This window comes from Spirosoma agri (assembly GCF_010747415.1).
Taxonomy (GTDB): domain Bacteria; phylum Bacteroidota; class Bacteroidia; order Cytophagales; family Spirosomataceae; genus Spirosoma; species Spirosoma agri.
In genome coordinates this window covers 1-57,671 of the sequence record NZ_JAAGNZ010000007.1, presented here as the reverse complement: position 1 = coordinate 57,671, position 57,671 = coordinate 1, and the positions used below count along the sequence as shown (strand labels likewise).

48 protein-coding genes and 1 pseudogene (1 of these 49 running past the window's edge) are annotated in these 57,671 nt (G+C 48.7%); 32 read left to right on the top strand and 17 right to left on the bottom strand.

Features of this window, described 5'->3' with window-relative positions:
- On the top strand, nt 1-1,844 hold the 3' portion of the coding sequence (locus GK091_RS27725) for a hybrid sensor histidine kinase/response regulator transcription factor (protein ID WP_164043997.1). It extends 2,236 nt beyond the left edge of the window; the window shows 1,844 of its 4,080 coding nt (coding positions 2,237-4,080); its start codon lies beyond the left edge, outside the window; the stop codon is at nt 1,842-1,844.
- Nucleotides 1,845-1,960: 116 nt separating this feature from the next.
- Here GK091_RS27725 and GK091_RS27720 read toward each other — a convergent pair whose 3' ends face one another.
- A complete protein-coding gene (locus GK091_RS27720; protein ID WP_164043996.1) occupies nt 1,961-2,143 on the bottom strand; it encodes a hypothetical protein in 183 nt (60 codons plus the stop codon).
- 6 nt (nt 2,144-2,149) lie between these two features.
- Nucleotides 2,150-2,335 (bottom strand): hypothetical protein, encoded by a 186-nt coding sequence (locus GK091_RS27715; RefSeq protein WP_164043995.1) that lies wholly within the window; start codon nt 2,333-2,335, stop codon nt 2,150-2,152.
- 389 nt (nt 2,336-2,724) lie between these two features.
- On the opposite strand from GK091_RS27715, the gene GK091_RS27710 reads away from it, so the two are divergent.
- Together GK091_RS27710 and GK091_RS27705 are read left to right on the top strand one after the other, a co-directional pair.
- Nucleotides 2,725-3,480, top strand: coding sequence for a hypothetical protein (locus tag GK091_RS27710; protein ID WP_164043994.1), 756 nt, complete (start codon nt 2,725-2,727; stop codon nt 3,478-3,480).
- Nucleotides 3,481-3,641: 161 nt separating this feature from the next.
- Entirely contained in the window at nt 3,642-3,920 is a 279-nt protein-coding gene (locus GK091_RS27705) for a hypothetical protein (protein WP_164043993.1), read from the top strand.
- A 460-nt stretch (nt 3,921-4,380) separates the two neighbouring features.
- Here GK091_RS27705 and GK091_RS27700 read toward each other — a convergent pair whose 3' ends face one another.
- Nucleotides 4,381-5,304 (bottom strand): DUF808 domain-containing protein, encoded by a 924-nt coding sequence (locus GK091_RS27700; protein ID WP_164043992.1) that lies wholly within the window; start codon nt 5,302-5,304, stop codon nt 4,381-4,383.
- Nucleotides 5,305-6,011: 707 nt separating this feature from the next.
- Here GK091_RS27700 and GK091_RS27695 point away from each other — a divergent pair.
- From GK091_RS27695 to GK091_RS27655, 9 genes and pseudogenes are all read left to right on the top strand, one after another.
- Nucleotides 6,012-6,338 carry an ArsR/SmtB family transcription factor gene (locus GK091_RS27695; protein ID WP_164043991.1) on the top strand — a complete coding sequence of 109 codons (327 nt, stop codon included), beginning with the start codon at nt 6,012-6,014 and terminating at the stop codon, nt 6,336-6,338.
- A 69-nt stretch (nt 6,339-6,407) separates the two neighbouring features.
- Complete coding sequence (locus GK091_RS27690; RefSeq protein WP_246202453.1) at nt 6,408-6,986, top strand: DUF6428 family protein; 579 nt, start codon at nt 6,408-6,410, stop codon at nt 6,984-6,986.
- Nucleotides 6,987-7,015: 29 nt separating this feature from the next.
- Nucleotides 7,016-7,489, top strand: coding sequence for an arsenate reductase ArsC (locus tag GK091_RS27685; RefSeq protein WP_164043990.1), 474 nt, complete (start codon nt 7,016-7,018; stop codon nt 7,487-7,489).
- A complete protein-coding gene (gene arsB, locus GK091_RS27680; protein ID WP_164043989.1) occupies nt 7,482-8,540 on the top strand; it encodes an ACR3 family arsenite efflux transporter in 1,059 nt (352 codons plus the stop codon). Before GK091_RS27685 ends, arsB begins: the two co-directional genes overlap by 8 nt.
- Nucleotides 8,537-8,667: pseudogene (locus GK091_RS27675) on the top strand (YfcE family phosphodiesterase); the annotation flags it as partial. The gene arsB and the pseudogene GK091_RS27675, both read left to right, overlap by 4 nt.
- 477 nt (nt 8,668-9,144) lie before the next feature.
- A complete protein-coding gene (locus GK091_RS27670; RefSeq protein ID WP_164043988.1) occupies nt 9,145-9,417 on the top strand; it encodes a hypothetical protein in 273 nt (90 codons plus the stop codon).
- Between the two features lie 12 nt (nt 9,418-9,429).
- Nucleotides 9,430-10,530 carry an acyltransferase family protein gene (locus GK091_RS27665; RefSeq protein WP_164043987.1) on the top strand — a complete coding sequence of 367 codons (1,101 nt, stop codon included), beginning with the start codon at nt 9,430-9,432 and terminating at the stop codon, nt 10,528-10,530.
- 441 nt (nt 10,531-10,971) lie between these two features.
- Nucleotides 10,972-11,559, top strand: coding sequence for a fasciclin domain-containing protein (locus tag GK091_RS27660; protein WP_164043986.1), 588 nt, complete (start codon nt 10,972-10,974; stop codon nt 11,557-11,559).
- 140 nt (nt 11,560-11,699) lie between these two features.
- Complete coding sequence (locus GK091_RS27655) at nt 11,700-13,031, top strand: DUF2254 domain-containing protein (protein ID WP_164043985.1); 1,332 nt, start codon at nt 11,700-11,702, stop codon at nt 13,029-13,031.
- A 209-nt stretch (nt 13,032-13,240) separates the two neighbouring features.
- Here GK091_RS27655 and GK091_RS27650 read toward each other — a convergent pair whose 3' ends face one another.
- Nucleotides 13,241-13,864, bottom strand: coding sequence for a MarR family winged helix-turn-helix transcriptional regulator (locus GK091_RS27650; protein WP_164043984.1), 624 nt, complete (start codon nt 13,862-13,864; stop codon nt 13,241-13,243).
- A gap of 133 nt (nt 13,865-13,997) precedes the next feature.
- Between GK091_RS27650 and GK091_RS27645 the strand changes: the two genes are divergently transcribed.
- Complete coding sequence (locus tag GK091_RS27645; protein WP_164043983.1) at nt 13,998-15,206, top strand: FAD-dependent monooxygenase; 1,209 nt, start codon at nt 13,998-14,000, stop codon at nt 15,204-15,206.
- A gap of 213 nt (nt 15,207-15,419) precedes the next feature.
- A complete protein-coding gene (locus tag GK091_RS27640; RefSeq protein WP_164043982.1) occupies nt 15,420-16,415 on the top strand; it encodes a methylenetetrahydrofolate reductase in 996 nt (331 codons plus the stop codon).
- 219 nt (nt 16,416-16,634) lie between these two features.
- Here the strand turns inward: GK091_RS27640 and GK091_RS27635 are convergent, their stop codons facing one another.
- On the bottom strand, nt 16,635-17,864 hold the full coding sequence (locus GK091_RS27635) for a PQQ-dependent sugar dehydrogenase (protein ID WP_164043981.1): 1,230 nt from the start codon (nt 17,862-17,864) through the stop codon (nt 16,635-16,637).
- 372 nt (nt 17,865-18,236) lie between these two features.
- Here GK091_RS27635 and GK091_RS27630 point away from each other — a divergent pair, with 372 nt between their 5' ends.
- The 5 genes from GK091_RS27630 to GK091_RS27610 all read left to right on the top strand — a co-directional run bounded on the left by GK091_RS27630 (nt 18,237) and on the right by GK091_RS27610 (nt 22,495).
- Nucleotides 18,237-18,875, top strand: coding sequence for a Crp/Fnr family transcriptional regulator (locus GK091_RS27630; protein WP_164043980.1), 639 nt, complete (start codon nt 18,237-18,239; stop codon nt 18,873-18,875).
- Between the two features lie 205 nt (nt 18,876-19,080).
- Nucleotides 19,081-19,260 (top strand): hypothetical protein, encoded by a 180-nt coding sequence (locus tag GK091_RS27625; RefSeq protein WP_212593021.1) that lies wholly within the window; start codon nt 19,081-19,083, stop codon nt 19,258-19,260.
- 12 nt (nt 19,261-19,272) lie between these two features.
- Nucleotides 19,273-20,256: a zinc-binding alcohol dehydrogenase family protein gene (locus GK091_RS27620; RefSeq protein ID WP_164043979.1), complete on the top strand. Its 984-nt coding sequence runs from the start codon at nt 19,273-19,275 to the stop codon at nt 20,254-20,256.
- A 10-nt stretch (nt 20,257-20,266) separates the two neighbouring features.
- Nucleotides 20,267-20,944, top strand: coding sequence for a hypothetical protein (locus tag GK091_RS27615; RefSeq protein ID WP_164043978.1), 678 nt, complete (start codon nt 20,267-20,269; stop codon nt 20,942-20,944).
- Nucleotides 20,945-21,265: 321 nt separating this feature from the next.
- Nucleotides 21,266-22,495, top strand: coding sequence for a multidrug effflux MFS transporter (locus GK091_RS27610; protein ID WP_164043977.1), 1,230 nt, complete (start codon nt 21,266-21,268; stop codon nt 22,493-22,495).
- 179 nt (nt 22,496-22,674) lie between these two features.
- Here the strand turns inward: GK091_RS27610 and GK091_RS27605 are convergent, their stop codons facing one another.
- From GK091_RS27605 to GK091_RS27590, 4 genes are all read right to left on the bottom strand, one after another.
- Nucleotides 22,675-22,869 (bottom strand): hypothetical protein, encoded by a 195-nt coding sequence (locus GK091_RS27605; RefSeq protein ID WP_164043976.1) that lies wholly within the window; start codon nt 22,867-22,869, stop codon nt 22,675-22,677.
- Between the two features lie 111 nt (nt 22,870-22,980).
- Entirely contained in the window at nt 22,981-24,963 is a 1,983-nt protein-coding gene (locus GK091_RS27600; protein ID WP_164043975.1) for a tetratricopeptide repeat-containing sensor histidine kinase, read from the bottom strand.
- Between the two features lie 213 nt (nt 24,964-25,176).
- Entirely contained in the window at nt 25,177-25,893 is a 717-nt protein-coding gene (locus tag GK091_RS27595) for a LytR/AlgR family response regulator transcription factor (protein ID WP_164043974.1), read from the bottom strand.
- 164 nt (nt 25,894-26,057) lie between these two features.
- Nucleotides 26,058-27,080 (bottom strand): site-specific integrase, encoded by a 1,023-nt coding sequence (locus GK091_RS27590; protein ID WP_164043973.1) that lies wholly within the window; start codon nt 27,078-27,080, stop codon nt 26,058-26,060.
- A 1,352-nt stretch (nt 27,081-28,432) separates the two neighbouring features.
- On the opposite strand from GK091_RS27590, the gene GK091_RS27585 reads away from it, so the two are divergent.
- The 7 genes from GK091_RS27585 to GK091_RS27555 all read left to right on the top strand — a co-directional run bounded on the left by GK091_RS27585 (nt 28,433) and on the right by GK091_RS27555 (nt 36,867).
- Nucleotides 28,433-29,188: a LytR/AlgR family response regulator transcription factor gene (locus tag GK091_RS27585; protein ID WP_164043972.1), complete on the top strand. Its 756-nt coding sequence runs from the start codon at nt 28,433-28,435 to the stop codon at nt 29,186-29,188.
- Nucleotides 29,189-29,537: 349 nt separating this feature from the next.
- Nucleotides 29,538-30,119 (top strand): RNA polymerase sigma factor, encoded by a 582-nt coding sequence (locus GK091_RS27580; RefSeq protein ID WP_164043971.1) that lies wholly within the window; start codon nt 29,538-29,540, stop codon nt 30,117-30,119.
- Between the two features lie 1,268 nt (nt 30,120-31,387).
- Nucleotides 31,388-33,133, top strand: coding sequence for a CAP domain-containing protein (locus GK091_RS27575; protein WP_164043970.1), 1,746 nt, complete (start codon nt 31,388-31,390; stop codon nt 33,131-33,133).
- Between the two features lie 679 nt (nt 33,134-33,812).
- On the top strand, nt 33,813-34,289 hold the full coding sequence (locus GK091_RS27570; RefSeq protein ID WP_164043969.1) for a response regulator: 477 nt from the start codon (nt 33,813-33,815) through the stop codon (nt 34,287-34,289).
- 115 nt (nt 34,290-34,404) lie between these two features.
- The gene (locus tag GK091_RS27565; RefSeq protein ID WP_164043968.1) at nt 34,405-34,920 is read left to right on the top strand and encodes a hypothetical protein; all 516 of its coding nucleotides are present in this window, start codon (nt 34,405-34,407) and stop codon (nt 34,918-34,920) included.
- Nucleotides 34,921-35,436: 516 nt separating this feature from the next.
- Entirely contained in the window at nt 35,437-36,363 is a 927-nt protein-coding gene (locus GK091_RS27560) for a CHAD domain-containing protein (RefSeq protein WP_164043967.1), read from the top strand.
- Nucleotides 36,364-36,396: 33 nt separating this feature from the next.
- On the top strand, nt 36,397-36,867 hold the full coding sequence (locus tag GK091_RS27555; protein ID WP_164043966.1) for a CYTH domain-containing protein: 471 nt from the start codon (nt 36,397-36,399) through the stop codon (nt 36,865-36,867).
- Between the two features lie 264 nt (nt 36,868-37,131).
- Here the strand turns inward: GK091_RS27555 and GK091_RS27550 are convergent, their stop codons facing one another.
- Genes GK091_RS27550 through GK091_RS27540 form a run of 3 tightly spaced genes read right to left on the bottom strand, consistent with a single transcriptional unit; the run spans nt 37,132 to nt 42,967 of the window.
- Nucleotides 37,132-38,667, bottom strand: a complete 1,536-nt coding sequence (locus tag GK091_RS27550) for a RagB/SusD family nutrient uptake outer membrane protein (protein WP_164043965.1) — start codon at nt 38,665-38,667, stop codon at nt 37,132-37,134.
- Between the two features lie 46 nt (nt 38,668-38,713).
- Nucleotides 38,714-42,058 carry a SusC/RagA family TonB-linked outer membrane protein gene (locus tag GK091_RS27545; RefSeq protein WP_164043964.1) on the bottom strand — a complete coding sequence of 1,115 codons (3,345 nt, stop codon included), beginning with the start codon at nt 42,056-42,058 and terminating at the stop codon, nt 38,714-38,716.
- Nucleotides 42,059-42,097: 39 nt separating this feature from the next.
- Nucleotides 42,098-42,967 (bottom strand): hypothetical protein, encoded by an 870-nt coding sequence (locus GK091_RS27540; RefSeq protein WP_164043963.1) that lies wholly within the window; start codon nt 42,965-42,967, stop codon nt 42,098-42,100.
- A 548-nt stretch (nt 42,968-43,515) separates the two neighbouring features.
- Here GK091_RS27540 and GK091_RS27535 point away from each other — a divergent pair.
- The 3 genes from GK091_RS27535 to GK091_RS27525 all read left to right on the top strand — a co-directional run bounded on the left by GK091_RS27535 (nt 43,516) and on the right by GK091_RS27525 (nt 48,215).
- Entirely contained in the window at nt 43,516-44,346 is an 831-nt protein-coding gene (locus GK091_RS27535; RefSeq protein WP_246202452.1) for a ParA family protein, read from the top strand.
- 2 nt (nt 44,347-44,348) lie between these two features.
- The gene (locus GK091_RS27530; protein ID WP_164043962.1) at nt 44,349-45,206 is read left to right on the top strand and encodes a hypothetical protein; all 858 of its coding nucleotides are present in this window, start codon (nt 44,349-44,351) and stop codon (nt 45,204-45,206) included.
- Nucleotides 45,207-46,967: 1,761 nt separating this feature from the next.
- On the top strand, nt 46,968-48,215 hold the full coding sequence (locus GK091_RS27525) for a replication initiation protein (protein ID WP_164043961.1): 1,248 nt from the start codon (nt 46,968-46,970) through the stop codon (nt 48,213-48,215).
- Between the two features lie 36 nt (nt 48,216-48,251).
- Here the strand turns inward: GK091_RS27525 and GK091_RS27520 are convergent, their stop codons facing one another.
- Nucleotides 48,252-49,181: a PDDEXK nuclease domain-containing protein gene (locus GK091_RS27520; RefSeq protein ID WP_164043960.1), complete on the bottom strand. Its 930-nt coding sequence runs from the start codon at nt 49,179-49,181 to the stop codon at nt 48,252-48,254.
- Nucleotides 49,182-49,317: 136 nt separating this feature from the next.
- Nucleotides 49,318-50,526 carry a sensor histidine kinase gene (locus GK091_RS27515; RefSeq protein WP_164043959.1) on the bottom strand — a complete coding sequence of 403 codons (1,209 nt, stop codon included), beginning with the start codon at nt 50,524-50,526 and terminating at the stop codon, nt 49,318-49,320.
- A gap of 461 nt (nt 50,527-50,987) precedes the next feature.
- Between GK091_RS27515 and GK091_RS27510 the strand changes: the two genes are divergently transcribed.
- On the top strand, nt 50,988-52,046 hold the full coding sequence (locus GK091_RS27510; protein ID WP_164043958.1) for an LLM class flavin-dependent oxidoreductase: 1,059 nt from the start codon (nt 50,988-50,990) through the stop codon (nt 52,044-52,046).
- 255 nt (nt 52,047-52,301) lie between these two features.
- Here the strand turns inward: GK091_RS27510 and GK091_RS27505 are convergent, their stop codons facing one another.
- From GK091_RS27505 to arr, 3 genes are all read right to left on the bottom strand, one after another.
- Nucleotides 52,302-52,847 carry a DUF4269 domain-containing protein gene (locus tag GK091_RS27505; protein WP_164043957.1) on the bottom strand — a complete coding sequence of 182 codons (546 nt, stop codon included), beginning with the start codon at nt 52,845-52,847 and terminating at the stop codon, nt 52,302-52,304.
- Nucleotides 52,848-53,124: 277 nt separating this feature from the next.
- Nucleotides 53,125-53,820, bottom strand: coding sequence for a hypothetical protein (locus GK091_RS27500; RefSeq protein ID WP_164043956.1), 696 nt, complete (start codon nt 53,818-53,820; stop codon nt 53,125-53,127).
- A gap of 108 nt (nt 53,821-53,928) precedes the next feature.
- Nucleotides 53,929-54,342, bottom strand: a complete 414-nt coding sequence (gene arr, locus GK091_RS27495) for an NAD(+)--rifampin ADP-ribosyltransferase (RefSeq protein ID WP_164043955.1) — start codon at nt 54,340-54,342, stop codon at nt 53,929-53,931.
- 313 nt (nt 54,343-54,655) lie between these two features.
- Between arr and GK091_RS27490 the strand changes: the two genes are divergently transcribed.
- Together GK091_RS27490 and GK091_RS27485 are read left to right on the top strand one after the other, a co-directional pair.
- Nucleotides 54,656-56,377, top strand: coding sequence for a GH39 family glycosyl hydrolase (locus GK091_RS27490; protein ID WP_170312816.1), 1,722 nt, complete (start codon nt 54,656-54,658; stop codon nt 56,375-56,377).
- A 248-nt stretch (nt 56,378-56,625) separates the two neighbouring features.
- The coding region (locus GK091_RS27485) for an Hsp70 family protein (RefSeq protein ID WP_164043954.1) at nt 56,626-57,671 on the top strand (1,046 nt) is incomplete at its 3' end.

Here is a 57,671-nt window from a genome sequence, read left to right as displayed (position 1 = left end):
ACTACACCAAGCTGCCACCGGGCCAGTATACATTACGGGTGAATGCCGCCAATGCAGCGGGCCGCTGGAGTCCGCACATTAAAGAGTTAAGGCTTGCTATTCAGCCACCCTTGTGGGCGAGTGGCTGGGCCTACGGTCTGTACGCGTTACTGGCAGGGGCGGCACTGGTCGGCTTTGTCCGCTTCCGGTCAAAGCTGGATCGTGAACGGCACGAGCGGATGGTACGAGAGCGGCAGGCCGACGAGTTACGCCAGCTCGATCAGGCCAAAACCCGCTTCTTTACGAACGTCTCGCACGAACTTCGTACGCCTTTATCGCTCGTACTGGGGCCAATAAGCAGTATATTGACTAGTCGGCAGCTAACGGATCGTGATGAACATCTCCTGCAAACGGCCCGGCGGAACACGCAGCACCTGCTGAGTTTGGTCAATGAACTGCTTGATTTTACGAAGCTGGAAGCCGGAAAAATGACGTTGCTGCAACAGCCCGTCCAACTGAAGCCATTGATCAGCCGACTGGTTGCTAATTTCGACTCGCAGGCGCATCAGAAAGGAATCAGATTGACCAGCGACCCTCAGATTCCGGATGAACTGGTCTTGGCCCTCGACGAACGCAAACTACGGCAAGTGCTCACCAATCTGCTGGCAAATGCGCTCAAGTTTACGCCAGCAGGGGGCACTGTACATATCGTCGTGCAGTACATCGCGCCACACCTACGAGTGTCCATAGCAGACACGGGACGGGGGATTTTACCCAACGATCTGCCGCACGTTTTCGAGCGGTATTTCCAGACAAAACAGGCCGACGCCCCCATTGAGGGCGGAACGGGCATTGGATTGGCCCTTTGTCAGGAACTTGTGCGGCTGATGCAGGGAAGTATCCGGGCTGATAGTCAATGGGGTAAAGGGAGTACGTTTACTGTGGTTATTCCCGCACCTGTCAGCACCATCACAGAGGAGAACGGCTCAGCAATCGACGTAGCACCGAAATTCGTCGCACTGGTCGATAGCCCTTCTGTTCCGGCTGATCATTCTGTGGATAACAAGTTGCAAGTTCAAGAAAATCAGCAGGTTGATAGCGTATTGGTGGTTGAGGACAATCCTGATCTGCGTGACTACCTGGCCATGATCCTGTCGCCCTCCATGACGGTTCAGACGGTTGAAAATGGGCAGGTGGCACTCGATGTGCTAGCCAGCCAGCCGCACCCACCAGCGTTGATCATATCTGATATTATGATGCCGGTGATGAATGGATTTCAGTTGCTGGAAACCCTCAAAGCGCACGATACGTACCGACGGATTCCTGTCATTATGCTCACTGCCCGCGCCGAGCTGGCCGATAAACTTCGGGCGTTACGCATTGGCGTGGATGACTACCTGCTGAAACCCTTCGATGAAGAGGAGTTGATCGTGCGGGTGACGACGTTGCTACAAAACCAACGCGAACGGGCCCTGTTTTTGTCGCCCGCATTGGCCGACGATAGCGATGAGAACGAGTTTTCGGTGACTTCCCCAACCATTTCGGCCGAAAATAACCGCTGGCTGGAACGGCTGGAAGAACTGATAACTGCCCAACTGGATAACTATAACCTTACCGCTGACCAGCTCGCCGATGAACTGGCCATGAGCCGCCGGACATTTTACCGAACAATCAAACGCCTGACGGGACTGACCCCCACGCAATACCTGACCGAAGCCCGCTTCCGGCAGGCTCGGCTATTGCTCGAAACCCGTCAGGTGTCCTCCGTAAAACAGGTAGCTAATCGGGTTGGATTCCGGCAGGTGAGCCATTTTGCCCAGATGTATCAACAGCGGTTTGGTAAGCAACCCTCTGATTATCTGTAGGTTTAAGATGAGTTCGCGTAGGCTATCTCAATGCAGTGATTGTATTGGATCGGAGAATGTATAATCAGAATCGCTTCCTTCCATGCGATCGTCTTTAGGTTCGTGATCTGATTGCGCTAGGGTAATCCCGCTGGTGCTGCCTTTACGCCCGATTGTAAGCTACCCCGCCCCACTTTCGGGTTGTAAACGGTAAATTGTTGATTACGTGCATGAATTCGTACGCCCATCAGCGGCTTCGGCGTCTCTCGCGTGGGCTTCCGCAAGACACCACCTTTGCGCTGACTCAGCCAGGTAGTCACAGCTTCTTAGTCAATTACACCCTCAATGGCTATACTAGTCCCGTATAGTACCCCACTGGATAGTGCCCAACCGGCGCTCCAGATCCGGTCCGGTGGTTCTGCCATCACGAGCGTGAGCATAGTCACTGTCGAGTCATCAATCCCGCCCGAGGGGAGTATCAGGCGCAGTTCACCCCCCAGTTTTCGGATCATGGTCAATTCGTGCAGTGACAGGCAGAGCTAGCGAACAATAAATAGCTGTCGATCGGCCACGTACAAGCTCGGCTGGTTATCGAGGATCTTCCAGTAGGACTTTATCAACTATTTTTCAAGAACAGGGGGAGAAACGCACCCGGCTCAGGTTATGAACCCCAGATTGACCGTTGTCCCCCCCACTGCATAAAAATCACTAAACTCTGAAGTGCCAAAAAGTACAGCCACTTATTTGCTCAGCTTAAGAATGGGTGGCTATATGCAAAAGAAACGGGTATTTTGTCAAATGACTATTAACAAAATCATACCTTAAGCTTGCGGAGTGTTAGTGAAAAAGATTATCCTGCTGCTGTTTCGAATCGTTTTATTCATTCTTAACCCATTGACCCATGACCATTGCTCAGCAAGTACAATTCCTTAAAGTGTATAGCCTGTTGCTAACCGGCCTCATTGTATGGCTTGGCTGGCGGGTGTTAACGCCAAATCAGAAACCTGATTCCCCTTTAACGGAGTTGACCGTTGAGCGGATCAATATTGTTGAGCCTAATGGCCAGCTGAAGATGGTTCTTAGTAACCGGCACCGCCAACATCCGGGCCTCATCAATGGGCAACCTGTGCCCTCCCGGCAACGAGAGGCCGGTCTGCTCTTCTTCAATAGTTCAGGCGATGAGTGTGGTGGCTTGGTTTACGATGGAACACCCAGCCAGGCAGGTATGGCGTTATCGATGGATCAATTTCGGGGCGATCAGCTATTACAGGTACAGTACGATGAGGAAGCTACCTCGCAGGGCTCTCTCAAGTCCTACGGCTTAAAACTCTGGGATCGGCCTGAATCGCCGAATCTGGCTCAGCAACAGATCTTGGTTGATTCTTTAAAGAGAATGCTAAACCCAGCGGAGTTTCGGCAAGCAATGAGTCGATTAAAAGCGGCTGGTCGTTTTGGCCAAGACCGCTTATTTGTGGGTCGGACGAAGCAGCGGGAAGTAGGTTTGTTTATCCACGATGCGCAGGGCCGTCCACGCATCAAGTTATATGTTGATGCCACCAATCAAGCAAAACTCGAAGTACTTGATCAAGAAGGGCACATTGATCCGCTCGTTTCAACGGGCATAAGTTCATCGAGAGGCCGTACGAACAGCCCATAAAAAAACGTCGAACGAACGCTCAGTATGCACACGAGATTCTGGTCATGCACCAGTTTGTTCATAGACTATGCCGTTGATGCTGTTCGTTTTTGTTTCGAACGGACGTTCTAGGAAACGAACAATAACGGGGTCAGAATACTCACTAGAATATAAGCAGTAGTATGACGATTGAGAAGATACTAAACTGGATCACACCCCTGACGCTGGGAGCCTTACTGGGTTTGTATGAAATACTGCATGGCCTCTATTATGTGCTTTACGGAACACCCGACCAACAGCGAGACTATCCGCTCGAGATTGTGCTTGGTCTGCCAATAATGGTGATATGCCTGGGGGGACATTGGGTCATTCGACGCATTACGCATAATAATACCCGCACTGTCTGGATCATTGAATCGGTTATGGTGGGGCTGGTCATATACGGTTTTTATCGGTCATAAAAACGGCTTCAGGGCAACAGATATACGGGGACAGAAATTTGCTGAACCGGGTGCCGCCGTTAACGCTGGCTTTGTGCTGAATCAATCAGGGTCTATACAGTTCGCCAGAAAGACAGCCCCATTTGTTTTTATTGGTAAGGATGAAATAAGTGTTCAGCTTACCGATTCAATCCTGGCTTATGGTTGCTGCCCCGGACAGACTGGTATCATGCTAAATACAGAGGCCCCTTTGATCCATCAAGTCCAGAAAAGTATTTGGACGTTTTGTGTTGAACGACAAAGAGTGTCCCGTCCTGGAAAGCGCTGACTACTGACCTATACTGAACATAACTGATGCTATTCAGGCAAGTTGGGTCACTGAGCCAGTCGAAGCCGCCACAAACAAAGAATGGTTCTTACTTATTTTTCTAGCGATGAAGAAGGAGGGACGGAAGGAGAAAAACTGGACAAACTGGTTGCGCTACTTCCCCGACTGGAAAAAGACCTTTTTAACCAGCCCGACAACCTTCTCAACAATAAAGCCGATTACGAGTCCGCCAGCTCCACAGGCCAGGACCTTGGCCAACCAGGCTACGATCGGCATTGATGACAAGCTCTGTTCCAGATCGTGCAGTAAATGAGCGGTATACGGTATGCCGTGTGCAATGATTTCGGCACCGACCCAAAGCATGGCGGCTGTACCGACATAACCTAACCAAGTCAAGAAATGCGGCATAAATTTCACAATACCGCGGCCAATCTTCTGAGTAGTCGGTGACTGTTCACTGCCAGCCAGATGTACCCCCAGGTCATCGGCTTTAACAATCAGGCCAACAAATCCATAGACGGCCACCGTAATGAAAATAGCCACCGTCACCATCACTATAATCTGATTCAGGATCGCCTGGCCGGTTACCTGACTATAGGCAATAGCCATAATCTCGGCCGACAAAATAATATCGGTACGAACTGCACTACCCACTCGTTCCTTCTCCAGCTCCTGAGGAGTGATCTCTTTTACTGGCTCCCGTTCCGTTTGACCATCGTGGTGACTAAACAGGGAATGAACCTTTTCGTAGCCTTCAAAGCACAAATAAGCGCCACCTACCATTAAAATAGGCGTAATGGCCCAAGGGGCAAAGTAGCCAAGCAACAGAGCTGCTGGGCTTAGTATCAGGAGTTTGTTGATCAGCGATTTTTTGGCAATCTGGTAAATAATGGCTAGTTCCCGGGATGGATCGAGCCCCACGACATACTTGGGCGTAACAGCCGTATCATCAATGACAATGCCCGACACTTTTCCGGTCGTTTTGGCCACTTGCGTTGGCACATCGTCTAAACTGGCAGCGCTTGCTTTTACCAACGCCGAGATATCATCTAATAACGCAAAAAATCCTGAAGGCATCGTCAAACAGTTGGCTACTTCTACTAATACGAGAGCGGGTGCATCTATAAAACCATACATCTCAGGGGGCCGTCCCTCGGATAATGCCGTTGAGACAAGACCGGTTGGCCGTTAGAGCAGTGCGATTGCTGACACGAAAACTGCGGTGTCTGCGCTTGTATGGCCACCTTTGAGCTAATTTAACCCACTTGCTGGGTGAAAGTTGGAAATTAGTTGATAATTCTACCGAACCACTCGTCGCCAGAATGAGTACCATATTGATGACTTTAGTTAGGATAAAGCTACCCTCCAGCTTACCATAACTGGTATTGATGGCGTCGATTATGGCGTAAGTTGTTCCCAAATGGTGTTTCAAAATAAACTGACTGAGCAGATTGGCTGGAAAAAGACAGAGTGGCAGCAAATAAAAGCTATGCCGGCCATGGTTGCTTTACTCGATGATGTAATGAAGCAAGAGAATAAAGCCCGACGCGACAGCGCCACCAGAAAGCCAATGATATTGACCACATACAGCCAATTCAGGACGGAAAAAAATAAGGTCAATTCGTTAGTAACCCGCATCAGGATGCAAACCGAGTAAGTGCATACTCAGTTTATTCCTGTTCGGGCAAGGGCAAGTTCAGACAATCGCTTACATACTGGCAGCATTAGTACTGATTTGCTCATCGTAATATTGCAATGAGAAAATAGTCTGCTACCTTTGCGACATGGGCCTGACGAAAACCGAAATTTTCACCGATGAGCAAAACCGCATTGCGGATTTAGCCAAAGCCTTTGCGCATCCCGCCCGGGTGGCCATTCTGCAAATGCTCATTTCCAGGAAAGCGTGCGTTTGTGGTGATCTGGTGGGCGAACTGCATTTGGCCCAGGCGACCGTTTCCCAACATTTGAAAGAACTAAAACGCATTGGCATCGTTCAGGGCGAAATCACCCCGCCCCGCGTCTGCTACTGTATCAATCCCACGGTGTGGGAGGAAGCTCAACATGCGTTCGGTGCCCTGCTGGAATCGTTCGTACCCGCTTCCTGTTGCTGACCTGGAACTAGACTGATAGAGCGGCAGGTATTTTTTTGTGCTTGTTAATCGTAATATTGCAATAATACAATGGAGAAGCTTATAACTGCATCCGAGCCAATGACCTGGCAAGCGTTCAAAGACACGCTCATTCAGAACCCCGATAAGTTTCTGCAATTTCAGTATGCGGAAGAGGAATTTGTCCATCCGTCGTTTCACATTACCGAGATCAAACAAGCCTCCGTTGTATCGGTCGATTGCGGTGGGCAGATGAACACCTGGACGGAAGTAATCGTGCAACTCTGGGAGCCGCCAGTGAACGAAGCTGACCGCTCGATGGAGGTGAGAAAAGCCCTGTCCATTATCAACCTGGTGGAAAAGTCGCTGCTCCTGAATCCGGTGGCTACGGTCAAAATCGAGTTTGGCAACTCTAAATTCGACACCCGCCAAATGTACCCCGGCGAACTGACAACGGAGGGCGACAGCTTCACGGTCGGCCTGATACCGGATTACACCCAGTGCAAAGCCCTTGCCCGGTTGCAGTGTTGTGGCAAAACCACGTCGGGCGAATCCGGCTGTGCCCCAGCTGCTGAAAAAGCAACGGTCAAACCTGTTTTAGAACTTGTCGAAGCTAATGCCCCGGCCTGCTCCCCTGGTTGCGGCTGCTAATCAAGTCACCATTCACGAATAAAAACACCATGAAAACTATCCTTGTACTTTGCACGGGCAATTCCGCCCGCTCCCAGATGGCCCACGGCTATCTGCAACATTTCGCCGATGTGTCGGACCACGATGTGTTGGACAACGATACGGCGGGCCGAAACAGGAGCGCCCAGGTGTACAGCGCGGGCGTTGCTCCCCACGGGGTCAATCCTCTGGCGATCCAAGTCATGGCTGAGGATGGCATCGATATTTCGCACCACACCTCTAATCACGCTGACGAATACATTGCTATTCCGTTCGATTACGTGATAACGGTGTGTGACAACGCCCGCGAACAGTGCCCGATTTTTCCATCCACGGCCAAGAAAGTACACCATAGTTTTACTGATCCCGGCCATCAGTCTGACGTTGATCCCCTGACTTCGTTTCGTCAGGTACGCGACGAGATCAAAGCGTACAGTCGTCAATTCATCGAGGACAACGTAACGAGTCGAACCACCCATGCCTAAGCTTTCGTTTCTCGACCGCTTCCTAACGCTGTGGATCTTCCTGGCCATGTTGATCGGCGTGGGCATCGGTTATTTCTTCCCGCAGTCGCAAGGCTTCATCAATCAGTTTAATTCTGGTTCAACCAATGTTCCATTGGCAATTGGCTTGGTGCTGATGATGTACCCACCGCTGGCGAAAGTGCGGTACAGCGAGCTGCCGAAGGTGTTTGCCAATACCAAAATCCTCGGCTTGTCTTTGCTGCAAAACTGGATCATTGGCCCTCTGCTGATGTTCGTTCTGGCAATCATCTTTCTACCCGACAAGCCCGAATACATGACCGGCTTAATCCTGATCGGCATTGCTCGCTGCATCGCCATGGTGATCGTCTGGAATGATTTGGCGAAAGGTGATCGGCTTTATGCGGCTGGCCTGGTAGCCTTCAACAGCATTTTTCAGGTGTTGTTCTATTCGGTCTATGCCTACGTTTTTATCACTGTGTTACCGCCTTTGTTCGGGCTGAAAGGTTATGCGGTCAATATTACGATTGGCGAAGTGGCCACGAGCGTTTTCATCTATTTGGGCGTGCCATTTCTGGCCGGGCTGTTCTCGCGGATCATTCTTACGCGACTATACAGCCGCCAGTGGTACGAGGACCGCTTTTTACCCGTCATCAGCCCGATAACGCTCATTGCGCTGTTGTTTACCATCGTCGTCATGTTCAGTCTCAAAGGGCAACTGATCGTGTCCATCCCGCTCGATGTGGTACGAATCGCCATTCCGCTGACGGTTTACTTTGCCATCATGTTCTTTTCGGCCTTTTATCTCTCGAAACGAGCCGGGGCCGATTACGCTAAATCAACGTCGCTGGCCTTCACCGCAGCGGGTAACAATTTTGAACTGGGTATTGCAGTGGCCATCGCCGTTTTCGGCATCGATTCCGGTGCGGCCTTTGCCGCCGTGGTTGGTCCCCTGATCGAAGTGCCGGTGCTGATTCTGATAGTCAATTTTGCGTTGAAACAAGAGAGAAAGTTTTCACCCCATTACAAAAAAGGCTTTCAAAAGCACGTGTGAAACGTACCCTGTTCTCGCACATTCACGCCAACTTGCCCGCCCTTGATATGGTATTGGCCGACATTGACAGTCCGACGTGGTCCGTTGTTTAGGCGATCTGGTCGGTTATAACGTCTGGCCGAACGAGGCCGCAGAGCATAGGATGACTCAGAGATGAGGCAATCAGTTCATGTAAAGACGGTATACTTTCTGGCCTGCTTTGGATGCAATCGTTTTCTTCCATCCGCCTGTTTGATGCGCTGGCTATTTTCTAACACCTTTCTTAATGAGTAACCAAATTACTTTCGAATTTAATTAAATCTTGAAATTGTTCAAAAATAGTCCCGTTCACTAAGGATTTTGTACTAGTTTACCCTAAATTGACGATTCCTTAATCAATTTTTGACCTTTGTCGTTAGGTATACAACGATGCAACAACCTACTCCCCCCTGACAACCCAACGCTGACCGCTTCTCGGTCAAGCTGTCGTACGGCTTCTCTCGAGGCCGGGGAAGTCCCACCATGCTTTCTTATCTCCTCATTGACCGCTTGTGAAGGGCGGTGGTAGTAGTCGTTTGTATCCATTCCGATCGTTTCGGGATGTGTTGCTCAACAGTTTTTTTTTATGAATACAACGCTGAAAAGGAACGTTCAGGCTATTAACTGGAACGTGCGTGAGAATGGAGAATTTCTATACATCACCAATGCTCGGTCTTCGTTTCACGTTGCTACCGAGCGTGTTTCCGATGAAATTTTCAAGCTCATCAAAACCAACTATCGTACACCAATGTCCGCTGGCTGCGGAGATGGCCTGTGCACGCATAACATCAAACAGACTGCTCTCCGTATGGAGGTGTCGGGATCAAAGACCGTCACAAAAGAACAGTTGTGTCCGTAACTAACACGCATTATGAACGTAGGCCGCACCGATCTCAGCTTCCGACAAAATAATTTTGATTTGATCCGAATTGGGGCCGCTACTCAAGTGCTGCTTGTCCATTCGCTGCGGCATCTGCAACTTGATTTTCCCGGCTGGAACAGCTTACTGAGTTATTTCCCCGGCGTACCCGTCTTTTTCGGCATTAGTGGCTATTTGATCTCGGCCTCCCTGGAACGTAGCCCAACCTGGCAACATTATTGCCGTAACCGGCTGCTGCGCATCTTTCCGGGTTTGTGGGGTCTGTTACTCACAACAGGGCTAGTGCTCTGGTGGCTTCACCCGGCTCAGCTATTCACGTTCGAAGGGGGGCTGTGGTTCATTAGTCAGGGATTTGGGCTTATCTACACGCCAGCTTTTTTGGCTGATTTTGGCTTCGGCTCCTACAACGGCAGCATCTGGACGATCCCGATCGAACTCCAATTCTACACGCTGTTGCCCATTGGTTACCAATTGATTAGCAAAACCAATCACAAAAGGGGTAATTGGCAACTGGTCGGCTGGTGGCTCTTTTTTGTGGTGTTTGCCATGGGTAAAGCACTCTATCGACCAGGAGCAACGATCTTCAACGAATCAACGTTCGAAAAGCTGCTTCGCTACACATTTATGCCTCATATCTACCTGTTTCTGACGGGGGTAGTTGCCCAGCGATGGAAACTCCACCGCTGGCAATGGATTCGCGGCAAGGGCCTGTATTGGCTGGCCTTCACCAGTCTGTTCTGGACAGTATGGGGTACCACAACACTGGGGCCGATTGTACAGAGCATCTTATTGGTGCTGAGTAGTATATCACTGGCTTATACCGTGCCTACGCTGGCGGACCGATTGCTGAAAGGGAACGATATTTCGTACGGAGTGTATATGTATCACGGCTTACTGCTGAATGTGCTGGTAACAATGAATCTGTTACATCAGGGGGCTTATTTGTGGGTCGTTTTCGTTGGCTCCTATGTCGCCGGTTATTTATCGTGGCGATTGGTGGAGAAACCATTCTTACGGTGGAAATCGGTGAATCGAAGCGCCCAACGAGCTAATTCGGCCATGCTGTACGAACAAACTCCTCCTGGAAGATAGCTGTACCATCGAAAGCTATCTTAGGATAAAGTACGCACGAGTAGACAGACGGTATAGTTAATCTAGCCAGAAGGTCAATTTAGTAAACGAGTGAACTAAACTGAGATCATCCGAGACGTTATCCTGATAACCACCTGCCCGGGACGACAGCTCACCGCTATAGACTCCCTGATCTTGGTTTCGTCGACGGCTATCGAATGGGCAGGGTAGGCGTTTTTACGAATCAAATCGGCTTATAATCTACTTTATCAATAGTCAACAACAACAAACGGATTTAACTCGTAATGATAAGTGATTATACTTAATGGTATGGGCGGTTGTCGATAATGCGTAAATCGCGCGCTTGCTCATTTGCGGCAACAAACATTAAATAGGCTCTCAGGTTAATGGTACGGTAGATACCTCGTCAACAGAGTGTCTGACCACCTAAACTAATAGATCATGAAACTGACTTACACCATTCGTATTTCGCTTACTTGTGCTGTCCTGTTATTGCTACAGTTGGGTGCAACCGCTCAAACCAAGGCTCCTGTAGCTGAGCAAGAGACTACCGTTTTGAAAGCCAGCGGTAGTAAAACTGGCCTTAGCTTGGGTCTTAGCGCAGCTGAATCAGCCGATCATACTACGTTGCTTCAATTGCTGAAAGCGTCAGACCTGCTTAAAAAAGCAAATGACAAAGGTCCCTACACGGTGTTTGCACCCACGAATGCAGCTTTTACTCAACTACCGGATGGTGAACTGAGCGACTTACTGTTGCCGTCCAGCAAACAACGGCTCATTCAGTTTCTTGCGTACCACGTTGTCAAAGGAAGAATAACATCGGACCAGTTGAAAGATGGACAAAGCCTGACCAACCTGGCAGGGCAGATTTTGATCGTTCATAAACAGGGGAGTGACATTACGATCAAAGACGGACGAGGTACAGTAGCCGAAGTTCTACAGGCTGATGTTCGAGCTACGAACGGTGTGGTGTATTCCGTTAATCGTGTGCTACAACGGGTTGTGAACAAAGGACCGATTGTTCGCTAGAGATCGCTACCACGTTGTCGTGTTTATCGAATGCGTAAGCCGCTTTGTCCGTCGATTAGGCAATCTTACGCATCCGATAAACGTCAGCATTCAGCAAGGTTAATGCTGATGGATCCAATTGATTGATTTTACGTATCAAGATGCCTACCCGCCTTCGTCACTACTGGCAACAACTTCACGAATCGCTCTGGTTTGTGCCCGGACTGATGGTTTTGGCTTCGTTCGGACTGGCCTACGAACTGGTGGAGTTTGATGCTCACACTAGTTGGCAAGGGGCAAAACGCTTTCCGTTACTGTTTGCCTCTGGGGCAGATGGTGCTAGGGGGATGTTATCAGCTATTGCGGGCTCCATGCTGACAGTAGCGGCTTTAGCCTTTTCGTCAACGCTGTCAACGATTTCCCAGGTGAGTAGTCAGTATTCGCCCCGGGTGCTGCGCAACTTTATGCGGGATCGTGTCAATCAGGTCGTTATTGGCTATTTTGTTGGTGTGTTTGCTTACTGCCTGATTGTACTGGGCACCATACGAGGCACGGAAGAGGTGAAGTTTGTTCCATCAACGGCGGTTCTGGTGGGTTTGCTACTGGCCTTGGGTGGTGTTGCCGCACTGATATTCTTTATCCATCACATTGCCGAATCCCTCCAGACGGGTACGATTCTTCAACATATTTATCGTGATACCGGAAAAGCAATTGCGAATTTATTTCCGGATCAGTTTGGCGAACCAATTAACGATCCAGAAAAGGCCGAAGCCGCTCGTCAGTATACCAACGATCAAGCAGGCTGGCATCCGGTCATAACCAATCAATCGGGCTATCTACAACTGATTAATACGAAAGGTCTGCTAAACTGGGCAACCCGCAACGGAGTGGTGGTCCGTATCGAGAAAGAAATGGGTACTTTTTTGGGCAAAGGTACCGTTCTTTTCAGTGTTCGCAGTGGCATAGAACGTCCCGATCCTGAGCAAGCCGACTGGCCTGATGACCTGATAGATTATGTCAGTATTGGCCGACACCGGAACATAGAGCAGGACGTGCCGTTCGGCGTTCAGCAGTTAGTAGACATCGCCTTGAAAGCGCTATCTGCCGGCATTAACGATACGACCACCGCGATAATGGCTGTGGATTACCTGGGTGCCGTTAGCGAGCAAATTGCCCAGCGCAACATTCCAACCGGGTTTCGCTCCGATGGGGAGCATCTGCGAGTATTGGTACGAAGCGCTGACTTTGATGACTACATCCGGCTGGCCTTTGACCTGACGCGTATTAACGCGAAAGGAGATCACGCCGTATTCAGACGATTGCTGCGGACACTGGCTTTGGTAAATGAGGCCGCCTGCTCCGAAGATCGAAGACCAATTCTGCGCCAGCAAGCCGAGCTAATAGTTAATTACGCTGATCAGACATTAGACACTGATTACGAAAAGCAACAAGTGCGCGATCTATATAGGGAGCTGATGAAAACGTGGCTTTAGTTCATTGTGACTAACCTCCCGATTTCAACAAAATTATTACAACTACTACTATTAGCATTACCTCCTGTGATGTTGTATATATTTACTTGGGTAGTAAATATATAATCTCATTATGCTTTCATAGTTTCAATACATTCTCAGTTTATAGCTCTAGTCCTAAAACTTAGTAACAGATTATAGAGCCATCGGCGGGATAGTTTTATCGCCTATTATGGTTTGTAAAATTGGAAGTGATAGTTATTCAGGTACTTCAACGTTTGTAAAAAGTGCGTCCGTTCAACACTGTCTAAGTCAGCCAATAAATTGTCTTCCAGCTGCGCCAGCTGCTCATATACGTTCTGAACAGTGACGCGGCCTTTATCCGTCATCGACAATCGTTTAGCCCGGCCGTCGCGTTCGTCAGGTGTTTCCTGAATCAATCCCTGCCTTATCAGTCGGCGCAAAATATCGACTCCCGTTGTGAACTCCGTCGCATTGGCAATACACACCTCTTTTTTGGTGGGCATGTTCATTTGGGCGATCAGCGAAAGGAACAGAAATTCGTCGGCACTAGCAAAGCCATGCTCAGTCATGATGGGCTTGGCATACGACTTAGCATATCGATTTAGTCGTCCCACAAAAAACGCCGTCAGGAACTCATCATCTCCAAACGCTTCTGATAGTCGTTGGCCCGACTTTAGCACGGGCTCGGAATCGGGCAAGGGCGGTGTTTGTCGCAGGGGATCAAGGTGATGAAGTAGCCATCCGGCAAACTCCCGGAGGTTGGCTTGTGGATGTTCTGTACAGTAACGTTCCCAGGCAGTAAGAACTGGGATAGCTGACGCATTTGTCATAATTTTACTATATTTTCGTACCAATAAAACAAAAAAAGTACGATATAGTTATTTAATCAATTCACAAGCTAGCTACTTTGGTAGCCAGTCGGTCAAAGGTAAGCTTTAGTTTATTGCTAATTATTTTATCATAATGATAACCTGCAAATCAAAAAAAGTACTCATATCAGGAGCCAGCATTGCGGGGCCAACGTTGGCTTTCTGGCTGGCCAAGTACGGTTTTAGTGTTACCATCGTTGAGCGGTCAGCATCCCTGCGATTAGGTGGACAGAACATTGATGTGAACGGCCCAGCCCAGAAGATAGCGCAGAAAATGGGTATTGAAGCCTCCATACGGGCGGCAAACACGGGCGAAGTAGGCTTGCAATTTATCGGGCAGGACAACCAGGTAACGGCTGCTTTTCCCAAAGAGGGTCCTGTCAGCGGAACTCAGGAGTTGGAAATTCTACGGGGCGACCTGGTCAACATTCTGTATGACTGCACCAAGCATGATGTGATTTACCGGTTCGGTGACTCGATCAACGCCCTTGAGCAGCAGGCTGATCATGTAAGCGTCACCTTTTCGAGTGGTAAGACCGATACTTTCCAGTTCGTTGTTGCTGCCGACGGGGTTCGCTCCAGCACCCGTAGACTCGTTTTTGGCGAGGAACCCGTCTTCAAGTATCTGGGCCTGTATACAGCCTACCTCACTATTCCCAGAGAACAAACCGATAACAACTGGTGGCGCTGGTACACGGCTGTCGATCGCCGGATTATCATGCTCCGTCCCGATAATCAGGGAACCATGCGGGCCTCCGTCGCTTTCCTAGAATCGGATGAAGCGTACGAAAAGCTCTCCCCCATCGAGCAGAAACTGGTGCTAAAAGGTAAACTGGCTGGTGCCGGCTGGGAAGCGAACCGGATTATCGACGCTCTGGATAGTTCGCCGGATGTTTATTTCGACAAAATCGGTCAGATAAAAGCACCCAGATGGTCAGACGGACGGGTCGCGATGATTGGTGACGCAGCCTATTGCCCCACACCGCTGACTGGTAAAGGAACGACACTGGCTATGGTAGGCGCTTACCTGCTGGCGGGTGAATTGGCCAGCCATGAACACTATCAGGACGCATTTATCGCTTATGAAAACCGCATGCGTCCCTACGTAGAGGCTGTGCAACAGCTGCCGCCTGGGGTCCCCTGGCTGGTGTATCCTAAAACGAAGTTGGGCGTTTCGACCCTGAACACCGTTGCCGGTATCTTCGCCAGTAAGCTGATTCAAAAACTGGTCGGTCTGTTTACCCCGACCAAATCCAAAGACGAGAGTAAGGGCGATGAGATCACATTGCCGGACTACGCCTGAGTAACAGGACCCGACTCCGTAAGGCTGGCATGGTATATTAGCAAGCTAGTTGACGTGTCACACATACCGTTACTGCTCTCATTTTCTGAATGATAGGCCTGGATCAGTGTAAATGCGTAAGGAAGTTAAACCGACGATAGTGGACATTTTACGATATAGGCCGTACCTTTAAAAACCAGAAAAGGAGCCTTAAGCACTGGTACAAGTCCCATCATGTTTCTAGAAAAAATAAAGTCCGGAGAATCGGGCGTGCTACTTTATGGTATCACTCCTCCCAAAGCCGGCACTACCCCTGAACGCGTTGCCGAAATTGCCCAAAAAACAATAGAGCGCCTGGCTGCGCTGGACATCGATGCACTCGTCGTGTATGATGTCCAGGATGAATCAGCCCGGACGACAGAAGAAAGGCCCTTTCCGTTCTTAAATGCGCTGGACCCTCTGGTTTTTGCTTCCGGTTATCTGGACACGTTGACCATTCCGAAAATAATCTACCGCCCTGCCGGCAAGTTTTCTTCCATAGAGTTGGCGGATTGGCTGGAAACGCTGCACGCACACCAGTTCTATCCCGTTTTTGTCGGCGTACCGGCACCGGATTTTCCCGTAAAGACCAGTCTTCAGGAAGCTTATGCTATCTGGAGTAAGCACCGGGATACATCCGTTATTGGAGCGGTAACCATCCCCGAACGGCATAACGTGCTGAACGATGAAGATGTCAGGATACTGGATAAAATGAACTGCGGTGTGTCGTACTTCATTTCTCAGTGCGTTTTCAACCTTGATTACGCCAAGCAAGTCATCGACGATTTGTCCAGCCGCTGCAACCGGCAACAGATCTCTCCCCCGACTATTATTTTCACCCTCACCGCCTGCGGATCGGCCAAAACGCTTCATTTTATGGAGTGGTTAGGCATCCACGTGCCGGATGAATTGAAAGACGAGCTGAAAAAATCAGACGACATCCTGGAAAAGTCCGTAAACGTATGCCTCGATATCGCGTCGGCGCTAACTACGTTCTGTGTGGAACGCTCGATTCCTTTCGGCTTCAATATCGAAAGTGTCGCCATTCGTAAAGCAGAGATCGAGGCCTCTATTTATCTAGCCAATGAGATTGGGCAGATGCTGAAAGACAAAGGAGTAAGGAAATCGTTGACGGGCGGAACTAGCGAAGCCACAAACGACCTGCCGAACAATATTCGGTACGTAAGCTGATACTGACTCACATCTGCTGAGTAGATATATTAATCCCGAAAGCTATACCGTCGGAATGGTCCGGACGTGTACAGTCGTAGGCTATGTGCCCGGACGTTTCACTGCAACACTTTCCGGCCTATAAACGAGGCTGACTTGTAATCGAATCGGTCCAGCTAGGCAACGAATTGCTCAACTGGACCGATTTGGCTGACTGCATCAATGGACTACCGTTGGCTCCTACCGTTTATCGATTCGGTACAATCTACCTTCATCCGTGATGGCATACAAAGCACCGTCTATTCCCTGGGTTACGTCCCGGAATCGCTGCGACTCAGCCGCCAGCAACCGTTCTTCGCCGACAACCCGGTTGTTCTCGATTACCAACCGGGCGATGTGCATACCGCTCAGGGAACCGATAAAGAGATTATTTTTCCATTCCGGAATGCGATCACTGCTATAGAACGTCATACCGCTGGGCGAGACAACGGGGTCCCAATAGTAAACGGGTTGCTGAAGCCCTTCCCGTTGCTGAATACCATCTCCTACCCGGCTACCGCTATATTCGAGCCCGTACGTAATGGTTGGCCAGCCGTAGTTAGCACCCGGCTGAATGTGGTTTAGTTCATCACCTCCTCTTGGCCCGTGTTCGCTTTGCCACAGATCACCCGTTACCGGATGGAGCGCCAATCCCTGCGGATTGCGATGCCCGTAGGTATATAATTCGGGCCGGGCTCCCGCTTGTCCGGCCAGCGGATTACCCGATGTTGGATTACCTTCTTTCGTGATACGAACAATTTTTCCCAGTCCTGAACTCAGCGACTGGGCTTGAGGCCTAGTCGCCAGATCTGATCGTTCTCCCGTACTGATCAGCAAGTTGCCCGCCTGATCGATTACGATTCGACCGCCATAATGCGCCGTTCCCCGATAGGCCGGTAAAGCGCGGTAGATGACCGTTACGCCCTCAATTCTGGCTTCATCCTGTGACAATTGCCCTTTCGCCACCGCCGTCAGATTACCATCAGTACCGGACTCAGAAAACACCCAATAAATTGTTCGGTTGGTCGCAAATGCAGGATCGACCCGAACCCCCAGAAGCCCGCCCTGCCCCGCTGCATTGACCGTCGGAATGCCGGTGATCGGCTGACCAAGCTGTCCCGTTGTCGTGGCAATGCGCATGGTACCAGCCTTTTCCGTAATCAGCAGTCTGCCATCGGGTAGGCTGGTTATGCCCCACGGACTCCTGAGAGCGGTGGTCAGAACGGTGCTTTCGTAGCTGGTGGTTGATCGAACACCGGCCGCTCGGGTTTGTCCCGCAAAAGCCGGAGTGTATGTCGTATTTGGCTGGTTGGTTTCGACCGGTGAGGTGCTGGTTGATCCGGTGGGCGTTGCTTCGTCGGTTACATCCGATTTGCAGGAAGCAACCACCAGTAACGTGCTGGCGATACTGAGCAGAACTTGGTTTTTCATGTTTCGTTGAGCGTTTGTTTCGTGAGCGCAGCGTTATACAAACCAGGCATCGACCACTACGAGGACAGTACCAGGTTGGCTCCGTTACCCTGGCAGCCATCGCGATCACGTCTGATCGTATTTCTGCTGATCGGACGTCTTGGCTGCCGATTCCTCTTAACAAAACGTGAAAATCTCTCCCTTTGTTGGATCGTAAACGGGACGATGTGGCGTCGAATCAGGAATTCCGTTGCAATTTTGCCACCCTGAAACTGTTGACCTACTCTCGTGTTATCGTAGGACCCTATGTCGACGACCCTGTTTTTCTGATCTTTTATTGCCATAGATGCTACACCGGTCCAGCGTTAAAGCTGCCGAACTTTTTCAGCGTATATGCAGTCATGCTTACATCGTACACGTTTCGATCTGCCTACCGATTTGACACTTCAGCCACTGATTGACCACTTCGAGCATTACATGCCTTTGAGTGACCATGAAAAACATCTCCTGGAAGGACGAGTAGTGCAACGGCCTGTCAAGCGTCGGCAGGCTATCTTACAGGAGGGTTTTCCCTGTAAACACTATTCATTTGTCGTCAAAGGGTGCTTTCGACTGTTTGCCGTTGACAAGAAAGGAACCGAGCATAATCTGCAATTTGCCGCGGAGAATGACCGCCCGGCGGCCCGGTGGATCGCTGACATTGGTAGCTTTCATTCCGGCCAGCCCAGTGGCTTATTTATCGTAGCCATTGAGCCCTCGGTCATACTTCAAATTGCCCAGCAGGATCTTTATTTTCTCTATACGAACATACCGAAGCTAGACCGGATCTTCAAAGTCATTATCGAGAACAACTACGTGGAACTCCAGAATCGGGTACTGCAATCAATCAGTTCGACGGCACAGGAACGCTACACTACCTTCTTGGGACAGTACCCTAACTTGGCGTTACGACTTCCTAACACCCAAATTGCCTCCTACCTGGGCATTACACCCGAATTTTTGAGCAAAATCAGGAAAGATCTGGCTTCCTGATCGTCTCTACCCTTAATCTAGTTCAAGGGTATTTCTTAAGCTAGCTTATTCCGGACTCGTTCAGCCTTGGCCATTTTTGTATCATCAACTGGATGCAACATGAATTGGCGATTACTGATTTTATTCTTGCTTAGTGCGTCAATGGCTCCTTGCCAATCGGTAGTGGGCTTGCGACACTTTATGCTGTCAACACCATCACCAGCGGGTGCCATTCCCTACGGCAACAACCCCAGAGCAGGGCAGTATGTCAAGGCTAACGATCATTGCGGCTTATCGGATGATTCCAAATAGCCAGCTCAGCATTATTCCCGATGCACCCCACCCCGTATTTCTGGCTAACTTTCCGGCGGTTTGGGCCAGCACAATGCCTTTTTTACAACACTAACCTGTTTTTACCATGAAAGCTGCTGTCATCTATCGCCCTGGGTCACCCACTGAATTTATCCTGGAAGAGCGCCCGGTACCGACCCCGTTGCCAGAACAGGTCCTGGTCAGGGTCAAAGCCTTCGGCCTGAATCGCTCCGAACTAATGACTCGCAAGGGCTTCTCACCCGGTGTTCAATTTCCGCGAGTGCTGGGTATCGAATGCGTCGGCGAAGTAGACATTGACCCCTCCGGCCAGTATGCCAAGGGTCAGCCCGTTATGGCGCTGATGGGCGGAATGGGTCGGGATTTTGATGGTAGCTATGCCGAGTATACTGTGTTACCGAAAGATCTGGTACGGCCATTTCAGAGTACGTTGCCCTGGGATGTACTGGGTGCGATTCCCGAAATGTTTCAAACGGCTTACGGCTCACTCTATCCGGCTCTGGCTATTCAACCGGGTGAAACTCTACTAATTCGCGGTGGCAGCTCGTCGGTGGGCATGCTGGCCACCCAGCTGGCTAAAAATGCGGGCCTGACGGTGCTGGCCACTACGCGTAATCCTCAAAAAGAAACGGCGTTGCGGGAAAATGGAGCCACCCATGTGCTGATTGACAATGGGACACTCAATGAGGCCGTGCGGTCAATTTATCCCGAGGGCGTTGATAAGATGCTGGAACTCGTAGGTACGTCTACACTGCACGACTCGCTAACCTGTCTCAAACCCGGTGGCACGGGCTGCATGAGTGGGATGCTGGCCGAAAGCTGGTCGATTCCTGACTTCGCTCCCATGGACGTTATCCCCACCACCGTACGGCTGACTACCTACAACAGCGGCCAGATTACAAGCCCAACGGCGGTGTTTCAGGACTTTATTCACCAGATCGAAGCAGGACAGATAACGCTCGCCGTTAGTCGGACGTTTACCCTGGATGAGATCGTGATGGCTCACCACTTTATGGATAGTAATCAGGGAGCCGGAAAGATTGTCGTGCTCCCCTACCCTGTAATCCGCTAAACTACACACTATGCAACAAACGTTATTCGCCCTGATGATCGGTTTCCTGGCAGGGACTACGAGCTTGCAGGCGCAGACCATCAAACTGACTGAAGATAAATTAGTGCCAAATCAGGTATCCATGTCGTTGACGCGTATACGGGATAAGGAAGCACTCCGCGTTGTCAAAGACTCTACCATTGAACAAGTTGATGAACCCACGTTCGTTCGACTCAAAGGCGTTAACTTTACCAATGGCATTATCGAAGTAAAGGTGCTGAGCCGACTTCTCAGGAATGCGACGGAAAGTGCCCGTGGCTTTATCGGCGTGGCGTTCCGGATCAACGAAACCAACTCGAGCTACGAGAGTATTTACATTCGTCCGACCAATGGCCGGGCAGACGATCAGATCAGGCGCAACCATTCCATTCAATACTACTCGTACCCGGATTATAAATTTGACCGCCTGCGGAAAGAAGCCCCGGAGCGCTACGAATCGTATGCCGACATGGCACTGAATGAATGGATTACCCTAAAAATAGTGATCAGCGGGCAGGTGGCGAAGTTGTACCTGAACAATACACAACAACCTGCCTTGATTGTGACGGACCTAAAGCACGGCCCTACGCAAACGGGCGGTGTTGGCCTGTGGGTCGACGTGGGCACCGAAGGTTATTTCACCGATGTAAAGATCACCCATCAACCCTAAGACAGCCCTGCACTTGTTCGGTACCAAGTGCCATCTAGAACCGCAGCTGGCGCACGGCTTAACTGTTCCTGCTTGTGGATAAACACGGCAATTTTAGCGGATTAACGGCCCAAGATTGCTTCACCCAACTGACAAATTGACCCAAATTTGGGCCAATTTGTTGTCATATGCCGGTTTATCATAAAACCCTCTAAATGAATCAATAGCCATTTCCAACGGTATTGAACCTGAACTTGTGTGACTCCGGTAAGGTTGAACAGGGTATAATCAGCCTGCTTCTGTATCTGGCTAGCCAGATTGGTTTTTACCCCATCCTGTCCAATGTCCAAAAAGACGTATTTTTTTCTTATCCTGATTTTAGGTAGTTTAACCGCATTGGGGCCGTTTTCCATTGATATGTATCTGCCGGGTTTTCCCGCCATTGCCAAAGATCTGCATACAACCCCGGCCAAAGTCTCGCTATCCCTGTCCGGTTTTTTCATTGGCATTTCTGTGGGCCAGCTCCTGTACGGACCCTTGCTCGACCGGTTTGGCAGAAAAAACCCGTTATACATTGGCCTGATCGTGTACATCCTTGCCTCAGCAGGCTGCGCTTTTACGACGAGTATCGAAGGGCTGATCGCCATGCGTGTCATACAGGCCATCGGTAGTTGCGCGGCAGCGGTAGCCTCGGTGGCTATGGTGCGTGATCTGTTTCCGGTGAAAGACAATGCCAAGGTGTTCTCGCTGCTACTGCTCGTGGTGGGCGCTTCGCCGATGATCGCTCCAACGGTTGGTGGCTATGTCACCGCTGCACTGGGATGGCAAGCCGTATTTGTCATTCTCACGGGGATGGGCATTGCGATCTTTACCGCTGTTTTCTTCTGGTTACCTGCTAGTTATGAACCCGATGAGTCGATTTCGCTGAAGCCAAAACCGATTCTGCTTAACTTCTGGCAGGTGCTGCGTGAGCCCCAATTTTACACCTATGCCTTCACCAGTGCCATCGCCTTTTCCGGACTTTTTGCCTACGTTTCGGGCTCACCGATTGTATTTATGGACGTGTTTCATACCAATGAAAAAGTGTATGGCTGGATATTTGCCGTTCTTTCCGTTGGTTTTATCGGATCAAGTCAGGTAAATACACTGCTCCTGAGACGCCACAAAAGCGAGCAGATTGTCTACGTTGCGTTGATCGGGCAGGTAATTATTGCGTTGACTTTTCTGGCCGTGGCGCTGAATGGCTGGCTAACACTTTCGATTACCCTTATTTTTCTGTTCATCTTCCTGTGTTGCATTGGCTTTACCAATCCCAATGCGGCTGCGTTATCACTGGCCCCCTTTGCCAAGAATGCCGGTAGCGCTTCGGCGTTGATGGGCGCTCTGCAAATGGGCATGGGCACGTTGATTTCGGTCTTCGTGAGTATGTTCGAAGAACCTTCTGCCCTTCCGATGGTGATGGGCATGGCGGGTTCGGCATCGGTTGCCCTGCTGGTATTACTGGTAGGCCGAAGGACAATAACCACTCAGATAGACGTTAAACAGGATGCCGATGCCGCCTTACTTCACTGAGTATTTTGGTAACAGAGTGAGAAAGCCAATGCGAAAAAACACGTCAGCCAGCAGCAGGATGAACGTTGGCAATTGGTTGGCTATGTTGTCGTGAATTGCAGATGCAGACTTGTTGACCTTAGCTTGCCCATGAGCGACACAAGCCGTTCAGGAAAACGTGTACGTTCGCTGTCTGGTCATTATGGCTTGTACAGATAAGCGATCTGTTCGAACACTTTTGCTTTGTATTGCGCGATCAGGCAATCGAATTCTGTCGGCTTGTTGGAACTGGTCGCGACTAGATGAATGTGCGATGCGCAAAACGTTGAGGTGTTCTTATTGGCACTGTTAGCCGTTAAGTCTTTAATGGGGTCGATTGAATGGCTAGCGTTCATATTAGGCAGTTATTCATTGATTAGTCAATAAAACTATTGATAAGTAAACCACTCAGGGAGTCGACTACATAAACGACCTATTTTTTGACATGAACGACTCAGTCGTTGGCGTTACCGATGGTTTTGGGCGTAATCGGCAGGATGTGGCCTGGCTAGCGTAACTTTCACCGTGGTTCCCTTGTTGGGCTTACTATCTACGGCTAACGTCCCCTTTTGCTTGCTCAATAACTCCTGACTGATCAGAATACCCAGGCCTGTTCCTTCCTCCTCCTGGGTACCCTGACGCACCTCAGGCTGGCTAAAGAGCTGACCGACCAGTTCCGGCGACATCCCTATACCCGTGTCCCGAATCTGAAGCTCTATACTATCGGCATGTTCAATCGTCAGCAGGCGAATGTAACCCTGTACGGGCGTGAATTTGATCGCGTTGTCTACCAAATTCCTCAGCACGATTCCTAGTTGCTGCTTATCAGCGAAGACTATTGTATCAGCCTCAATCTGATTGATGACTGTAATCTGTTTCTGATTGAGACGATCCGCGAAATGACCAAACACCGGCGTTACCAGATCCGCCAGATTAAGGACCTGTAGCGTAGTCTGAAACCCTTTGAACTGCACAAAGGCCCAGTCGAGCAGCGTCATCAGCAGGGCAAGTACGTTGTCTGTTTTTTGCTCGATTCCGGTCAGGGAAGAGACCATCTGCCTATTTTCTGAATGAACATTGATCAAAAGCTGATGAATATCCTGTTTTAACCGAATCAGGGGACTACGGAGATCATGACTGATGATCGAGAATAATTGGTCTTTCGTTTTATGAAGCTCAACCAACTGATCGGTCTGCCGTACGATTTCATCTTTTTGCTGACGCAACAACTGCTGTGCTTGTTTCAGTTTATTGTAGTTGATGTACGTAATAAGGATGATCAGCAGGAGCAAGAGAGAAACAACAATCAAAAACGTTCGCTGGTGCTGTGCCAGCTTGAGTTCCAGTTGAATCGTATTGCTGGCCTGTTGCTGTAAGGTCAGGTCTTTTTTAAGGTTAACTATCTGGTTTTGCTTGCGTTCCAGATCGAAACTGGCCTGGATCTGGGCGATGGCCTTTTGCTTATCCAGGCCCGTCAAACTGTCGCTTAGTACCTGGGCTTGCCGGGTTGAACGCAGGGCTTCTTTAAAGGATCCCTGCTGCTCCAGCAGGCTCGATTTTAACCGTAACGCTTTGTGCAGGTAGTGAGCAGACTGTATCTGACGGAAGAGATCGATGGACTGCTCAACGTAGGCAAGTGCTTTCGGTCGTTCTTTCAGCGCTATATAACTCTGAGCCAGCTCTATGTAGATGTTACCGATGAATTCCTTGGCTCCAATTTGTTTCTGAATCGATAAAGCTTGTTCGTAGTACCCGACAGCGGCCGTGTAGTGACGCTGGTTCTGTTTGATTTCGCCTAAGTTTCGCAGCGATTCTGCCGTGCTGTGATTGAAGTTGAATTCTCGGCTGATGCGTAACGATTCATTGATGTACTGCTCCGCTTTAGCGAAGTCTTTCCGGGTCACGTAATACTCTCCCAGGTTGCCTAAAGTCCCAATCAATGACTTTTTCTTCTTGTGTTTCAGCGCATAGTCATTTGCTTTCAGGTAATAAGGTAATGCCAGTGAGTCATTATTTTGATGCTCATAGGTAAGGGCCAGTTCGGTGTACAAGGTTAATAGTGATGCGCTTTGCAGCTGAGGATAGCGGTCTACCTGCTTTTCAAGTTTTAACCCTAATGTAAGAGCTTGCTCATAATTGCCCTGAATCCTGTAAACTTGAGTCAGCCTGGTTTGGAGGTCAAGTTGAATACTATCAAATGGATACAAGCGGCCTACTTTCTCGGCTTGTCGCAGAATAGCCAACCCCTTCGCATGCTCTCCAGTCACTACATACGTGGTGGCCAGACTCGTGTAAGCCCTGATCAGAATTCGTTTATTGGGAAGCCGCTTGCTTACATCGATCGCTTGACGAAGAAAATACCAGCTGGAATCTAGATTGAGTTGTGTATAAGTCCGCCCAAGTTCAATCAAGAGCATGGCCCGGGTGAAATCGGACTGGGGTTTCTGCAAGCTTTTCCTCAGCTCAGTCAACGTTGTGGATTGTCCACGTGCCGCGCCTGGTACACTTGCGACCAGCCAGGCAGAGAGCAACATAGTATATAGATAAATCGTAGCGTGTGGCACAACGTGACAATAATTGAAGCTGATGCAGTGTAACTGAGCGTACTACTTGGCCTGATGGACCGTGCGTGTACGGGTGGTATAGGCGCGGTGCAGACGCAATTAATCCGCCTTTTCTTCGGATGTGTCGAACAGTGACAACAGGGTTTCCAGGCCCGGCCGAAATGAGCGGCCAATTGGAATTTTCGTCTGACTTAACCAGATGTTATGCCTGTTATAACTCGTTAGTTTACCGATGTTGATGAGGTATGATTTATGAATACGTCTGAATAAATGAGTAGGCAGCAGATCCTCCATGGCAGCGAGTCGTTCGTTGACCAGATACATCTGATTATTGGCGTATACTTTGGAATAAATTCCGAATGCCTCTACGTAATCGATCGATTGAAACGTAAATCGCTGAGCTCTGCGGCCCATCTTCAAAAAAACAGAATTATCTTCACCGTTGCTTGGTTGATTCTGCCATTGAAACGCTCGGGATAGGGCGATGTGTAATCGCTCAAGTGTGTAAGGCTTCAGCAAATAATCGGCCGCCTTACCTATTTCGTAACTTTCCAAAGCGTACTCCGGGTAAGCACTGGTTATGATGACGGGCGGCAGGGCTATGCCTGTTTTGAGTAATGTTAATCCGAGTTGACCGTTGAGGTTAATATCGAGAAAGATCAGGTCAACGGGTTGAGAATCAATAAGCAGAAGGGCCGCGTCAAGTGTCGGTGTTACGCCAATAAGGTTAAAATCAGGAAACTTATCTACTAAATTTTTTAAGTATAAGGCGTCTGATTGAGTATCATCAATAATTAGGTATTGCTTTACTTCCATATGTAATATCGATTTATTGGGCTGAGATTCAACTGGCTAATGGCTCTCCCAATGGGAAATTTGCCCGACATTCTTCGTTGTCTGCGTTAATGCGACAAGTATACCAACAGGTAAAGTAATAAAATTACGCTTACAGCCGGGGAACGGATTATAAAGTTGACCAACTAACGGATGCTTTCGAAGTAATCTTCATCGGTTTTTTTACGTACATAGATCAACGTCGTTTCGAAGTTTTTATGTCGCAAATGCCGTTGAACATGAACGGGGTCAACACCTTCATCCAGCAAACGCTGAGCCGCCGTATGACGCAAGCTATGGGCAGATAGCCGAGCCCGCTGTAGCCCGCTGAGAAGCAGGTATTTCTGTACCCGATACCGAATGGAACGTGTTGACAATTGATCAAATAACGGCTCTGCTGACGTTTGTTTACTTGCTGGAAACAAACGAAAGTAAGCCTCAATAAGTGGGAGGCAGACCATCGGTACCTGAATAGCACGTTTCGTACTCATCCCCTTCCCTAATACCCAGATTCGTTTACGCTTCAGATCAATGTCATTGAACTGAAGTCTAACGATTTCGATAGTACGCAAGCCGCCCCAGGCCATCAGTGCCATCATCAAACGATCATGAGGATTGTCGATAGTAGCCAGAAAATGGTCGCGTTCTGTTCCGGTTAAACTATCCTTGTGGTAATCCCGTCCGACACGGTTGCCTTTGAGCCGGGTGATGGTTTGCAAATCCTTCAGTTGATTGGCCGTTAGCTTGTGTTGTTCCTGCGTTTTGATGACCCATTCAGCCAGTTGTTTCAAACAGGATAGATATAGATTATAAGTAAACGCAGACAGGCGTTTTGCAGTCAAATAGGTAGTGATGGTTTGAGCACTAAAGCTGGCTTGCTCTCCAGCTGAACGCTGCATAGAGAGAAATTCGAAGAAACCATTGAGAACCCTTAGATAGGTCTTACGGGAACTTGGTGCAAGATTAAGTTCGGGATCAGCCATAAATCCCAGCAGTAAACCATCCGCTGCGGGAATGCGCTTCGATTGATTAGGTGGATCAGCAATGATGATCGGTTGCCCCTGTAGTTGGTACCAGAAAATAAACTTACGGATCGGTGAGACGCGATTGGAAGGGCACCCTCCTGCGTAAAGACTCAAGCTAAATTTATCGAACGCATACCCATGCATGAGGCAGTAAATGAGGTATGCTTTAACGATCCTTGGATAGTTGCCGGGCTTAGCCAGACTAGCCGAAAAATAGTGGACGGCCTGACCAACAGTTAGTGTCGTAGCGGCTTGATTGATACTGGTACTTCCTTGAGCGGTACAAGCCAGTGCTTTCATTGGTAGTAATTATCAGTATCAAAAATACGACTTAACTGATAAATAGTCAACACGTCGTAAATGATCGTTTATGACAATTGTTGATTTAAAGACGAACGATGATTATGGTAGGCTTTCAGCAGAAAGTAACTTTGATCAGGGTTACTAGATTCTAGTCAAGTAGTTATTTGCCGCTTCAGCGTTGGACGGTGTGAGTTTACAGTGTTGTACAATCCGATAACTACGCCCGGATGAATGCTAACACCACTCAGAAAGTGGAGGTTTGTCCCAGAAAGTAAACGTCTAAAAGTCAGTCAGAAATAGTAAGCCGTACAGAATCAATATAGCAAACGTGCCGTAGAACAAAGCAGCCAATCCCGTCTTTATCCTACACTGCGTCCCAAGTGGAGTTGTCAAAGACTCGACTAAAAACATAAGCGCAAAAACAAACAGGGAAAAAACAGAAAGGAGTAGAGCCGTCAGTTTCATTAATTTAAAGAGTCAAATCTATTCATTTCAGTAAAAATACGACTACTAATACAAGGAATTATACTCAGTCTAGCATTATACTAATTCAAATAAAAACAGATGTTACCGCTAGAGTAAGTTGGCTATATCATAAAGGTAACTTAGTGGAAAATTTGCTCCCGCAATTTAGCAGGCTTTGACTGGTTATTATGCTACTTATAACATCACAGAGCCACTATTAAAACAGTTCGTTGCCAGCAGTATCGTTACTATCGCCTTTACAACGTCAGGATGCGGCAAACTGAAAAGGTTGTTGATCGTATATAAGACACCGGAACAAAGAATTATCAAGTTAAATTAATCTTCACTCATAAACGTATAACATTATTGTAACTACTTTTTATTTGTGGATATTTTCTATAAAACTTTATTTACAAACATCAATATTTCAATCTTACTACATTACTAATATCATTTATAGGAAACTATAACATTTTATTTCTTTTATTACTGTTTTTTTTCGCTGCCCGCTTGATAGAAAGATTTGCCCGCTTCGTGCAATTAAAAGTAAGCAATCATACTGATTTTATGTTATCTAATTGTTAATTTTGAGCTACTTATTTATTGTCTAAATGCAAGAAAAAGGAACTAAAAAATAATAGTTGGACAACTACTCGACGCAAATGTAATTAACGTGCCTGCATTTTACTCCTTGTTACCGAAACAGTATCAACTTATTCTTTTCGATCATGACGATCCTAATCTTGGAAGATGAAACGAAGATAGTTGATGAGTTAAATCAAATTTTAAACTCGCTACCTGTCTCTCTTGAAGTCATGACGAGTCTGTCTTCTGTTGAAGCTGCTATTCACTGGTTGACCCATAATGAAATACCAGATCTCGTGTTGGCTGATATTCTTTTGATTGATGGGTTGAGCTTCGAAGTTTTTGAACGACTCAATTTAGATATTCCTGTTATTTACTGTACCGCTTATGCCGAATATGCTTTGGATAGTTTCGCCAGTAATGTGATAGATTATATCATTAAACCTGTTAAAGCTGAAAAGCTGAATGAAAGCTTCCAAAAGTTTTTTCGAATAAATTCGCTGTATAATCAATATCATCTTGAGGAAAACCTGAAAAACGCATCAACGAAATCTTTACCTATTTATCAAGGTAATAAAATTAAATTATTACAGAGTAGTAAAATATGTTATATATATCGACAACGAGATTTAATTTATGTTCAGGCAAAAGACATGAAATATCTTTTGAATCGTACACTGGATAAAATAGAGCAAGAACTCGATTCGACAGAATTTTATCGAGCAAACCGTCGTTTCCTAATTAACCGAAAAAGCATTGTGCACATAGAACTGCTGCAAGCTCGCAAGCTGGGAGTAAATTTAGATCCTCCCATCCAAGAGCCTGTTATAATTAGCAAAGCAAAAGCATCTGATTTCTTACGCTGGATGGAATTAGAAAAACCAATAAGCCCTTGTTGAATTGATCATTTTTGATAATAATGACAGCAAAAAGCTATAACCTTGTCTGAAATAAGTAAAGGTATGAAATAATAAAACGAGGAATTAATTGTGAATACTTGCATATAACAAACTAATTATCAGTTTATTAGTATTGTCTATTTTTTTTGACCAATCAGCTTCATCAACTATCTATAATAAAAAAACTCGAGTTCTCTGGTTCTTGTGTTTATGCTACCTTGTTGTGAATAAAATTTTTTCTCTCAAACTAGGTTTTAGTATCATAACCCGCTAACTCGATAACTGCTTTATCTAACTTTTCGTAATAACTAATCAATTGAATGTTCATTGTTAAAATTTTTAGTGTATTATGAATGGTTTTTCTCTACTATCCGAACCACAAAACAGTGATTATTCGGCAAATGAAGCTATCGACAGCTTTGACGTCCTTTATGCTAAGTATTTTTATAAGGTTTATAGAAAGTGCTTATCAATGACGGATGATACGGAAATAGCCAAGGACTTAACCCAGGACATTTTTATTAAAGTACTCAACAAAATAGAGACTTTTCAAAACCGGTCAACATTTTCAACTTGGTTATATGCGGTTACCTATAATTACTGTCTAGATCATATCCGTTCCAGCAAGCGCACTGAATCATTATCAACGGTCACGTTGAAAGAAACTAGTGAGCCAGATTCGTCTGAAATCAGTAATAGACAAAAGCAGGTATTACACTTTTTTATGAATGAACTGCAGGATATAGACGTTGCTATGTTACAACTTAAATATGAGCAGGGACTGACAATAAAACATATTAGTGAGCAATATGATTTATCGGAAAGTTCAGTGAAGATGCGCTTAAAGCGAAGTCGGGATAAACTACGTATACTATGCTCGACCGCTATTCGTGAAAAAGAAAAGCATTTTTATAAACCTATTCACGCATAAAAATCAGGGCTGAAAGTGATGAATAAATTATCCATTTTGTTGGGCCACTAGGCAATTCTTGTTGATTGCATTAATAATAGAATAAGTTTTCACCAACTTCCAGTGGCTGGTATTCTGTCTATTAGTCATTATACGTAAAATTGGGTATTGGCATACTACGTATAATGACTAATGGACAGGATACCTAGGTAGCGCATTTTTGCTCCTTTATGACTTTGACGGGTAGGATCAGTAAGCTAAAGATCTTAAGTTAAATCCGTCCAAGCGTAAAAGAGCGGTCCGAAGCAGGATACGTGGTAGAAGCGTATCGGCCAAAAGGAAGGCAACCAAAAGCTCTTTAGGAAGATTCATTTGCTGCTTCTCTTGCGGGTAGACAGAACCATTCCCTACACTCAAAAAAGCAGTAACTAAAAATTGAGTGATCTTGACCGCAGACTACCAGCCACTGGCACTGTTGTGACAAACAACGTTGAGTAACAGGTTTTTCGATCTCTCCGACTCACTCAGAATCTAACCCCGCTATGGTAGATTGATCCTATCGGGGTTGCTTGCTCGGTAGTCCCGCTAGTTAAGATCAGTTTCTTGTCATACTGATTCGATGTCATTTCCCGGAGTACTTCACTTAATGCACGTCGTTACTCGTGGTCAACTTGGTGTTTTCTCCTTAAATCTGCCCCGAAAACCATACATGAATGGTCTCTTTCCTACGGGTTAACACAGAACGTAGCGGACAAGCCTTATGCGGGAAATGGTAATCAAACAATCCACTACACATCCTCAGCGGGTTGTTTCTTAACGGCAAGATCACCTGCTTCTTCTACAATTTGGGCTCTCCATCCTATTGGTCCTGACCGGTGGTTAATTGGCACGTAAACAAGACTAACACTGGTCAACCCTAAAACCATGCGTATAAATTTACACGTTACAATCAGCTTACGGGATTGTTCCAATCGCATGTATTTCCTATTGCTGCCGATTAAACGGCTTGTGATCAATAGTGAGTTTTTTCCGGTTGACTGCATAACGTTGGTCAGCCGGAAAAAAACTAAATAGAGTACAGCAGCAATCCTACTTGGACCAACTGTTTTTTTCTTGTACGTTGGTCGTCAGGTAGGCATGAGCATATGGGTAAGTTCGTCGTAGTAAGACGAATGCCTCCCAGCTCCGATAAGACGGTTTAACCAGCTCCCTCAGCTTCAAAACGCACGTTAATGCGAGTACACCTAGAAATAAGTTTCAATGCACAGGTCAGCCACTTAACTCAACCTATGCAGAAATTTCTTCGCTTTGTTCGCTGGTGTCTGTTCGTCAGCTTGTTTGTGTCACGACAAGCCACAGCTCAGCAGGCTCCCGTTGACACGCTCAACGAAGCACCTCGATATACCCATCCCATAACCGATTCACTGGCAAACCCCGGCGATGTAGTAGTCAACGCAGTCACCGATCCCTGGAGCCGCACGGCCGTGATCGCTGACTATTACCAGAATTATATTGGTTCTGCCGTGAGCGATAACCAGCTCAACTGGACCGGGAATCTTTCCGGATGCGTGCCGGGCATGATCTCCCAACTAGCTCAGGATCGTACCCTTCAGCGGATCAACTACTACCGTCGACTGGTGGGCTTACCCGACAACATGACGTTCGACCCCAGCCGCAATACCGATACGCAGGCGGCTGCCCTGATCATGGCTGCCAACAATAATCTGAGTCATGCTCCGCCTTCTACCTGGCTCTGTTACACACCCCAGGGCTATAATGGAGCGGCCAACTCCAACTTGGCACTAGGCAGTCATTCCAGCCAGGCTGTCAAACAATTCATGGACGACAACGGCAATGGCAATGAGATCGCTGGCCACAGACGCTGGATTCTCTACTCGCGTGCAGCCAGTTTTGGTCACGGTAGCGCCCGGACTAATTCTAACGGCTTTGGGTTCAGCGACGCCCTGTGGGTGTTTAATCTCTTCGTCACGCCCGTTTCGCTGCCCGCGTATGTTGCCTTCCCCCCCGCCGGTTTTGTACCCCGGACCCTGATTCCCCCTCGCTGGTCGTTCAGCATTCCGGGCGCAACGTTCTCGTCGGCTTCGGTAACGGTACAAGATCAGACGGGAACACCGCTTGCCCTGACGACCCATCCGGTTTCCAATGGTGCTGGCGACAACACGCTTGTCTGGAATCTGGACAATGCGGCTACCGATCTGGCCTGGAATGGATCTGCTGACAAATCGTTTCGGGTAACGGTATCGGGTGTCGTCCTAAACGGGGTTACCCAGCCCCCCTACTCATACACGGTTGTCGCTATTGACCCGGCGGGTGCAGGCTGTCCCGGACCCAGCCCGGTCGCTTCCTGTTCCGTGGCGGTATCGGGTGGACAGAGTATTTATTATGGTACGGAAAACTTCCGATTTAACACGATCGACAATCAATCGTCCACATCCAGTAGTGATGGGTACAACTACCTCGATCTATCGTGCGTGACGCAGACCACCGTTACGGCAGGCAGTAGCTATACCGTTTCGGTGAAAGGAATCTTTACCAACAGCCACCAGCTACGGGTCTGGATTGATTACAACGGGAATGGCGTATTCACCGACGCGGGCGAACAGGTACTAACCAGTTCGGCAAACAGCGCGACGGCGGTGGTAGCTATTCCGCAAACGGCAACGGTCAACACGCTGCTACGGATTCGGGTGATGGCCGATAGTCCCAGCTCAGCCGGAACGCCATGCGCCCTTACAGGCAGTGCACAATATGGCGCTGGCCAGATGGAGGATTATGGGCTATGGATTCAATCTTCATCGCCACCCTGTACCGTGATGACAACCGTTCGGAACGGCAACTGGACCAGCCCGGATACCTGGTCCTGCAACCGGGTACCAACCGCAACCGACCAGGTACAGGTTGGCCATGTCGTCACGGTTGGCGCTGGGGTTACGGCTTTGGCAACCAAGATCGTCTATCAGACTGGTGGGCGGGTTTCGTTCCTGACCGGTGCTCAACTGAAGCTGGCCCAATAACGAGAATAACAGATTGTCAGTAAAGGCATTAGGACTGCTGATTAGCTACGTTTATAATTGATCAGTCCGCCATGAGGATGGCCCGGTCAATGAATCCTTCTATTCTCTGATGAAAGCAAAGCAAACACGGGAAGATGCCGCTAATGCTTTATCCATTTAATTCGGAGCGTAAATTTGACCAGCAGACAGGTTGGGCCAAACTGGAGCTTGGCCCAACCAAACCCGCTATTATTTTCTTTGGTAGATCACTAGTCTACTCCTGGACGCAAGTTGTCAATGTAGGTGCCTTATAACTATGAGTCATTCAACAGATTCCTTCTATTCGGTCAGGCTCGTTGACGTTTATCAGCTGGATTGGTGCTGCCATTGGGCTACATGGATCAACCTATCCATGTATAGCCGTTGCTTATCTGGGTTGACTACGCGTCGATAAAAACAGCTATTTGGGTTTGTTTTCAACTGAAGTAGCTTACCTTTACTATGTACGATCTCTGCCCTGCCGTTGCCTTAGCCGATAAGCGCGCGGATTGGACACCTCGTGACTGCCTTCTGCACGTCTTAGCCTGGCCTCCCGCACTACATCCAAGGATTCACATTCCGATCGTGTTGGTAGTACGCCTTCATCCCTTCAGCCTGGCTCTTCGCGAGAGGGATAAGCCTACTAATCCTCCCCGTACTCATGCCAAATACACTTACCCCCAGTAAAGCTAATCTCAGGAACGCTAAAGTACTCGTCATCGAGGATAACGACGATCAATGGCTACTCATCCAACAGGCAATGAGTCACTGTATGAGTGGAGTAACCGCTCAGCGGACAGCCAACCTGACGCAGACAGTAGCGCTAATCGAGAGCTGGCACTATCAAGAATGGGAATACCCCAAACTGATTTTGATGGATCTCTACTTGCCGGCGAGTTCCGATGGGTGGGAGTTGCTTAAACAGATCAAAGCGACCTCAACGGCAATCGGTAAAATTCCGGTTGTGGTGCTAACTGTCTCGACCGACCGGGCTGATATTGGTCAGGCTTATCAACTGGGTGCTTCGGCTTATGTGGTTAAGCCCATTGAGTTTACGGACTGGCTAACTCTTTTCCGGGATCTGCGCACGTACTGGTGGGAGACGGCTACGTTGCCGCCAACCCACTATGGGTTTTAAGTTCGTTAGCAGTGAGTACTGTGGAGGCTCCTTTGGCTCACGATCTGCTACTGCTTACTAAACATAGCTGAACCGTTAGGCGTATACGCTACAACTTGTTTAATTTTCTACGGGTATGTTCTTATTGTCTGTCACCATGGACAGGGAGGGTAATTTTCGACCCTTTTTCTGTCACGTTCCTGAACTGGAAGCTGCTTTTGATGTACTTGGTACGATTACCGCAACCGGGGATGTGTTGATCAGTGTTGATCTGATCGATAATGGTCAGCGCACGCCATTGCCCGTCGAGGCTTTCGACGGTGAGCCAGTTGGAACGCATATTAAGAATCTGGAGCACGACTGGCAAGCTCTTCTGAATAAGCCGATTAGTCTAAAATCGGCTCATAACCGGCTGCTCACTGGTTTTTCCCGGCTATTGCACGCTACATACCAGACCCGAATCGATTGGCTTGAACTAGCCATCGACGACACGAATAGTCGTATTCGAGATCTCCCCCACACGCCCCATTGGGAGTCTTGCTGTGTCCGTCTTGAATTACAGATAACGCTCTACCTCCGGCAACTCGAACAGGCGCAGATTGGGCAACGGCGTATTGACAAGCGTTTTGCGACCTATCTAGATTACGACTGAGGGAACTCGTGCTCAACGTTTACTAGGGGAGCTATTCATGGTCAGACTAATGGTGCTGTTACTGCTTAACCAATCTCATTGCTTCTGTATACCGAGCCATACACGCTTGTTTCGTAGCTCTCCAGCCATGCATCAGATGCGTTGTTGGTTGCAGTAGACTTTTACGATAGAATCCGGACGATCTGTTCCACGTCCGTCCAGGTATTGCGCACGTATAGGTTACTGGGTTCAGGAATAGCCCAGCCGGGGTGGAACAAAAAAGCCGTATCCAAGCTAGACACGGCTTTACGTCAATATAAATAACCCAACTTGCATTGGGGCTAGTAAAGTAGCGCGAACGTTTTATTTGCCAATTACCTAGCTCATCATTTTTAGCATAAGGTAGCTAAATCGGGAAGCCTCTTGTCTTGTAAAGGGCAGGAAGGGTTTAAGCAGCACGTGGTCGAATCTGAAAAGTTAAATCCAAGTGGCCATTTGTCGGGTTATCCGTCAAAAGCTTACTAAAACGGATTGACCATGGGGTATGTCTTTGAACGGCAGGAATCCATTGCCGCGAATATCAATCGAATTCTAACCGAAGAAGTAAAGGCGGCTCTTGATGCCTTGGATAAGCCGGGCCAGGTAGCCCCAGAAACAATTCACAGTATCCGAAAACGAATAAAAAAAATAAGAGCCCTTTTTCGATTGGTTCGTAGTGAGCTGAACGAAAAAGACTTCAAACGGGCGAACAAGCACTACCGAGCGATTGGCAAGCAGCTGTCTTCCTTACGGGATGCGACTGTCATGATTAAAACCCTGGATAAGCTTCGTCAGGCTCAACCGACTTGTCTATCGGCTCAGTTATTCGGTAGCCTTCGAAAAGCCCTGATCGGGCAGCAGGAGCAAGCCGCCAACGCGTTTTATAACGATGCTACTCAGATTGACCGGGTGTCCAGTGCCTTTAAGCAGGCATCCCAGCGGGTAAGGGGTCTTTCCAGGCACCATACAGGCTTTCGACTGATGGCACCTAATCTGAAACGTACTTACCGGCGGGCGCGCCAGGCGTTGAAAGAAGCCATCCACGAACCCAGTATTGACCATTTTCATGAGTTACGCAAAGAAGTGAAAACGTTATGGTATCATACCCGGTTGTTGCAACCGATCTGGCCCGGTCTGTTTAAAGCCTATGCGCATGAGCTGGGTCGCCTGGGTGAACTGTTAGGCGATGACCATGATTTTGGCGTGTTAGCCCAGTTGATAGAATCCGATCGGCTTGTGCTGCGTAACGAACAATCGAAAAAAACACTACTGCAAGCACTGCAACAAGAACGAACTCAGTTGCAGACGCAAATCCACCCCCTGGCAAACCGGTTACTGGCCGAAAAGGCTGGTGAATTTGTAAGACGGTTTCGGCTGCACTGGAAAATATGGCAGGCGGAAGCTCGTCAGGAAATCGTAGACTAGACTACCACCTTCAAATTACTTGACGCACGTATCATGGGAATCGAAATCGAACGAAAGTTTTTGGTTAAGGGAGAGGAGTGGAAAAAACAGAGCGAGGGCCAACTGTACCAGCAAGGCTATCTGAGCACTCACCCGGACCGGACCGTGCGGGTTCGTACGGTAGAAGACCGCGCGTATCTAACCATCAAAGGCAGAACGGTCGGTGCGAACCGGACTGAATATGAGTATCCCATTCCTTACGCCGATGCTCAGTCAATGCTTGATCATCTTTGCCAATCACCGATTATCAGGAAGGTTCGCTACCGAGTATTCTACGAAGGGCTGGTTTGGGAGGTCGATGAATTTCAGGAAGAAAACCAGGGCCTGGTTGTTGCAGAAGTCGAACTTGCGGATGAACAGCAAACGGTAGCATTTCCCGACTGGATCGATCAAGAAGTAACGTCTGACGAAAAGTATTACAACGCCAATCTGCTGAACTATCCTTTTTCCCAGTGGGATCAATAAACGAGTAAGTTGTCTTGGAGCGCCGGAGTTCATGCTGCATACAGGGTTTTGCTAGGATTCAGGCTTCGTCTACGGATTAAGTTAATAAGTGGGTTTGAACGTATCCAGCAGAACGAAGCGTAGATAGCCGTGAGGAGGCTACGGCAATACACTCTCTAGCCCATTAGTCAAAAGAACGTCAGGATTTGTCAGCCCACATAGTCGGCGACGACCTTTGTGGGGACTGACAAATCCTGACGTTTCACTTAGCACCAGGACTGAACATTAATACCCTGGGTTTTGATACATACCGGTCGGGTTCAGTTTCACTTCGTTGAACGGAATTGGGTAGTAGTAGTCTTTCGTTCCGAAGTTCGTCAATTGGGCTACACCAAAATCGGCCTGACTTTTTGAGCGAATGTAGGTGACCAGTTCGGTGGGTGTAAAGAACCGCAGCAGATCGAACCACCGCTGATTTTCGAAGGCCAGTTCAACGCGTCGTTCGTGCAGGATGGCGAGCTTGAGCGTTGGGTATTTGGCACTGTAAGCCGAGTTCGTTTTTGCTACGCTGTACAGGGGCAACTTGGCCCGATCCCGTACCTGATCCAGAAAACCTATAGCCGTTGCTTCATCACCCAGATACAGATTCACTTCGGCCAGCATCAGTATAACATCGGCATAGCGGATCAAAAGCCATTCATTACCCCCGTACCCGCTCGTTCCGGCGGTGGAGCTGGCATCTCTGTACTTGGTAATAAAATAATCTTTCACCACGGCCGCGTTGGCGTATTTGATGGAGAAATCTTTTCGAATATCCCCATCTTCGTAGTCCTTCACCAAGTCGGGCGTGACGTTGCCGCCCACTCCCGTCGTCGTTCTGAGCGAGTTAATCGTTTCGCCCTGTGCCTGGTTGTTGAAGGCAATGCTTGATGCATAGTTGATGTCACCCTGTTTGTACACGATCTGGAAAATTGCTTCCGGATTAGTCGTTTTCTTACTCACGTCAAACACATCGGCGTAGGCAATCTCCTTCAGCTGACCAAATGTCCGTTTGTTGTACGCATTGGTCAGAAACGTTTTGGCCTGCGCCAGATTGGCATTCCGGTTTGCCTGATCGAGCGTGGTAGCCATCGTCAGATACACTTGACCCAGCAGCGCATTACCCGCCACTTTCGATACGCGCCCTTTGTTGGCCGCCGACTGTATATCGGGCAGTGGGCTGTTGATTACGTCGGTCAGGTCGGCCACGATCTGTTCGTACACCTTTTCTTTTTTCTCCCGGAATGTGTTCGCGGCCGCTTCCTCGGTTGTTGTGAGGGGTTTTGTCACCAGGGGTACATCGCCCCACTTCCGCACCAGATTAAAGTAGATCAGCGCCCGGATAAACTTGGCTTCCGCCTGATACTGCAATTTGGTTTCCGCTTTGGTGTAGGTTACCGTCTCAGAACCCGCCAGCACATAGTTAGCCCGTGTAATGGTTTGATAGAGTGAGTTCCAATGCGTTTGCAGGTACGAATTGCTCGGTAGAATGGCGAACGCGTTGAACTGGAATGGCTCTCCTGCATTCGACTGGTTGTCGTTACGCCCCGTATTGTCGGAGCGCTCTTCGGAGTAGAGGCCACTGTTTTCGGCCACTCCGCTGTTGTCCCGTAGCGCCTGATAAACCCCATTCAGGGCAAGCAGCACATCGTTTTCCGTCTTGTAATAATCGGCGGTGATGATGGCGTTCGGGTTGTTTTCAACTAAAAAATCCTGACGGCACGCACCCAGCAGCACTAGCAGCAGCGCAGGAATAAATCGGGTTAGTGGTATATGCTTCATGTTTTTTTGACAGCTAATTGTGACAGTTGACCGGCGATACGCTGGCTTAAAAAGAGAGTTTTGCTCCGATATTATAGCCCCGAGCCAGCGGATATTTTCCGTAATCGACACCCGGTGAAAGGTTTGCGCCATTGTTATAATCGACTTCCGGATTGTAGCCTTTATACTTGGTCAGCGTGAAGGCGTTGTTCACGTTTACATACAGGCGAAGAGCACTCACCTTCGCTTTGGTCAGCTTTGCCACGGGTAGGTTGTAGCCCAGCGTAATGTTGGTGCAACGGAGGTAGGAGCCATTCTGCAAATAGAAAGAAGAGAGTCGGGTGCTGTTGCTCTGCGTACCACCCCGCGACGCCCGATACACTTGTCCATCACCGGGCTGGTCTTCTGACCGATAGCGATTCACGACGTTGGCGTACTGATTACCAGATCCTTCCATGTTGTAAACGTAATAGTCCTGTCCGTCGAGTACCTGACTGCCGTAAGACCCGTTGAAGGACGCATTGGCGTCGAACGCTTTGTAACTGGCATTCAGCGAGAAGCCATAGGTGAACTTCGGGTAAGGTGTACCGATCACCTGCTTGTCGGCATCCGTCACAACACCATCACCGTTGACATCCTGAAAGATCAGATCGCCGGGACGAAGCGGATTCGTCGATGCAGTTGAGCGCGCGGGGCCTTTGAGCACATAACCCGCCGGAAACGACTGAGTAGCTGCGTTGTAGACTGCATTGTCGGCGGCAATGTTATCTACGTCCTTCTGCCGAACCATACCCACCACCTTGAAGCCGTAGAACATACCGACTGGCTGGCCTTCCTGCGTGATGTGGGTGATGTACGACCGCTCGGCTCCCGCTACCAGAATCGTGTTGGCCCCGCCCATGTTCAGTACTTTGTTGCGGTTGAAGGAAATGTTGCCGCTCAGGTTCAGTTTGACATCCTGCGTCGATAGAACCCGTCCATCGGCTTGGAACTCGATACCTTTATTCTGGATTTTTGAATTTCTGAGGTTGGTCAGAATGCTCGTCGCGCCCGAAATAGCCGAAACGGGTTGATTGAACAGCAGGTTATAGGAGTTACTCAGGTAGCCATTGGCAATCAGCAGAAGCCGGTTGTTGAACAGACCAACATCAAGACCGACGTTAAACTGCGAGGTAGATTCCCAGCCCAGTTTCTGGTCCTTGAGCGCCCCCGAATAAAAGGCGGTTTGAATCGTGCCCGAGCCAAATACAGCCCCCGTTGGGCTAGCCATCGTTTGCTGGTAGCCGTAAAGCGGAATGTTGTAGTTCCCCGTCAGTCCCCAGCTGCCCCGTAGTTTGAGGGTAGAAGCTGCGCCGAGCCAGTCGGTATAAAACGGTTCATTAGAGATGGTCCAGCCCCCCGAAAGCGATGGGAAATTACCCCAGCGGTTAGCCGGTCCGAAACGTGACGAGCCATCGGTCCGGAAAGCCGCAGTCAGGTAGTACCGACCATCGTAGTTGTACTCGGCACGGGCCAGATAAGACAGCAGGGTTTCTTCCTGTTTGCCAGTGCCGGAAAAGCCAACGCTGCTGGTCGTATTGCTTTGAAAGAAGTTGGTTGGATCGGCTCCTTTAGCCGTTATTTCCTGCACCGCATCGTTCTGAAACCCCTGCGCCGACACGCTGATCTGGTCGAGGTTCGTTTTCTGGGCCGTGTACCCCACCAATCCGTTCAGGCTGTGCTTACCCAATTGCTTGGTATACGTTGCCGTAAATTCGGCCAGTACGTTCTGGGTATTCAGCGTCAGAGCCGTAGCGGTCGCGGCTGCAATGGCCTGGGGCGAATACGGCGGATTATTACCATTGCTCAAGCTGGTAGGCAGGTAATACTCGTACTTTTCGCTGTAGGTCTGTAGGCCCAGATTGGCTTTGGCGACCAGACCGGGAATGATTTCGTAGCTGGCCGTACCGTTGTACGTCCCCCGCAAGCCCCGGCGGTTGATGTTCGTTTCCATGGCCAGGGCCACCGGGTTCTCGATGGTCTGGTAGCCATAGACAGGTTGTTGAGCAGCCACTTCATTCTTCACCAGATTTCCGTTGTCATCGTAGGCCCGAAACGTTGGTGGCATAATCAGCGCACCCAGAATCGGTCCCTGATTGAACCGACCTTCCTGTACCTCGCGGTTTTTATTCGACGTTACAAAGAGGCTGGCCCCCACTTTAAATTTCTTGCTGATTTCGCCGTCAATATTGGCCCGAAAGTTCACCCGCTCCTGGCTGGTAGCCACAATGATTCCCTGCTGATTCTGGTAGCTGCCACTAATCAGGTAGCGCAGACCGTTGTTGCCTCCCGAAAACGTCAGATTGTGGCGGCTCATGGGCGCATTGCGGTAGAGTGCATTCTGCCAGTCGGTATTGTATTTGGGCGTAATCAGTTTCTGGTTGGCGAAGTCATAAATGTCCGTTGGGATACTGACCGAACTGGCATTGCCAACCTTGGCAATCCGGGTAGCGTTATCGTCCGAGAACATGGCGTCGGCCCAGGTTTTGCCACTGTTCTGCACCAGGTCGCGGTAGGCGTTGTTACGGCCATCGATCATCAGCTGAGCAAACCCATTGGCATCCAGCAGGTCTACTTTTTTAGCCAGCTGATTGACACCGTACTGATACTCATAATCGAATTTACCTTTTCCGTCTTTACCCCGTTTGGTCGTAATGATAACCACCCCACCCGACGCCCGCGATCCGTAAATGGCCGCCGAAGCCGCGTCTTTGAGGATGTCGATGCTCTCGATGTCGTTCGGATTAATGAATACATCATTACCAGCCGGGAAGCCATCAATCACGTACAACGGGTCGGAACTGGCGTTGATTGACCCGATGCCCCGCACGCGAATTTTGGTTGTGTTATAAGGTGCTCCACCCGTCTGCGATACCTGCACCCCCGCTAGTTTGCCGACCAGTGCCTGCCCGAGCGTTGGCGCGGTAACGTTCAATTCACGGGCTTTCACATTGGCAATCGCCCCTGTCACGTCGCTTTTTCGCAGGGTCTGATACCCAACCGCCACGACTTCGTTGAGCTGGTTAACATCCTCCCTGAGCCTAACCGTCAGCGTCTGCTGGGAACCGACGACTAGTTCCTGCGTAGCAAAACCAACGGATGAGAACACCAGAGTTGAACCAGGATTTACGTCGAGGGTAAACTGCCCGGTCGCATCCGTAACCGTGCCTTTCCGGGTTTGCTTCTCGACGATGTTAACACCGGGAATCGGCTGGTTCTGTTCGTCCGTTACTGTGCCCGTCAGTCGGGCAGCATGGATCAAGAACCACCGGGTTACCCGCCCGGCAGCGTGTGCTGACGAGCTGGGTACTACGCTGCCCACTAGTAGCAGGCAAATCAGTAACCGACTCAATGTCATTGAGTAGCGTTTCATAATCATAGGGGTTGTATTTAAGAGAAGAAAAAACCGTACTCACCAGTCAAGGTTGACAAAACTCACATTATTGGTCCGCGACGAGGTTACGGCCAGGCCCTTCGTTTGTTCAGTAAGCAGCGTAAATCCTTCCAGTTCGTCGGCTTTGTCAAAATCGATGACACGGATTATGTGCTGATGGCCCGACGCAATGGACTTGTTCAGATCCAGGAATGTAAAGCGCCAGCGCCGACCTCCGAGCTGATTCTGAACAAGCACCAGGACTCCTTTTGAAGCTATCCAGTGCAGGTTCTGAACCCAGGGTGAGCACGTAAATTTCGTGACCACAACGCCCGATTCATTGGTCTTTTTCGCCGTCGCTAAGCGTTCAGGGTCATAAAGTCGTACTTCGTTTCCCTTTTCGCCGTAATCGGCTGTTGCTACATACCACTTGTTCTGGTAGCGAACGTATTCGGGACGAGTGCCCTGAATACAGGCATCATCGTCGATCGTGTTCAGCAGATTGCCATCCAGTGTACCAGTTCTGAGTAGCCCGTTCCAGTTTACGGAATAGATGACCGCCCGCCATTTAGTCCCTTCTGAATTCAGGCGGATGCTATTGCCAATGAAGGTGGGTCCCTGTCCTGAATACGCTATACCTGTTGGATGATTAATGACGTCTTTACCCTGTTGGGTTAATCTGATTTCCTGCCCTGTGTATGTTAGTTTGTTTTCACCTGCCGTGTATGTCCGAATGACTCCCACTTCGCGATCACCATATAGATAAGCTTTGTTTTTTTGCCAGCTTACCCCCTGGCAGGCACCAAGAGAATCCAGGGTCATGGTTGAGGTTAGGCTCATTTTTACAGCTAGCCAGGAACTGGAAAGTCCCCCAGCTACACAAGCCAGCATGAAGAGTAATATCCTCATGATTAATCAATTATCGAATTACCAACGGGTAGGATGAGCCATTTTTCACGCCCAAGAAATACGAAAGGATAAATTCTCATAAATCGATTTGAAAAGCACAAAGGACGCCTTTTAACATTACCTGAGTTTTACTCTAGTATTTCTATAGTATTATTCTTTCAGCGTATTCTTAGTACCTATTTAATCTGAGCGATTTCGGTATATCAGTACGTAAACAGGAGTAGCTTTGGCTTAACGCAGGGTTTATCTGCGAGCATCAGACCGGGAGCCACACAATGTGCGTCGGAGCTAATTTGGTACCAGGATGTCAGCGGGCACAAATCACGGAATTACTGCTACTTTCTTATCTGAAGATTTGATTTACGAACGCTGGACACCTCTTTAGTTTGTCAGTTTCCCTACGCAACAGGTAATCCATACTGCTGTCTAACATGGAAACGAATTGCCAAAAAGGGTGATGTGTCAAAAATTTTTGACACATCACCCTTTTTGTCTTTCTGGCTGTATGAGTAAACCCGAATGTGTAACTTTACCACCCAGGTTTTACGATGACACGAATTATGACGAAAAAACCAATAGTGCTCGCCTTTGCCAACAACAAAGGCGGTACGGGGAAGACTACGGTTGCGTTAAACGTCGCGGCTGGTCTGGCCAGGATTGGCAAAGATGTATTGATGATTGATCTGGACTCTCAAGCCAACCTGAGCATTTGGGCCGGTTTCCGGAACGTGAAGAAACATGTCGGTCATCTCCTGATGGATGATATGGAATGGCAGGAGGTTTTGCTTGAGGGAAAAATTGAGAATGAGTACGGCAGTGTTCGGCTGGATTTATTGCCGTCAGCTCGCACAATGCTACGGGCCGAAGCCGTCATCAACGCGAATGCCATCCTCATGTTTGCCCTTCGAAATGCCCTCAACGAGCACGGACATAGTTACGATTACATCATCGTTGATTGTCCCCCCAGCTTGGGCGCATTGACCGTGAATGCACTCGTTGCCGCCGATTATTACATTGTTCCCATGCAGGGCGAGAACTTTGCGTACATAGGCCTGGACGAAATGCTCATTGCCGTATCGAAATTACGTCGGGATGCGGGTGCTCAGGTGCAGTTACTGGGTGTTCTGAAAAACAAGTTCAGTCAGCACACCGTTTTCGGTCGGGAGATTTCGGAAGCACTAGAGAAGAAAAACATCAACGTTTTCAAGACGCAGATCCGTCAGAATACCAGCCTGATGGAATGCACGGCTCTGAGCCAAAGCATTTTCGACTACAAACCGAAGTCAAACGGTGCCATCGATTTTTCTGCGCTGGTTGAAGAAATTATCCATAACGTAGAAAAGAACCAGTCCCAATCTCCTACCCTGATTCAACAGTAAGCATGGCAAAAAAGACTTTTTCGTCGTTTATAACCGATTTACACGAAAGCGATACGCCACCTGTCGATACAGACGCTACCTCGATGGCCGTTATGAGCCTGAATTACGAGGATTCCGTGCTGGAAATAACGCCCCTGAATCCAGCCGAACAACAGGAGCTAACCGCGCTTGAGACTGTTATCAAAACAGGTCTTGATACGTTTCTGCAAGTTGGTTCTGCCCTACTAGAGATCCGGCAAAAGAAGCTTTATCGGGGCTCCCATCTTTCCATAAAAGCATACGTAGCAGACCGCTTCGGTCTCGGTCGTCAACGTGCATACCAGCTCATGGATGCGGCTCAGGTTGTGCAGGATCTCTCCGACGACCACGCGGGCAACGTTACGTACGACTACGAAGCCGACTCCTCGGCAGATCTGAATACACATTCCCTTGTCCTTCCCGAAAAAGAATCGCATGCCAGTGCCCTCGCAGAAATCGCACCCGAAAAACGCCGGAAAGTGTGGGATGAAGTGGTCAGGCAGCAGCAGGTGACCGGCAAGAGTATCACCGCCAGAAAAATACTTGCGACCGCCGAAACGATTGGCGCTTCACTGGCTAAAGAAGCGCCAAATGAGCCCAAGACACCGAAAAAAAGCAAGAACAATGCATCGCTGATCAAGCAAGCGTACATTACCCAACTTCAAAACGCAGCTCCTACGCACCAGCCAGGCGATCTTATGGTTCGCATATCTGGCCGATTTTTGCTGCGAAATAACCTGGTTGAGGCCTGGCAAGCGTTGAGAGGCATGGATCAGGAGATCGATGAATCTTTCTATGATTTCATTTCTCTGCAAGAAGCAAATGTCTATAAATTACTGTAGATCATTCTGTTAGGCAAAAGAAGGTCGACAACTGATTGTTGGCTTTTTTACAGGACACGCGTAACTTTAGAATGAATTTCTTTTTTGTCTATCTTGTTTTACAACGCAAAATGGGCACGTGTCAAAAATTTTTGACACGTGCCCATTTTGCGAACGAACAGATATAAAATCAGGCAGTAAACGCAGATAATGTCACAGTTCAACTCCTGCTCCTGAAGCCGATCAGGTTCGCACTGCTACACCAGATATGGAGTCATTTTACGTCCAGCAAGTGTGAAGATGCTGCCAACGTCTTCTTAAACCATACCAAGATGCTCCTGGAAGACGTTTAGTGCCGCTGTAACGCAACAAACGGGCCTGATCCATATGAAGACATCATTGAGCCGTCTTGTGGCCGTCAGGCTCAATTAATCGATTCGCTTGTCGAATTCTCCATAGCCGGGTTGTGATTCGTACAAACCGCATTTGAATCATCCGTTCTTACCACTTTCACGTTACGAATTTTAGCTTGGTCGATAGTGCCTGCTTCAGCCAAGCCTTATCATGGTGAACGCAATCACTTTTCGATGTACCACATACGCTGGCACTGGCAACTGGTCGAAGCAATCGATTCGGTAGATTTTTACTACTCCAGTCGTAAGGTAAACACAGCTTGTGTCAGATAGCGTCCTCGAAAGCGGGTGACTCAGCCTGGACAACATTGCCTTCTGGAAGCCGTCAGTACAGGGCGAACGCTTATGTGACCTTCACCGGGCGGTCTGGCGTACAATCGCAAACGAACACCCTGTTGGTCGTAGTTCTTCGTTCACCACATGCTAAGCGAGAATTTTTGCAAAACGAGCAGCAACTCCTAGCTAATCTGTACCAAACTATAGAGGAGCTGGCTTGGCTGGACCTGCCTGAAAGTCGATCGAGCCTCAGCTTTGAATTAACTTGGAAAGCACTAATCCGAATCGATTCGTAATTGCGAGGAAAGTACCGTCAACTACGAGGAAAGTACCGTCACGGAAGAAACCATTAAGCCGATTCAAACAGGCCCCGGAGGAGTTTACCTGTAAAGCTCTTTTTTTTTAAACAAAAATTTAAAGTGCCTTGCCATTTGCTTAATTAGCTTAGCATTTAAAAGATTATAATTATTAACTATTAGGGGCTCCCTAACTAGTTGATTTTTAAGTATTTGTATACCCCAATTGCGAGGAAAGTACCGTTAATTGCGAGGAAAGTACCGTCTAACTACGAGGAAAGTACCGTCAATTGCGAGGAAAGTACCGTCTAATTGCGAGGAAAGTACCGTTAATTGCGAGGAAAGTACCGTCACTACGAGGAAAGTACCGTCAATTGCGAGGAAAGTACCGTCATTTACAATAAAAATAATAAATAATATCTGTATAGTACCTGGTTTTGTAAAAAGTTATCCACATTATGGTAAGCGAGCCAAGATAGCAACTCAGGACGGCAGCGAGATGCGAGGAAAGTACCGTCAAACGGTTGCTTGCCACATGTGGATACGAATAGCGTCGTTTGTGCGCGCTCAATTGCGAGGAAAGTACCGTCAATGACGCTCGTTTTGCTACTTCGGCCCTTCTCTGTTGCCATTTCGGACATATCTGTGGGTACTTACCGGCTAGTTGACGGGCTTTTACTCGCAATTTCCCGGAAGCCTTCATGTTGGGGGCTGGAATCAAGAAAAAAGTGGACCAGTTTAGTAAATGGTTGCTTCCTCGGCGGGATTTTTTAGCTTTGTAAAAAGACCATTTTCGTATGGCCAAAAACGTAAAGACATCGGATTCGCAGACCGAGCTATTCAGTAATGACTCCGAGTTTTTGGAAGCAGATCGTCGGGCTACGTCTCGCCAACTCAGGCAAGACAGTATGGTTGCCCAGCACAATGATCTGATTCGCGCCCGTTACGAAATGTCTCTGCTGGAATCACGTCTTTTCGTTTGTCTGCTCGGGCGAATCGATCGGAAGGATAAAGATTTTTTGCTTTGTCGTATTCCTGTTTCAGAACTGTACCCCGACGAGAAAGTAGGTGGAAAGGCATACGCCCAGATCCGGGAGGCCGTCGTGCGGTTAGCCGGTCGCGTCATTCATGTCGAGTCGATCGATGAGCAGGGCCGGCGGGAAATAGTGAGTAATCCACTCATGGCGACCTGCCGCTACAAAGAAGGTTCGGGGTACCTCATCGCTCAGTTCAATAATTTCACTAAACCCTATCTGTTGGAGCTTCAGGGCAATTTTACGGTTGCCGAGATTCAAACTCTATTAGGATTCCGGAGCTTTTATTCCTACCGGTTGTACTGGCTGCTCAAATCAGCGACGTTTCACCATGATACGATAAAACTGGAATTGGCATCGCTGAAAAAAACGCTGAATCTCGAACAGCGGTATCAGAATTTTGCCGACTTCAAACGATACGTTCTTGACATTGCCAAACACGAATTGAGTGCCACCGATATGTCGTTTGAGTATGAGCAGGTAAAAGAGGGTCGGGCAGTCAGCGCCCTTCTTTTTCATTTGTTGCGCCCTGCCATTGTTAAACAGGATGATATCAAACTACCTGAGGGCACACAGCAAACCCTCACGGAGATTGGCATAAGCCTTAAATCGCTGAACGATATAAAACTGCGTTACCAGCAAGAGCTGCTTCAGGAGGAATATCTACGCTTTGTGATTCGTTACTACCAGGAAGCCAAAAATAAAGGCCGGCTCAAATCGCTGGCCGGTGCGATTTATAAAGCGTTGATGAGCGATCAGCTCAAAGAGGAGTTTTTGGTCTGGCAAACCAATCATCCGGCTTACCCGGCACCGAAACCAGGTCAGAAAAAAACGAACGTTGAAACAATCCCGCTTCACGTTCTGCGCGAACAGTTTGACACATTGCAGGCCAAAGGACTCACTGACCACGAAAAATTTGAGGATTACCTCGACTGGATGCTGCAACAGGACATGTATGATATGGATGTGATCGACGGTAAGGAAGTACTGGTCTATACTGAGCCAGGCTAACCGGTTCAGGCAAAATCCGTTGGACTAAGAAAGACGCTATTCCCGGAGCGTTTGGGGCAACAGGGCACGCTCATCGGCTGGCAGGCCCATCTCAAAACTTGCTGAAATCACGTTCACGGCTCCCTGCTGATCAATCAATAAGCCAATCGGCGACTTCGTTAGTGTAGGCGGTTGTTTAGTGATGTAGGCGTCAACCAACTGCGCAAACGAGGCACTACTCGATGGTGTGTGTTCGCCGAGCTGGATCAGGACATAGCGTTGTAGAACGATATGGAAAAAGACAAGTTCAACCCACTGTTCCGTTCCCTGCACACTAACAAACTGGCGTTGCGCAACAAAGGCATAACCGACGTACCGTTCCAGCATAAGTTTCCGGATGCCGGCCAACCGTGTTCGGTAATTTGTTGGTTGTTGGTCAGCCATCGGAATAGGGGCATACTGTACGATTTTTTTAGGGCTAGACAACAGGCTCTCTTCACCGAGTGCCGCCTGGTAATAATACCGGGATCGAACTAATTTTTGCAGGAACCGAACCGTCCACCGATCATCGGCGGCCTGTTGGATATAGAAAGCCCGTTCCTGCCTGTTTTTGATGGTCATCAACAGGCGATAGTGCGACCAGGTCAGTTCGGTGCGCAGATACTGTCTCAAATCTACTGACGCGTTTCCATGGGCAGCCGGCATTGGAAAGGCTAAATAAAATTGTTTGAAGCGCCACATGTTTGGTAAGCTATAGCCTTTTCCGAATGCTGCCGACAGGTGCTGTGACAACTGCTCGATCAAATGGATGCCATAATCGGCCCGTTCTGCCCCATCCTGTTCCGTTTCAACCACGATGCGACCAATGTGCCAGTAGGCTTCGACCAGGGCAAACTGAGGGTAAGCACTGCGATCGTTTTCGGTAGTATCGATGAGTGTTCTTAAGTAACGAAACAACTCAATGTGATTGGCAGTCGGTGCGTTCATAGTGTAGGTAGGTACGGGGAACTGCTGATAACAAAAAGCAATACCTGAACAGTGACAGTGTATTGCCAATGAGTAAGTTGGCAGTCGATCTTTTGGGTAGCAAGGTAGTCAGCCGGGAAACGCTGTGCCGATGGGGCTAAACCGGAAGGTAAATGCAGAACGTAGTTCCCTGACCTAGTTGACTTTTAGCCGTAATAGCACCCCCGTGCGTAGCCGTTACCTTCTCGCAGATGGCTAATCCGATGCCCGTACCGGCGTACTCACTTTTGCCGTGCAACCGCTGAAATACCTGAAAAATTCGATCCAGGTATTTCTCGTCAAACCCGATACCGTTATCGGACACCTCGATACAATTATAGCTATCAACGACCCGGGCAGGCCAAACGGAGACCGGCAATTCCGTTGCGTTTACGACCGTCGCTTTTACCGTAATCAACGGCGTAACGCCTGCCCGATGAAACTTGATGGCGTTACTCAATAAGTTTAAAAAGAGTTGTGCCAATTGCGACTGATCACCTTGCACCGTTGGTAGTGGGTCAACATGTATGGTCGCTTTCGTGTCTTCAATGGTCATTTCTAAATCCTGAAGAACGAACTGAACAAGTTCGGTCAAGCCTACGGACATCGTGGCTCTTTGCCGACTCGAGATGCGCGAGAACATCAGCAGATCTTTGATCAGATTCGACATTCGGCGGGCAGCGGTTTGCATGCGTTCCAGGTAGGCGACTCCCTCACCCAGATGTGGTGCGTATTTCTCGTTCAGCAGATCGCCGAAAGTCTGAATTTTGCGCAGCGGCTCCTGCAAATCATGCGATGCGATGTAGGCAAACTCTTCAAGGTTCTCGTTCGATTTCTTTAGTTGCTGATTAGCTTCGTTCAGTGCTTTGGTACGCTCCAGAACCCGTTGTTCCAGTACATCGGCACTTTGCCTGATCGTTTCCTGGGCTTGTTTCAACTCCGTGATGTCAATAACGATACCACTGAAGCGAACGATGCGACCTTGCTGGTTGATAATCGTACGGCCCTTCGCCTGTACCCAGCGATAAGTATCAGGCCCGTTTATCGTTCGGAAAATGACATTGTGGTTGCCATCGCTTTGCGGGCTAAGGATGCGCGCATTTGCCTGAGCGACCCGTTCTTTATCATCAGGGTGGACCTGGTCCAGAAGAACAGCTGCCGACACAGTGGAAGTAGGAGACAGGCCAAATAGTTGTTTACATATTGGTGACCATAGTGCGTAGTTTGTTACCAGGTTATAATCCCAGGTACCTACATGAGCCGCTTGCAACGCAAGCTGTAGCCGTTCTATTTCCAGGGCTGTATCGGCATCGACGTGCTCACTCATACCAGATTTTTATTGATTTGGAATTGGGCATTGGTACCAAAAATACGCAGCACCAAGCGTTACGTCACTCTATGCCTATAGACTATACAAAGCTGCAAAGAAAAACGCATTGAATCACGCTGAGATGCGCTCCTTCTTTTCCGGCTGTACTGCCGACACGATGCAAGCCGTGGTTCACACCAAGGGCACTTTGCACTGGGAAACCGAACGCTGGAAATAGTTTGAGTTTTCTTTACGTTCATTACGCAGAACGACCTGAACTAGCCAGTCAGAACGAACTCCCCGTCAGCGTGGTTGTATTTTTTGACGGTGTGGGGATACAAATTGACTTTTTTTTAGGTTCTTCATTACAGTTACACACCGGTTTGTTTGGGCTTTTTTCAGAATCCCCACCGATTGGATAAAGAAACAAGGGAATAAGAACCAGCAATACAAACAGACTCCTTTACTGAAAAATAGACATGGAATTAGGAATAAGTAGTTTTGGCGACGTTACCCCCGATGGCCTGATCGGTAAAGCATCCAATGGATACCAACGGATGCAGCAGCTGCTGGAAGAAATTAAACTGGCCGACCAGACAGGACTAGACGTATTTGCGCTGGGTGAACACCACCGGCCCGATTTTGTGGTATCGTCTCCCGAAGTGATTCTAGCGGCTGCGGCAAGTGTCACCAAGACCATCCGTTTATCGAGTTCGGTCACTGTGCTTAGTTCGGCTGATCCCGTGCGGACATTTCAAAATTTCGCGTCACTGGATTTAATCTCGGCGGGCCGAGCCGAGATCATGGCGGGTCGTGGGTCGTTCATCGAATCGTTCCCATTGTTTGGCTATGAGTTGAACGACTACGATGAGCTATTTACCGAGAAGCTCGACTTACTGGTAAAAATCAATCAGCAGGAGCGCGTAAGCTGGCAGGGCCACCATCGGGCTGGCATCGACAATCTGGGCATTTATCCCCGACCTTATCAACCATCAATTCCAATCTGGCTGGCCGTGGGCGGAACACCCGCTTCGGCCGTGCGGGCCGGTCAAATGAACCTCCCGATGACGGTGGCCATGCTGGGTGGTACGCCCGACCGGTTCGTACCGCTGGTAGATTTGTTTCGCCAGTCCGCAGCTAAGGCGGGGCACGATGTCAGTCAGTTACCGTTGGCGATGAATTCCCATTTTTACGTGGCCGATGATTCACAGCAGGCTTCGGATGAGTTTTTCCCGACGTACCAGACGATGATGAACCGAATTGGTCGTGAGCGCGGCTGGCCACCACTCAACCGTGAACAGTTCGAGTACATGCGCCAATACGGCCCGCTTTTGGTGGGGAGTCCTCAGGAAATTATCGGTAAGATAGTACACTTCCACGATCTGTTTCAGAACACCCGCTATCTGGCTCAACTGATCAGTGGCCCACAATTGCCCCATGCAAACGTGTTGCGTGCTATCGAATTGTTCGGCACGAAAATAGCACCGGCGGTCCGCGAACAGGTTGCTAACAAGCAGGAAGTCTCAACCTCAAAATAGCCGTTCTGATGATGCCTCAATGGGCATCAACCAGACCCGTCAAACGGAGTCACGGCCAGCACGGCTAAGATCAATAGCGAATGAACGTGAACGTGTACGCTGGATAAGTTAGCATTTAGTCGCTTGATCATCAATTCCGTTTTCTGTCATCCTGACATCCTGGTCCTGGAATGACAGAAAACGGAATTTTGTTGGGCTATGAATCTAGTGGCAAACGGGCTGGAACGCACCATCTGGTTGATGTGGGTACTGGCATTACGAACGGTCAGGAGACGAAGGGTCAGATTCGTAAGCGAGTAGTTCAATGTAAGGGTTTCCTTGAAGTCCGAGCGCCCTGCCGAACGCTGGTTCAGTCTTGTAACCCATTCGTTTGAGGGCAAGAATCTCCTGCCGAAATGGTTCACCCCGTTCTGTCAGCAGTTTATGTTCGATCAGCATGTGTCGGTACCCCATTTGTTGATGAGTAGGAACGTTCTGGCCGAACAATTCGATCTCAACGCCATCGATCCGGAACGTAGCGACGACGACCTCCTTTCCTGATTCTGCCGATTCCCGTATACTAAAACCATCTTCTCCACTGAAACTGTCCCGGACAACGGTTATGAACGTATGTCTGTCGACCCAACGGCAAATGATGTCGAGGTCGCTGGTTTCGATGTCAATGTTGATCGGAATGGTGCCCACCAGCAGGGGTGTAAATGATTCCAGCTTGGTCAGAATAGCGTGTTCCGTCAGAATCCTGTAGGCTTCCCGTTGTCTTGGGGTGCCTTCGCTCAGGTAGTCAATCGTATCAAAATTCATAACGGTGTTGTACCCATGAAGGAAGCGAACGAGTGGTCAATAGCGCACTAGTACCCATTTAAGCTTGGGACAGATAGGCTTCACTGACTCAGTAATCTATTTCCGGTCGCAATCCCTGTACAATTGTGTTACTAAGCCCCATTTCGGCCAATTTGTTCGTAAGCTCAATTGGCGATCGGTTTAACGCTTAGGACCTCCGCGAGGGTGACGATAAGCAAACCAGCACCTGTGTAAAGTAGTACCTCATGTTGAATCGACGTATGTATGCTGGTTACAGTCAATCGGAGTGGCTCGTTGCCGGCACCCAATGAGCGTAGAGATAGCCGTACAGGATGCCAATTAATCCGTACGTAAATCCCATGATTGTTTTCTGCTCTACCGTCCAAAACCGTAATGAGCTAAAGAGAAAGAAACATACGACGGCCAGTACAAAGCTGATGCTAATGGAAAACCTGGTCGATTGACGCCTATTAAATCGGGCGTTAATCAGCTCAAAAGCAACGACGAAGAGTAGGTAGTAGAAAATGTCTCCCACGGTTAGAATCAACAGGGTGTAATACAACCAGGCTCTATGATCCAATCCCCAACCAGGTAATAAGCTGCGCGCTATACCATCAATCAGACAACACAGTACTGTAATTCCTGCAATTTTTACGAATCGCGTACCCCTGTCTACTGTGTAAGTGTCTGCATACTTGTTTCTGCTTAGCATGTATTTAGTCAACATCTGCCAGAATAGTATGAACACGATCAGCTGAACCAGTAAGGCAATCCACTCATTATTTTCTCCGCCGTACAACACGCCAAACCCTAAAAAACAGACCGGTAAGGTTAAGATAGTGATGATAGGAATCAGGATTGAAGCCAGCTCATTTTGCATGATCGACTTAGTTCCTACGATAAACAGTGCCAGTGTTCCAATGCCTACGTAAGCCAGTGAAATGGTAAATGCTTTCGCTTTTAGGGTATCCATGGGCCTGTGAAAATCTTGTTATCTCTATGTTGTGGCTGTCGCAAAAGGATATGACCTAAAAATCTATCGGGCTGCCGGAGCCATACCCTGGTTTCGCCCAGGCACAAATTAATTGATAATCTCTGCGTTCAAATCGGCTCGGATAACCGCTAGTCGTTCGCGCCATTTTTGGCGTTCTTCTGGCGTTTGCCTTACCCAATCGGTTAATTCGCCAACAATTTTCAAGGGTTCCCGGCTGCGATAGGAGCGTGTCGGATTGCCCGGAAACTTTTTGTCCGTGACGTTAGGATCATTTTCGAAGCATCCCATCGGTTCGACGATATAAACACGTTCACATCCGTCACCTTTGGCCAGGGCCGCAGCAAGCCCTGCCCCGTTAGCTAAAGCAGTAAAGTAAATGTGATTCATTATGAGTTCAGGTTTGTAATTCGACTCGAACCCGGCTGTCAGCAAATCGCCAACCTGCAAATCCGCTTTCGTTCCATGATAGAACGGTCCCTCGTCTAGAACGTCTGTCCCCATAAATACGTCAATGTTAGTTGTTGATACTGGTTTCAAGCAAGGCTAACTCATCGATGACCAGTTTACAAGATTTTTGAACGATTTCATAAGGTAAAAACTCCGTTTCGGCGTGGAGTAGTATACTCAGTAGCGTTTGTCATTGCGGAACGTAGCTACCATTTCGGAAGCCGTGAAAAACGAAAAGTGGATAAATGCCCTTTTCTCTGGGCTGAACTAGGCGTTGATAGGGTATAATTGAACCCAGGTTTCGTTTACTAACTTGGCTTGATCAATTGGTCAATTGCCACTCGTACCCATCACTTAACTTTTCCCTATGAATCGATTGAAACGTAGTTCCTGGTTAACACGTATGACGGTTGGCGTTTTTGCGCTTAGTTTCCTTCACAGCATCCATAGTCTGGCGCAGCCCAGTGCCGACAAAACCACACAGATTGAGGTTGATCTGGCGAACGAAAAGGGTCCGCTGAAACCAATCTGGGCGTGGTTTGGCTACGATGAGCCGAACTATACCTACATGAAAGACGGTAAGAAATTGCTGACGGAGATTTCCAAGTTAAGTAAAGTGCCGGTTTATGTTCGGGTTCATAGTTTACTGGTTACCGGCGATGGGGAAGCCGCCCTTAAATGGGGTTCTACCAATGCCTACACCGAAGACGCCAACGGCAAGCCGGTTTACAACTGGACCATTGTTGATAAGATTTTTGATACGTTCATCGAGCGGGGCATGAAACCCATCGCGCAGATTGGTTTCATGCCACAGGCACTCTCGTCCAAACCTGAACCGTACCGGCATCACTGGAAACCCGGTGATAATTACGACGATATTTACCTGGGCTGGGCCTATCCGCCAAAGGACTATACGAAGTGGAGCGAACTGGTCTACCAGTGGGTGAAGCATTCTGTTGCGAAATACGGTCAGAAAGAGGTGGAGAGTTGGTATTGGGAGCTCTGGAACGAACCGAACATCAGCTATTGGAAAGGCACGACGGAAGAATACATCAAACTGTATGATTACACGGCTGATGCGGTAAAACGGGCTTTGCCGACGGCTAAAATGGGCGGTCCCGAAGTAACAGGGCCGGGAAGTGCCGGGTCTCAGAAGTTCTTCAAAGCCTTCATGGACCACGTTGTCAACGGTAAGAACTACGTAACCGGAAAGGTTGGTACACCCATCGACTTCATTACGTTCCATGCCAAAGGCGCACCGAAGCTGGTCGATGGTCACGTGCAGATGAACATGGGTACGCAGCTACGCGATATTGACAAAGGGTTTGACATTGTCGCATCGTACCCAAGCCTGAAAAATTTACCAATCATCATCGGCGAGTCGGATCCGGAAGGGTGTGCGGCCTGCTCGGAAGATTTTAGTCCGCAGAACGCCTACCGGAATGGCACCATGTATTCGAGCTATACGGCAGCTTCGTTCGCCCGCAAATACGATCTGGCGCAATCGCGTGGTGTTAATCTTGCGGGTGCCGTTACGTGGGCCTTTGAATTCGAGGATCAGCCCTGGTTCCGGGGATTCCGCGATCTGGCTACCAACGGCGTCGACAAGCCGGTCCTGAACGTATTCCGTATGTTTGGTATGATGCCCGGAACGCGGGTCGACGTGAAAAGTGGTCTGGCATACGATTACGTCCGTGTTCGCGACGAGAGCGTACGCGCCGAAGCTGACATCAATGCCTTGGCCTCTAAAGACGCTAAATCAGCCGCCGTGATGGTCTGGAATTACCACGACGATAACGTACCTGCGCCCAATGCACCTATATCCGTGCAGGTGAAAGGACTGCCCAGCAAAAAAATTACGGTTCATCATTACCGCGTCGATAAGGAATTCAGCAATTCGTATGAAGTTTGGAAGACTATGGGGTCGCCCAAAAATCCGACGCCCGAGCAGGTGGCTAAACTGGAAAAAGCGGGTCAGTTGAAAGAGTTTTCTGCCCCTAAACCAGTGACCGCGACAGGTGGGGAAACTACCCTGAACTTTTCCTTACCCCGGCAAGGCGTATCGCTGCTCAAGTTTACCTGGGAGTAAACCCATAAGCGTAAACATCTTCTACAGGAGCGCGTAACGTGGGCGGAAACCCGCGACAATTGGCTGGGAATCGCGGGTTTCCATCCGCGTTACGCGCTCCGTCAATCCAAAAGCAAACGAAGTCGCTATACTAAAACCAACTTTTTGCAGTAAGTTTACGCCCTTTTATTCGGTAAAGGCGTGTAAGCGGCTGGTGGTTAACGCCTGACCTAGCAGCGTTTTTGCATGATGAACGTTGAGCTAACAGGATGAATACTATTTCTTGCGGAATTGATTTTGGAACATCAAATACAAGCGTAGCCATTGCCAATGATGGTGCGATTAACCTTGTTCCGGTCGAGAACGGGCATGTGACCATTCCCAGTGCTATCTTCTTCCGGCGAGTTGATAACAAAGCGTTCTACGGCCGGGTAGCCGTTAATGCCTTTTTCGAGCGGCAGGATGGTCGATTTATGCGGAGTCTGAAACGCGTACTGGGTACCTCGCTGATGAAGCAGGGGACACTGGTGAACGGCGCATCCATGAATTTTGCTACGATCATTACGTCTTTTTTGAAGGAGATCAAGGACAAAGCAGACTCGGCTGCCGGTCAGGAACTGGAACACGTAGTTATGGGTCGACCCGTCCACTTTGTCGATAACGACCCTGCCGCCGACGCCAGAGCCCAGGCCGAATTGCAGGTGATTGCGCAACGGATTGGGTTCAAACACATCGACTTTCAGTTTGAGCCCATCGCTGCCGCCTTTGCGCACGAAGTACGATTGAGCAGCGAGAAACTGGCGATCGTTGCCGATCTAGGCGGAGGTACGTCGGATTTTACGGTGATCAAACTTTCCAAGCAAAACATCCGGAAGCCTGATCGGTCATCGGACATATTGGCTAATACCGGTGTCCGGATTGGGGGTAATGATTTCGACAAAGAACTAAGTCTAGCCGCGATCATGCCGGAGCTGGGTTATCGGAGTCGTTACGGCGATAAACAGCTGGAAGTGCCTCTAAAACCATTTCATGATCTGGCCGAGTGGAGCAAAGTCAACTTTCTGTATACACCCAAAGTAATTCAGCAAATTCGGCAGTTGCTCCACCAGTCGCACGACAAAAAGCGATATCGGCGCTTGTTGCAGGTGCTGGAAGACGAAACCGGACATACGTTACTGGCCGCAGCCGAAGAGTTAAAAATTGCGCTTACGTCACAGGTTATCTATAACGCTACGTTTGACTTTATTGAACCCGGTTTTTCTATTGCTATCCCGCGCGATCGTTTTGACGAAGCCATCCAGGGCGAGGTCGAAAA

What these genes read in the sequence shown, in the direction of transcription:
- GK091_RS27580 (WP_164043971.1), top strand. Translation starts at nt 29,538, where the DNA reads ATGAATGGTTTTTCTCTACTATCCGAACCACAAAACAGTGATTATTCG.
- GK091_RS27500 (WP_164043956.1), bottom strand. Translation starts at nt 53,820, where the DNA reads ATGGATACCCTAAAAGCGAAAGCATTTACCATTTCACTGGCTTACGTA.
- GK091_RS27560 (WP_164043967.1), top strand. Translation starts at nt 35,437, where the DNA reads ATGGGGTATGTCTTTGAACGGCAGGAATCCATTGCCGCGAATATCAAT.
- GK091_RS27665 (WP_164043987.1), top strand. Translation starts at nt 9,430, where the DNA reads ATGAACGTAGGCCGCACCGATCTCAGCTTCCGACAAAATAATTTTGAT.
- GK091_RS27545 (WP_164043964.1), bottom strand. Translation starts at nt 42,058, where the DNA reads ATGAAACGCTACTCAATGACATTGAGTCGGTTACTGATTTGCCTGCTA.
- GK091_RS27690 (WP_246202453.1), top strand. Translation starts at nt 6,408, where the DNA reads ATGGAGAAGCTTATAACTGCATCCGAGCCAATGACCTGGCAAGCGTTC.
- GK091_RS27555 (WP_164043966.1), top strand. Translation starts at nt 36,397, where the DNA reads ATGGGAATCGAAATCGAACGAAAGTTTTTGGTTAAGGGAGAGGAGTGG.
- GK091_RS27535 (WP_246202452.1), top strand. Translation starts at nt 43,516, where the DNA reads ATGACACGAATTATGACGAAAAAACCAATAGTGCTCGCCTTTGCCAAC.
- GK091_RS27615 (WP_164043978.1), top strand. Translation starts at nt 20,267, where the DNA reads ATGCAACAAACGTTATTCGCCCTGATGATCGGTTTCCTGGCAGGGACT.
- arsB (WP_164043989.1), top strand. Translation starts at nt 7,482, where the DNA reads ATGCCTAAGCTTTCGTTTCTCGACCGCTTCCTAACGCTGTGGATCTTC.
- GK091_RS27620 (WP_164043979.1), top strand. Translation starts at nt 19,273, where the DNA reads ATGAAAGCTGCTGTCATCTATCGCCCTGGGTCACCCACTGAATTTATC.
- GK091_RS27610 (WP_164043977.1), top strand. Translation starts at nt 21,266, where the DNA reads ATGTCCAAAAAGACGTATTTTTTTCTTATCCTGATTTTAGGTAGTTTA.
- GK091_RS27670 (WP_164043988.1), top strand. Translation starts at nt 9,145, where the DNA reads ATGAATACAACGCTGAAAAGGAACGTTCAGGCTATTAACTGGAACGTG.
- GK091_RS27515 (WP_164043959.1), bottom strand. Translation starts at nt 50,526, where the DNA reads ATGAGTGAGCACGTCGATGCCGATACAGCCCTGGAAATAGAACGGCTA.
- GK091_RS27715 (WP_164043995.1), bottom strand. Translation starts at nt 2,335, where the DNA reads ATGATCCGAAAACTGGGGGGTGAACTGCGCCTGATACTCCCCTCGGGC.
- GK091_RS27575 (WP_164043970.1), top strand. Translation starts at nt 31,388, where the DNA reads ATGCAGAAATTTCTTCGCTTTGTTCGCTGGTGTCTGTTCGTCAGCTTG.
- GK091_RS27585 (WP_164043972.1), top strand. Translation starts at nt 28,433, where the DNA reads ATGACGATCCTAATCTTGGAAGATGAAACGAAGATAGTTGATGAGTTA.
- arr (WP_164043955.1), bottom strand. Translation starts at nt 54,342, where the DNA reads ATGGGGACAGACGTTCTAGACGAGGGACCGTTCTATCATGGAACGAAA.
- GK091_RS27605 (WP_164043976.1), bottom strand. Translation starts at nt 22,869, where the DNA reads ATGAACGCTAGCCATTCAATCGACCCCATTAAAGACTTAACGGCTAAC.
- GK091_RS27630 (WP_164043980.1), top strand. Translation starts at nt 18,237, where the DNA reads ATGCAGTCATGCTTACATCGTACACGTTTCGATCTGCCTACCGATTTG.
- GK091_RS27490 (WP_170312816.1), top strand. Translation starts at nt 54,656, where the DNA reads ATGAATCGATTGAAACGTAGTTCCTGGTTAACACGTATGACGGTTGGC.
- GK091_RS27570 (WP_164043969.1), top strand. Translation starts at nt 33,813, where the DNA reads ATGCCAAATACACTTACCCCCAGTAAAGCTAATCTCAGGAACGCTAAA.
- GK091_RS27510 (WP_164043958.1), top strand. Translation starts at nt 50,988, where the DNA reads ATGGAATTAGGAATAAGTAGTTTTGGCGACGTTACCCCCGATGGCCTG.
- GK091_RS27550 (WP_164043965.1), bottom strand. Translation starts at nt 38,667, where the DNA reads ATGAAGCATATACCACTAACCCGATTTATTCCTGCGCTGCTGCTAGTG.
- GK091_RS27695 (WP_164043991.1), top strand. Translation starts at nt 6,012, where the DNA reads ATGGGCCTGACGAAAACCGAAATTTTCACCGATGAGCAAAACCGCATT.
- GK091_RS27565 (WP_164043968.1), top strand. Translation starts at nt 34,405, where the DNA reads ATGTTCTTATTGTCTGTCACCATGGACAGGGAGGGTAATTTTCGACCC.
- GK091_RS27645 (WP_164043983.1), top strand. Translation starts at nt 13,998, where the DNA reads ATGATAACCTGCAAATCAAAAAAAGTACTCATATCAGGAGCCAGCATT.
- GK091_RS27590 (WP_164043973.1), bottom strand. Translation starts at nt 27,080, where the DNA reads ATGCATGGGTATGCGTTCGATAAATTTAGCTTGAGTCTTTACGCAGGA.
- GK091_RS27650 (WP_164043984.1), bottom strand. Translation starts at nt 13,864, where the DNA reads ATGACAAATGCGTCAGCTATCCCAGTTCTTACTGCCTGGGAACGTTAC.
- GK091_RS27505 (WP_164043957.1), bottom strand. Translation starts at nt 52,847, where the DNA reads ATGAATTTTGATACGATTGACTACCTGAGCGAAGGCACCCCAAGACAA.
- GK091_RS27685 (WP_164043990.1), top strand. Translation starts at nt 7,016, where the DNA reads ATGAAAACTATCCTTGTACTTTGCACGGGCAATTCCGCCCGCTCCCAG.
- GK091_RS27530 (WP_164043962.1), top strand. Translation starts at nt 44,349, where the DNA reads ATGGCAAAAAAGACTTTTTCGTCGTTTATAACCGATTTACACGAAAGC.
- GK091_RS27595 (WP_164043974.1), bottom strand. Translation starts at nt 25,893, where the DNA reads ATGGAAGTAAAGCAATACCTAATTATTGATGATACTCAATCAGACGCC.
- GK091_RS27705 (WP_164043993.1), top strand. Translation starts at nt 3,642, where the DNA reads ATGACGATTGAGAAGATACTAAACTGGATCACACCCCTGACGCTGGGA.
- GK091_RS27655 (WP_164043985.1), top strand. Translation starts at nt 11,700, where the DNA reads ATGCCTACCCGCCTTCGTCACTACTGGCAACAACTTCACGAATCGCTC.
- GK091_RS27520 (WP_164043960.1), bottom strand. Translation starts at nt 49,181, where the DNA reads ATGAACGCACCGACTGCCAATCACATTGAGTTGTTTCGTTACTTAAGA.
- GK091_RS27525 (WP_164043961.1), top strand. Translation starts at nt 46,968, where the DNA reads ATGGCCAAAAACGTAAAGACATCGGATTCGCAGACCGAGCTATTCAGT.
- GK091_RS27640 (WP_164043982.1), top strand. Translation starts at nt 15,420, where the DNA reads ATGTTTCTAGAAAAAATAAAGTCCGGAGAATCGGGCGTGCTACTTTAT.
- GK091_RS27710 (WP_164043994.1), top strand. Translation starts at nt 2,725, where the DNA reads ATGACCATTGCTCAGCAAGTACAATTCCTTAAAGTGTATAGCCTGTTG.
- GK091_RS27635 (WP_164043981.1), bottom strand. Translation starts at nt 17,864, where the DNA reads ATGAAAAACCAAGTTCTGCTCAGTATCGCCAGCACGTTACTGGTGGTT.
- GK091_RS27660 (WP_164043986.1), top strand. Translation starts at nt 10,972, where the DNA reads ATGAAACTGACTTACACCATTCGTATTTCGCTTACTTGTGCTGTCCTG.
- GK091_RS27700 (WP_164043992.1), bottom strand. Translation starts at nt 5,304, where the DNA reads ATGCCTTCAGGATTTTTTGCGTTATTAGATGATATCTCGGCGTTGGTA.
- GK091_RS27540 (WP_164043963.1), bottom strand. Translation starts at nt 42,967, where the DNA reads ATGAGGATATTACTCTTCATGCTGGCTTGTGTAGCTGGGGGACTTTCC.